Origin of the sequence: Corynebacterium sp. LK2537 (assembly GCF_040946485.1) — a bacterium.
GTDB lineage: Bacteria > Actinomycetota > Actinomycetes > Mycobacteriales > Mycobacteriaceae > Corynebacterium.
Map to the genome: position 1 here is coordinate 55577 of NZ_JAYWLQ010000001.1, position 55897 is coordinate 111473.

General features: G+C 65.9%; 54 protein-coding genes and 1 tRNA gene (2 of these 55 cut by a window edge). 15 read left to right on the forward strand and 40 right to left on the reverse strand.

Annotation, left to right across the window (positions count from 1 at the left end; genetic code table 11):
* Both VVS03_RS00280 and VVS03_RS00285 read right to left on the reverse strand, forming a co-directional pair.
* A protein-coding gene (locus tag VVS03_RS00280; protein ID WP_368534028.1) for an SDR family oxidoreductase crosses the window boundary here: on the reverse strand, positions 1 to 541 show its 5' portion. It extends 269 nt beyond the left edge of the window; the window shows 541 of its 810 coding nt (coding positions 1-541); its start codon is at positions 539 to 541; its stop codon lies beyond the left edge, outside the window.
* Positions 538 to 1692 carry a M24 family metallopeptidase gene (locus tag VVS03_RS00285; RefSeq protein ID WP_368521136.1) on the reverse strand — a complete coding sequence of 385 codons (1155 nt, stop codon included), beginning with the start codon at positions 1690 to 1692 and terminating at the stop codon, positions 538 to 540. The genes VVS03_RS00280 and VVS03_RS00285 overlap by 4 nt, the downstream gene beginning before the upstream one ends.
* A 21-nt stretch (positions 1693 to 1713) precedes the next feature.
* Here VVS03_RS00285 and VVS03_RS00290 point away from each other — a divergent pair, with 21 nt between their 5' ends.
* Positions 1714 to 2409: a trypsin-like peptidase domain-containing protein gene (locus VVS03_RS00290; RefSeq protein WP_368534535.1), complete on the forward strand. Its 696-nt coding sequence runs from the start codon at positions 1714 to 1716 to the stop codon at positions 2407 to 2409.
* A gap of 34 nt (positions 2410 to 2443) precedes the next feature.
* On the opposite strand, the gene VVS03_RS00295 is transcribed toward VVS03_RS00290, so the two are convergent.
* From VVS03_RS00295 to VVS03_RS00345, 11 genes are all read right to left on the reverse strand, one after another.
* Positions 2444 to 5221 carry a DEAD/DEAH box helicase gene (locus VVS03_RS00295; RefSeq protein ID WP_368534536.1) on the reverse strand — a complete coding sequence of 926 codons (2778 nt, stop codon included), beginning with the start codon at positions 5219 to 5221 and terminating at the stop codon, positions 2444 to 2446.
* 21 nt (positions 5222 to 5242) lie between these two features.
* A complete protein-coding gene (gene tatC / locus VVS03_RS00300) occupies positions 5243 to 6226 on the reverse strand; it encodes a twin-arginine translocase subunit TatC (RefSeq protein WP_368534590.1) in 984 nt (327 codons plus the stop codon).
* 232 nt (positions 6227 to 6458) lie between these two features.
* Entirely contained in the window at positions 6459 to 6770 is a 312-nt protein-coding gene (tatA, locus tag VVS03_RS00305) for a Sec-independent protein translocase subunit TatA (protein WP_368521139.1), read from the reverse strand.
* Positions 6771 to 6873: 103 nt separating this feature from the next.
* Complete coding sequence (locus tag VVS03_RS00310; protein ID WP_368534537.1) at positions 6874 to 7830, reverse strand: helix-turn-helix transcriptional regulator; 957 nt, start codon at positions 7828 to 7830, stop codon at positions 6874 to 6876.
* On the reverse strand, positions 7830 to 8870 hold the full coding sequence (locus VVS03_RS00315; RefSeq protein WP_368534538.1) for a helix-turn-helix transcriptional regulator: 1041 nt from the start codon (positions 8868 to 8870) through the stop codon (positions 7830 to 7832). The genes VVS03_RS00310 and VVS03_RS00315 overlap by 1 nt, the downstream gene beginning before the upstream one ends.
* Before the next feature lie 68 nt (positions 8871 to 8938).
* Positions 8939 to 10321, reverse strand: a complete 1383-nt coding sequence (gene pafA, locus VVS03_RS00320) for a Pup--protein ligase (RefSeq protein ID WP_368534591.1) — start codon at positions 10319 to 10321, stop codon at positions 8939 to 8941.
* Between the two features lie 63 nt (positions 10322 to 10384).
* Complete coding sequence (locus tag VVS03_RS00325) at positions 10385 to 10582, reverse strand: ubiquitin-like protein Pup (protein WP_368519347.1); 198 nt, start codon at positions 10580 to 10582, stop codon at positions 10385 to 10387.
* Positions 10583 to 10656: 74 nt separating this feature from the next.
* The gene (dop, locus tag VVS03_RS00330) at positions 10657 to 12174 is read right to left on the reverse strand and encodes a depupylase/deamidase Dop (protein WP_368534539.1); all 1518 of its coding nucleotides are present in this window, start codon (positions 12172 to 12174) and stop codon (positions 10657 to 10659) included.
* Positions 12159 to 13703, reverse strand: coding sequence for a proteasome ATPase (gene arc, locus VVS03_RS00335; protein WP_368534540.1), 1545 nt, complete (start codon positions 13701 to 13703; stop codon positions 12159 to 12161). Before arc ends, dop begins: the two co-directional genes overlap by 16 nt.
* Before the next feature lie 84 nt (positions 13704 to 13787).
* On the reverse strand, positions 13788 to 14624 hold the full coding sequence (locus tag VVS03_RS00340; RefSeq protein ID WP_368534541.1) for a tRNA (adenine-N1)-methyltransferase: 837 nt from the start codon (positions 14622 to 14624) through the stop codon (positions 13788 to 13790).
* An 81-nt stretch (positions 14625 to 14705) separates the two neighbouring features.
* Positions 14706 to 15980, reverse strand: coding sequence for a M18 family aminopeptidase (locus tag VVS03_RS00345; RefSeq protein WP_368534542.1), 1275 nt, complete (start codon positions 15978 to 15980; stop codon positions 14706 to 14708).
* A gap of 45 nt (positions 15981 to 16025) precedes the next feature.
* Here VVS03_RS00345 and VVS03_RS00350 point away from each other — a divergent pair, with 45 nt between their 5' ends.
* Entirely contained in the window at positions 16026 to 16889 is an 864-nt protein-coding gene (locus VVS03_RS00350) for a RecB family exonuclease (RefSeq protein ID WP_368534026.1), read from the forward strand.
* A gap of 146 nt (positions 16890 to 17035) precedes the next feature.
* On the opposite strand, the gene VVS03_RS00355 is transcribed toward VVS03_RS00350, so the two are convergent.
* From VVS03_RS00355 to VVS03_RS00395, 9 genes are all read right to left on the reverse strand, one after another.
* On the reverse strand, positions 17036 to 18700 hold the full coding sequence (locus tag VVS03_RS00355; RefSeq protein WP_368534025.1) for a formate--tetrahydrofolate ligase: 1665 nt from the start codon (positions 18698 to 18700) through the stop codon (positions 17036 to 17038).
* Positions 18701 to 18842: 142 nt separating this feature from the next.
* On the reverse strand, positions 18843 to 20150 hold the full coding sequence (locus VVS03_RS00360) for an anaerobic C4-dicarboxylate transporter (RefSeq protein WP_368534024.1): 1308 nt from the start codon (positions 20148 to 20150) through the stop codon (positions 18843 to 18845).
* 231 nt (positions 20151 to 20381) lie between these two features.
* Positions 20382 to 21947, reverse strand: coding sequence for an aspartate ammonia-lyase (gene aspA, locus VVS03_RS00365; protein WP_368534023.1), 1566 nt, complete (start codon positions 21945 to 21947; stop codon positions 20382 to 20384).
* A 111-nt stretch (positions 21948 to 22058) separates the two neighbouring features.
* On the reverse strand, positions 22059 to 22904 hold the full coding sequence (hisG, locus tag VVS03_RS00370) for an ATP phosphoribosyltransferase (protein ID WP_368519338.1): 846 nt from the start codon (positions 22902 to 22904) through the stop codon (positions 22059 to 22061).
* A 79-nt stretch (positions 22905 to 22983) separates the two neighbouring features.
* Positions 22984 to 23247, reverse strand: a complete 264-nt coding sequence (locus tag VVS03_RS00375) for a phosphoribosyl-ATP diphosphatase (protein ID WP_368534022.1) — start codon at positions 23245 to 23247, stop codon at positions 22984 to 22986.
* A gap of 51 nt (positions 23248 to 23298) precedes the next feature.
* Complete coding sequence (locus tag VVS03_RS00380; protein WP_368534021.1) at positions 23299 to 24060, reverse strand: HAD family hydrolase; 762 nt, start codon at positions 24058 to 24060, stop codon at positions 23299 to 23301.
* 99 nt (positions 24061 to 24159) lie between these two features.
* Complete coding sequence (locus tag VVS03_RS00385) at positions 24160 to 24540, reverse strand: hypothetical protein (protein WP_368534020.1); 381 nt, start codon at positions 24538 to 24540, stop codon at positions 24160 to 24162.
* 24 nt (positions 24541 to 24564) lie between these two features.
* Positions 24565 to 25803 (reverse strand): cysteine--1-D-myo-inosityl 2-amino-2-deoxy-alpha-D-glucopyranoside ligase, encoded by a 1239-nt coding sequence (gene mshC, locus VVS03_RS00390; RefSeq protein ID WP_368534019.1) that lies wholly within the window; start codon positions 25801 to 25803, stop codon positions 24565 to 24567.
* A gap of 93 nt (positions 25804 to 25896) precedes the next feature.
* Positions 25897 to 26721 (reverse strand): undecaprenyl-diphosphate phosphatase, encoded by an 825-nt coding sequence (locus tag VVS03_RS00395; protein ID WP_368534018.1) that lies wholly within the window; start codon positions 26719 to 26721, stop codon positions 25897 to 25899.
* 246 nt (positions 26722 to 26967) lie between these two features.
* Here VVS03_RS00395 and VVS03_RS00400 point away from each other — a divergent pair, with 246 nt between their 5' ends.
* Both VVS03_RS00400 and VVS03_RS00405 read left to right on the forward strand, forming a co-directional pair.
* Positions 26968 to 27999, forward strand: coding sequence for a hypothetical protein (locus VVS03_RS00400; protein WP_368534017.1), 1032 nt, complete (start codon positions 26968 to 26970; stop codon positions 27997 to 27999).
* Between the two features lie 12 nt (positions 28000 to 28011).
* Positions 28012 to 29121, forward strand: coding sequence for a quinone-dependent dihydroorotate dehydrogenase (locus tag VVS03_RS00405; protein WP_368534016.1), 1110 nt, complete (start codon positions 28012 to 28014; stop codon positions 29119 to 29121).
* 140 nt (positions 29122 to 29261) lie between these two features.
* Here the strand turns inward: VVS03_RS00405 and VVS03_RS00410 are convergent, their stop codons facing one another.
* Positions 29262 to 29627 (reverse strand): hypothetical protein, encoded by a 366-nt coding sequence (locus VVS03_RS00410; RefSeq protein WP_368534015.1) that lies wholly within the window; start codon positions 29625 to 29627, stop codon positions 29262 to 29264.
* 38 nt (positions 29628 to 29665) lie between these two features.
* On the reverse strand, positions 29666 to 30202 hold the full coding sequence (locus tag VVS03_RS00415) for a YbhB/YbcL family Raf kinase inhibitor-like protein (protein ID WP_368534014.1): 537 nt from the start codon (positions 30200 to 30202) through the stop codon (positions 29666 to 29668).
* Between the two features lie 314 nt (positions 30203 to 30516).
* Between VVS03_RS00415 and VVS03_RS00420 the strand changes: the two genes are divergently transcribed.
* The 3 genes from VVS03_RS00420 (at position 30517) to VVS03_RS00430 (ending at position 32103) form a co-directional block, all read left to right on the forward strand.
* A tRNA-Leu gene (locus VVS03_RS00420) sits at positions 30517 to 30602 on the forward strand.
* A 111-nt stretch (positions 30603 to 30713) separates the two neighbouring features.
* Positions 30714 to 31463 carry a TVP38/TMEM64 family protein gene (locus VVS03_RS00425; RefSeq protein WP_368534013.1) on the forward strand — a complete coding sequence of 250 codons (750 nt, stop codon included), beginning with the start codon at positions 30714 to 30716 and terminating at the stop codon, positions 31461 to 31463.
* 70 nt (positions 31464 to 31533) lie between these two features.
* A complete protein-coding gene (locus tag VVS03_RS00430) occupies positions 31534 to 32103 on the forward strand; it encodes a MarR family transcriptional regulator (protein WP_368534012.1) in 570 nt (189 codons plus the stop codon).
* On the opposite strand, the gene VVS03_RS00435 is transcribed toward VVS03_RS00430, so the two are convergent.
* Positions 32100 to 32954, reverse strand: a complete 855-nt coding sequence (locus VVS03_RS00435; protein ID WP_368534011.1) for a DUF3097 domain-containing protein — start codon at positions 32952 to 32954, stop codon at positions 32100 to 32102. The genes VVS03_RS00430 and VVS03_RS00435 overlap by 4 nt on opposite strands.
* A 33-nt stretch (positions 32955 to 32987) precedes the next feature.
* On the opposite strand from VVS03_RS00435, the gene VVS03_RS00440 reads away from it, so the two are divergent.
* On the forward strand, positions 32988 to 33764 hold the full coding sequence (locus VVS03_RS00440) for a hypothetical protein (RefSeq protein ID WP_368534543.1): 777 nt from the start codon (positions 32988 to 32990) through the stop codon (positions 33762 to 33764).
* Here VVS03_RS00440 and VVS03_RS00445 read toward each other — a convergent pair.
* The 3 genes from VVS03_RS00445 to VVS03_RS00455 form a co-directional block, all read right to left on the reverse strand.
* Positions 33761 to 34846 carry a ferrochelatase gene (locus VVS03_RS00445; protein WP_368534544.1) on the reverse strand — a complete coding sequence of 362 codons (1086 nt, stop codon included), beginning with the start codon at positions 34844 to 34846 and terminating at the stop codon, positions 33761 to 33763. The genes VVS03_RS00440 and VVS03_RS00445 overlap by 4 nt on opposite strands.
* Before the next feature lie 47 nt (positions 34847 to 34893).
* Positions 34894 to 36768: a DIP1281 family NlpC/P60 protein gene (locus VVS03_RS00450; protein ID WP_409338387.1), complete on the reverse strand. Its 1875-nt coding sequence runs from the start codon at positions 36766 to 36768 to the stop codon at positions 34894 to 34896.
* Between the two features lie 875 nt (positions 36769 to 37643).
* The gene (locus tag VVS03_RS00455; protein ID WP_368534009.1) at positions 37644 to 38132 is read right to left on the reverse strand and encodes a DUF6676 family protein; all 489 of its coding nucleotides are present in this window, start codon (positions 38130 to 38132) and stop codon (positions 37644 to 37646) included.
* A gap of 377 nt (positions 38133 to 38509) precedes the next feature.
* Here VVS03_RS00455 and can point away from each other — a divergent pair, with 377 nt between their 5' ends.
* Together can and VVS03_RS00465 are read left to right on the forward strand one after the other, a co-directional pair.
* On the forward strand, positions 38510 to 41326 hold the full coding sequence (gene can, locus VVS03_RS00460; protein WP_368521156.1) for an aconitate hydratase: 2817 nt from the start codon (positions 38510 to 38512) through the stop codon (positions 41324 to 41326).
* 175 nt (positions 41327 to 41501) lie between these two features.
* Positions 41502 to 42071, forward strand: coding sequence for a TetR/AcrR family transcriptional regulator (locus VVS03_RS00465; RefSeq protein WP_070768031.1), 570 nt, complete (start codon positions 41502 to 41504; stop codon positions 42069 to 42071).
* Here the strand turns inward: VVS03_RS00465 and VVS03_RS00470 are convergent.
* From VVS03_RS00470 to VVS03_RS00490, 5 genes are all read right to left on the reverse strand, one after another.
* Positions 42068 to 43288: an ATP-binding cassette domain-containing protein gene (locus VVS03_RS00470; protein WP_368534545.1), complete on the reverse strand. Its 1221-nt coding sequence runs from the start codon at positions 43286 to 43288 to the stop codon at positions 42068 to 42070. The genes VVS03_RS00465 and VVS03_RS00470 overlap by 4 nt on opposite strands.
* A complete protein-coding gene (locus VVS03_RS00475; RefSeq protein ID WP_368534546.1) occupies positions 43279 to 44049 on the reverse strand; it encodes an ABC transporter permease in 771 nt (256 codons plus the stop codon). Before VVS03_RS00475 ends, VVS03_RS00470 begins: the two co-directional genes overlap by 10 nt.
* A 21-nt stretch (positions 44050 to 44070) precedes the next feature.
* Positions 44071 to 44811 carry an ECF transporter S component gene (locus VVS03_RS00480; protein WP_368519319.1) on the reverse strand — a complete coding sequence of 247 codons (741 nt, stop codon included), beginning with the start codon at positions 44809 to 44811 and terminating at the stop codon, positions 44071 to 44073.
* Between the two features lie 199 nt (positions 44812 to 45010).
* On the reverse strand, positions 45011 to 46009 hold the full coding sequence (locus VVS03_RS00485) for a nucleoside hydrolase (protein ID WP_368534592.1): 999 nt from the start codon (positions 46007 to 46009) through the stop codon (positions 45011 to 45013).
* A gap of 154 nt (positions 46010 to 46163) precedes the next feature.
* Positions 46164 to 46844 carry an NAD(P)H-binding protein gene (locus VVS03_RS00490; protein ID WP_368534007.1) on the reverse strand — a complete coding sequence of 227 codons (681 nt, stop codon included), beginning with the start codon at positions 46842 to 46844 and terminating at the stop codon, positions 46164 to 46166.
* Positions 46845 to 46932: 88 nt separating this feature from the next.
* Between VVS03_RS00490 and VVS03_RS00495 the strand changes: the two genes are divergently transcribed.
* Together VVS03_RS00495 and VVS03_RS00500 are read left to right on the forward strand one after the other, a co-directional pair.
* Positions 46933 to 47202 carry an ACT domain-containing protein gene (locus tag VVS03_RS00495; protein WP_290221813.1) on the forward strand — a complete coding sequence of 90 codons (270 nt, stop codon included), beginning with the start codon at positions 46933 to 46935 and terminating at the stop codon, positions 47200 to 47202.
* A gap of 15 nt (positions 47203 to 47217) precedes the next feature.
* Entirely contained in the window at positions 47218 to 48582 is a 1365-nt protein-coding gene (locus VVS03_RS00500; protein ID WP_368534006.1) for a PFL family protein, read from the forward strand.
* A gap of 10 nt (positions 48583 to 48592) precedes the next feature.
* Here the strand turns inward: VVS03_RS00500 and VVS03_RS00505 are convergent, their stop codons facing one another.
* Positions 48593 to 48751, reverse strand: coding sequence for a hypothetical protein (locus VVS03_RS00505; RefSeq protein WP_368534005.1), 159 nt, complete (start codon positions 48749 to 48751; stop codon positions 48593 to 48595).
* Between the two features lie 63 nt (positions 48752 to 48814).
* Entirely contained in the window at positions 48815 to 49066 is a 252-nt protein-coding gene (locus VVS03_RS00510) for a hypothetical protein (protein WP_368519312.1), read from the reverse strand.
* Positions 49067 to 49384: 318 nt separating this feature from the next.
* Here VVS03_RS00510 and VVS03_RS00515 point away from each other — a divergent pair, with 318 nt between their 5' ends.
* The 3 genes from VVS03_RS00515 to VVS03_RS00525 all read left to right on the forward strand — a co-directional run bounded on the left by VVS03_RS00515 (position 49385) and on the right by VVS03_RS00525 (position 51370).
* Positions 49385 to 50674 carry an anion permease gene (locus tag VVS03_RS00515; RefSeq protein WP_368534004.1) on the forward strand — a complete coding sequence of 430 codons (1290 nt, stop codon included), beginning with the start codon at positions 49385 to 49387 and terminating at the stop codon, positions 50672 to 50674.
* 6 nt (positions 50675 to 50680) lie between these two features.
* The gene (locus VVS03_RS00520) at positions 50681 to 50971 is read left to right on the forward strand and encodes a hypothetical protein (RefSeq protein WP_368534003.1); all 291 of its coding nucleotides are present in this window, start codon (positions 50681 to 50683) and stop codon (positions 50969 to 50971) included.
* A gap of 141 nt (positions 50972 to 51112) precedes the next feature.
* Positions 51113 to 51370: a hypothetical protein gene (locus VVS03_RS00525; protein ID WP_368534002.1), complete on the forward strand. Its 258-nt coding sequence runs from the start codon at positions 51113 to 51115 to the stop codon at positions 51368 to 51370.
* Between the two features lie 161 nt (positions 51371 to 51531).
* Here VVS03_RS00525 and VVS03_RS00530 read toward each other — a convergent pair whose 3' ends face one another.
* The 5 genes from VVS03_RS00530 to sufC form a co-directional block, all read right to left on the reverse strand.
* Positions 51532 to 53163, reverse strand: a complete 1632-nt coding sequence (locus VVS03_RS00530) for an ABC-F family ATP-binding cassette domain-containing protein (RefSeq protein ID WP_368534001.1) — start codon at positions 53161 to 53163, stop codon at positions 51532 to 51534.
* Positions 53164 to 53256: 93 nt separating this feature from the next.
* On the reverse strand, positions 53257 to 53664 hold the full coding sequence (locus VVS03_RS00535; protein WP_368534000.1) for a metal-sulfur cluster assembly factor: 408 nt from the start codon (positions 53662 to 53664) through the stop codon (positions 53257 to 53259).
* Positions 53664 to 54113, reverse strand: a complete 450-nt coding sequence (gene sufU, locus VVS03_RS00540) for a Fe-S cluster assembly sulfur transfer protein SufU (RefSeq protein WP_368533999.1) — start codon at positions 54111 to 54113, stop codon at positions 53664 to 53666. The genes VVS03_RS00535 and sufU overlap by 1 nt, the downstream gene beginning before the upstream one ends.
* Entirely contained in the window at positions 54114 to 55358 is a 1245-nt protein-coding gene (locus tag VVS03_RS00545) for a cysteine desulfurase (RefSeq protein ID WP_368533998.1), read from the reverse strand.
* 11 nt (positions 55359 to 55369) lie between these two features.
* Positions 55370 to 55897, reverse strand: the 3' portion of a protein-coding gene (sufC, locus tag VVS03_RS00550) for a Fe-S cluster assembly ATPase SufC (RefSeq protein WP_368533997.1). Its footprint extends 231 nt past the window's final position; 528 of the gene's 759 nt are visible here — the last part of the coding sequence; the start codon falls outside the window, past its right edge; it ends in the stop codon at positions 55370 to 55372.

Genomic DNA, 55897 nt, shown 5'->3' on the forward strand with positions numbered 1-55897 from the left:
GGTCCGCCAGCCCCTGGCAGAAGGCGTCCAGGCCGGCCTTCGTGGAGCCGTAGACGTAGTTGGCCCGGCGGGCGCGCCAGCCCGCGATGGAGGAAAAGGCCACGATATGCCCGCGTTCCATTTCGTCGGCGAGCACGGTCAGCATGGAGACCTGCGCGGTGTAGTCCAGCTGGACGATATGGGCGGCGTGGGCCTCGTCGGTCTCGGCGCGGTCCTGATCTCCCAAGATGCCAAAGGCCACCACCGCCGTGGTGATCTCGCCAGCGACTTCACGGGCGCGGCGCACCACGGCGCGGTGGTTGTCCATGTCCAGCGCGTCGAAGTCGAGGAAGTCCACCTCGCTCGCGCCGGCAGCCCGCAGCCGGGAGCACTGCTTATCGATGCCTTCGTCCCCGCGGGCGGCAAGCACCACCCGGCGCCCAGGGGCGAGCAGCGCGGCGATCTCCGTGCCGATATCCGAGCGCCCGCCCAGCACCAGGACTGCGCCCGGGATCTGGGGAGACGTACTTGCCTGGCCGGCGGTGTTGTTCTGCGCGCTCATCGCAGGCCGCGCTCGCCCTCGTTCAGGCTCTCGGCCACGCCGTCGCCGTTAATGGTGACGATGTCTTCCAGGCGCATGCCCCATTCGCCCTCCTTGTAGATGCCGGGCTCGATGGAGAAGGTCATGGACTCGGCCAGCTCCAGATCGTTGCCGGCGGCGATGAAGGGTTCCTCGTGGGTGGATAGGCCGATGCCGTGCCCGGTGCGGTGGGTGAAGTACTCGCCCCAGCCGGCCTCGGCGATGATCTGGCGGCAGGCGTCGTCGACGCTGCCCGCGGTGGCCCCGCGGCGGGCCTGCTCCATGCCGGCGGCGTGGGCCTGTCGCAGCACCTCGTAGGCGTCCTGGAAGTCCTCCGGCGCGCGGGAGACGTCGCCGCCGACAACGTAGGTGCGGGTGCAGTCCGAGTGGTAGCCGGCCCCGAAGGTGCCTCCGATGTCCACGACGACCGGCTCTCCCTCGTTAAGCACGCGCTCGGAGAAGCTGTGGTGGGGGTTCGCGCCGTTGGGGCCCGAGCCGACGATGACGAAGTCGACCGCGTCGTGCTCCTGCAGGATGAGTTCGGTGAGCTGGTCGGCGACCTGTTGCTCGGTCACACCGGGCTGCAGCAGCGAGGGCACGCGGGCGTGGACGGCATCGATAGCCAGCGCGGCCGCGCGCAGCTGCGCTATCTCCTCGCCGTCCTTGCGGGAGAACAGCGCGCCGATAACCTGGTCGGCCGCCACCCACTGCGCGGACGGGAACTGGGCCTGCAGGCCCAACAGGTGCGCGGCGTCCATAACGCCGGAAACCGCCAGGCGCGCGCCGTCTTCGGCTACCGCCGCGTGGGCTTGACGCAGCTTCTCCGCGGCCAGCGCGTGGGCGTTGGTGCCATCCTGCCAGCCGTGGAAGGCCAAGTTGAGCTCCGCGACCGGGGCGGCGGCCAGCTCCGCGCCATCGGTGGCCGGCGCCAGCAGGAAGGCCTCCCCCTCGGCCGGGATGGCCAGGGCGCTAAAACGCTCGTGCGAGCTCATCCAGGAGCCGGTGAAATAGGCGAACTCGGCGCCCGGGCTAATCACCAGCGCGGCCACGTCGTTGGCGCGCGCCTGCTGCTGCGCCGCAGTGATCCGGTTTCGATAGACTTCGGAAGGGAAAGCAGAAGAATTTTCACTCATAGGACAACAGTGTAACCGCCCATGAATGACTCCTTCGACCAGTGGGAAGAAATTGCCAGCTCCACCACCGTGCGCCTTAACGAGCGCAACCGGGTCTGCACCGGCGTGCTCATCGCCGAGCCCCACAGCGGCACCGTTCATTCTGCTGCCGGGCCCAGAAGCACGCGCCTGGTGCTGACCTGCGCGCACTTCTTCCGCACTGCCCCGCGGCGCGGGTACCACGTCAACGGGTTTAGCGGCGGCAAGAAGTGGCGCCGCCGGATCTTGGCGGTGCGCACCATCGACGGCAGCGACTGTGCCCTCGCCCTCCTGCACCACCCAGTAGAAGTCCCCGCGCTGCTCGGCCTGTCTGCGGCTCGGCCGCAGTGGGGCCAGGAGGTCACCACCTACGGCTTCGGAGGGCTGGGCGGGGCCACCGGGCGCCAGGAGGCCCAACCCCGCTGGGGGCGGGTCCTCTTCGGCCTTCCCGTAGCGATCGGGCGCAACCTGCGCACCGTCGTGCGGCCCGCGGCCCTGGTGCGCAACGCTCCACCGGCGGTCAAGGGAGACTCCGGCGGACCGGTCATCGCGGACGGCACGATCGTCGCCACGCAGTCACTAATCGCGGATCCCTTCGGGACCAACCTCGGAGTCGCGACCGTCAACGTCCTCGCACCGCACCTGCCGGCCATCCGCGCCGCTGCCGAGGCTCTGTGCGCCGAACCACGGGCTGTATAGGAACCGAGGGCTATAGCGCGTCGCCGGTGAGGCCTTAAGCGCCGATGGCCACCACGCCGCGCTGGATGGCGTCCATGGCCCGGCGGGCGTTGGCCCGGATACCGTCCTCGTAGCCGGTCTTGGCGACCTGCTGGAGCAGATCCACCACCTGGCGGCACCAGCGCACGAAATCGCCGGGGGTTAGCTCCGCGCCGCACTCGGCAGCCGCGGCCAGGCAGTAGCCCAGCGGGGCGCCGGCGGCCCACTGGTGCATGGCCAGGGCGAAGCCGGCCTCCGGCTCGCGCGTGACCGGCAGGCGGTGGCGCTGCTCGTCGGCGACCAGCTCGGTGTAGATGCGCCAGGTGGCGTTCATCGCGTCGGCCATCGCGTCGGTGGCGGCCTCCGGCTCGCCGCGGGTGGCCTTGCGGTTTTCAAAGGTGCACAGGGAGACCACGCCGGCCAGCTCCGCCGGGTCCAGGTCGTTCCAGATCCCGCGCTTGAGGCACTGCGCGACCAGGAGATCTGACTCGTTGTGGATCTTGGCCAGGCGCTCGCCCTCGTCGGTGATCTCCGGGTGCCGGTCCTCGCCCGCGCCGACGAATTCGACGTAGTCCATCTCCGACAGCAGGTCGACGATGCGCTCGAAGGTGCGGCCCAGGGTGTCGGTGGCCTGGGTGATCTTGGCGCGCAGCTTTTCGGCGTCCTTCTCGCGCCGGGCCAGCTTGTGGGCCATGCTGGCCAGCTGCTCCCGGTCCGTGGCCGGCCAGGCGTGGACTGGGTGCTGCCGGATGGCATCGCGCAGCTGACCCACCTTCTTGTTGGGCCGGTGGCGCGGGGTCAGGCGCATCTTCTTCGGCCGCGGGTACTTGTTGCGTTGGAGAAGCTTCTGCACATAGCCCGCGGACTTGCGCGGCGCCTTGGTCACGCGCCTAGGCAGCTTCATGTGGCCGACGAGGATGGGCGGGTTGGCGATCCCGGAGGCATCGATACGGCCCGACCAGCCGCCTTCCGTGGTCACCCACGGGCGCGGATCCTTGGTCTGGTTGGCGGGCGTATTGACCACCGCCAGCAACGGCTGCTTCTTGGTGGCCAGGGCGATGACGTCGCCGACCTGCAGCTTAGCCAGGACCGTGGTGACCTCTTTGGAGCGTTCTTGCTTGCCGCTGACCTGGGAGGAGCGTTCCTCCGCGGTCAGCTCCTGGCGCAGCTGGATAAAGTCCAGCAGCTCCTGGCGGGCGGTGGCGGGATCGCTGGCCGGCGGGGCCAGCGCACTGATTAACTCGTCGAGCTGCTCGCGCAGCTGGCGGGCGCGGTGCTCGGCCTTTTCGACCTCGCGGGTTTCCTCGACCACGGAGCCGTCGGCCTGGAACTGCGCGAAGGACTTTTCCATCAGGCGCAGCGAATCCTCGAATCCGAGCATGCCCAGCAGGTTGATGGCCATGTTGTAGCCGGGCTCGAAGGTGGAGACCAGCGGGTAGGTGCGCGTGGAGGCCAGACCCGCGACGTAGTGCGGGTCCATCGCCGGGGCCCACTGGACTACCGCGTTGCCCAGCGTGTCGATGCCGCGGCGGCCGGCGCGTCCGGTCAGCTGCGTGTACTGGCCCGGGGTGAGGTCCACGTGGGCCTCGCCGTTGAACTTGATGAGCTTTTCCAGCACCACCGTGCGCGCCGGCATGTTAATGCCCAGCGCCAGCGTCTCCGTGGCGAAGACCGCGCGCACCAGCCCGCGGACGAAGAGGTCTTCGACGATGTGGCGGAAGGCCGGCAGCATCCCGGCGTGGTGGGCGGCGAAACCGCGGCTCAAAGCTGTGCGCCAGGACTTAAAGTTCAGCACCTCCAGGTCCTCTTCCGGGATCCCCTCGACGCCGGCGTTGACCGTCTCGATAATCTCGGCGGCCTCCTCCGGGGTGGTCAGGCTCATCCGGGAGCGCAGGCACTGGTAGAGCGCGCCGTCGCAGCCGGCCCGGGAGAAGATGAAGGTAATCGCCGGCAGCATGTCCTTGCCCTGCAGAGCCTTCAGCACCTCCGGGCGGCCCAACGGGCGGTAGCGGTCCTGGGGGCGTCGTGCGCCGCTGCGGCCGCCGCCCGAGCGCGCCCGAAAGCCCTTCCCCGACTGGTAATCGGCCCGGCCCTCGTCCGTATCCCCGGCCTCCAGCCGGCGGACGCGGCGGAGAAGCTCGTGGTTGACCTCCCCGTCGGTGCCGGGTTCGAAGAGCGAGTAGACTTGGCGGCCGATCATCATCCACTGATCCAGCGGCACCGGGCGGTGCTCGGAGACGATGACCTCAGTCTCGCCGCGCACGGCGCGCAGCCAGCGTCCGAACTCCTCCGAGTTCGACACCGTGGCAGACAGCCCGATGATGGAGACATACTCCTCCAGGTTGAGAATCACCTCTTCCCAAACCGCGCCGCGGGAGGCGTCGGCCAAGAAGTGGATCTCGTCCATGACCACGTGGCTGAGGCGATCCAGCGCGGGCGACTTCGCGTAGATCATGTTGCGCAGCACCTCGGTGGTCATCACGACGATCTCCGCGTCGCCGTTGATGGAGACATCCCCGGTGAGCAGGCCGACGGCGTCCTCGCCGTGCTGGTCGACCAGGTCGTGGTACTTCTGGTTGCTCAGCGCCTTAATCGGGGTGGTGTAAAAGCACTTAGTCCCCCGGGACAGCGCCAGGGAGACCGCGAATTCGCCGACGACGGTTTTGCCGGCGCCGGTCGGCGCGCAGACCAGCACGCCGCTTCCGCGCTCTACCGCCTGGCAGCCGAGTAGCTGGAATTCATCGAGCGAATAGGACAGGTTGTGCGAGAAGTATTCCAGATGCGACTGCGTCATAGCCGCCCAGCTTACCCGGCCCTAGAGCACGTCGTCGAAGAAGCCGGCCTGCGGCTGCTGCGGGCGGGCCTGGCGGCTGCCTTGCTGCGGCTGCGCGCTTAACGGACGCGCGGGCGCCGGGGCGCTGGGATGGCTGCTCGGCGGGTTGACCGGGGTGGGCGCGGGCACCGGTTCGGCCGGCCCCACCGCACCCGGGCCGGACCCCAGCGGCGAGGCCTGCTCATCGTCTAGGTCCATCCACTCCGGACGCTGGCGGTTGCGGCGCTTGTCGTTGATGCGGCAGAACTGGAAGGCCGACTCGATGAGGATCCACAGGGCCGCGGACAAGGCAATGAGCGAGTAAGGATCGGCCGGGGTGATGAAGGCGGAGATGATCATCACGATGATGAACAGGATGCGGCGCTTGCCCTTGACGTGCTCGTACTCGAGCACGCCCACCAGGTTCAACGCGATAATGATCAGCGGGACCTCGAAGGCGATGCCGAAGAGGATGAGCATGGTCAGCATCAAACCGAAATACTCGTTACCGGTCAGCGCGGCGGTCTGGTATTCCGCGCCGACGGACATCAGGAATTCCAGGCCCTCGGAGAGGACGAAATACGCCAGCGCGGCGCCGGCGACGAAGAGCACCCCGGCGACGCTGACGAACATGAAGGTGTAGCGCTTTTCCTTCTTGTGCAGGCCCGGCACGATAAACGCCCACACCTGGTAAAGCCAGACGGGCGAAGAGATGACCGCGCCGGCCAGGGCGCCGACCTTGATGCGCAGCATGAGCATCTCGAACGGGGTCGTGGCCAGCAGGCGGCAGGTGCCGTCGTTGGTGAAGTCGGCGCGCTTGTCCGCTGGCAAAGAGCAATAAGGCTCGCGGAGAATCTCGCCCAGGGTGGACCAGCCGAACGGGGCGTTTTGGTACCAGAGGAAGCCAATGATCGTGCCAACCACCAGGGCGAGCAGCGAGTAGACAATGCGCCGGCGCAGCTCCTGGAGGTGCTCGATGAGCGTCATCTCCCCCGTCGGGTTCTTGCGCGCCCGGCGGGCCTCCTGTGCCTTCTTCAGGCGTGCCCACGCGCCCCCGCGCTGCCGTTGACGGCGCGCCGGTGCGCCGGCGCGAGCACTGGGTTGCGGTAGGGACCGCGAACCTTCAGAACCCTTCGGGCTAGGTGACATCGCTTCTAGAACACTTCCTGGTTAACACGACACAAGACGAACAGCTCCCGCGAACGGGCGGGTGGGGACTTTACTGATTGTCAGGACGCGGTGCCTGCTGGTTGTTCTGGTCGTAGCGCGGCTGCATCTGCGGGCTGTTCCAGAAGTCCTCGTCCGACTGCTGCTGGCTAGCCGGGGTCTGGCTGATCTGGCCCTGCTGTTGCTGGCGCTGCTGCTGCTCGTCCTGGTAGCGCTGGTCGTCGTTGCCCATCTCATGGACCTCCGACTTGAAGATGCGCATCGAACGACCCATCGAGCGGGCCAGATCCGGCAGCTTCTTCGCGCCGAAAAGCAGCACGATCAGCAGAATAATAATGGCAATTTGGGCGGGTCCGACCGTCATAGTATTTCTCTCTTTCTCCTCCACAGGCGCCGCGGAGCGGCGATTTTGCCCCTAAGAGCCTAACGCATTCGCTGGTTACTCGCTAAAGGTTGCCAGCGGCTAATTAGTCAGTATATCTCTGCAGGCCCGCTTCGCTGGCGTGCGCAATAGCATTCTTAACCGAATCTGGGCCAATTACCCGGAACCTGTCAGCGTGTCCGATGGCAAAGCGCGCGAACCACTCCACCGATCCGATGGGCATAGAGGCTGCTACGTAGCCGTTTCCGAGATCCTCCCCCAACCGGATGTCGTAGTCATCGGCCAACCAGGTGGCTTCCTTCTTCAGCTCCATATGGGCTCTGTCACTGTCCGCCAACCCGAAGGGGTCCCGCGGATCGAAATCCAGCTTCCGCAAATGGGGCTGGGCCTCCTCGTCTAGGACCGTGGCCTGGCGGATCCGGTCCATGCGGAAGCGCCGGTGCTCGCCCTTGTCTTCTTCCCAGGCCACCAGGTAAACCTGCGAGTCGAAGATGAAGATGCGGGCCGGATGGACGGTCCGGGTGCGCTCCTCGTTGGAGCTGGCCGACCAGTAGCGCAGCCGGAGTTGCCGCTTGGTCTCAATAGCCCGGGCCGCGGCCACCTGCGCGGCCGACTCGGCCTCCTCCGGCTGGGCGATGGAGTCGTAGATAGCGCGGGTCTTATCGTCCATGATGCCCCGGACCTTCTCCGCTGCGCTTTGGACCGCGGCCGTGTCGATGAGCCCGGGCATGGACTCCAGCGATTCCAGGGTCAGCAGCAGGGCGCCGGCTTCCGTGGGGGTAAGCCGCAGCGCCTGGTTGAGCCCTTGGTCGTCCACGATGGTCACGCCCTCGCGGTAGCCGAAGCTGATGTCGATCAGATCCTCGGTGCGCTGCCCCACCCCGGAACAAAACAGGCGGTTGAGTGCGCTGTTGAGCTCGGCCACGTCCATGCCGAGGTCCTGGGCGGCCTCCATGAGCGTGGCCTTCGGGTGGCTGCGGAAATAGGGGATCAAGTTCAGGGACTGGACCAGGGCGTGCAGTTTCTGGGGTGCGTCGGCCATTAGTAGCGGGCCTCCTCGTCCTGGTTGTCCTGGGAAGCGGTGGCGGCAGCCGCGCGCAGCAGGGCGGCGATGTCGTCACGCACGCTGGCCGGCTCGAGCACCTCCACGTCCGCGGCGTAACCGGCGGCCGTGCGCACGAGGAAGTCGCGCGAGATTTCTTCTACCACCACGGTGCCCTCTGGCCCTGGCGCCCCGAGGGCGGCGAGCTCGCCGGCGCGGCCAGCCGGGATGCGCAGGACGGCGCGCTCGACGACGTCCCGGTTAAGGGAGGCTTCCACCACCTCCTGCAGGGACTGGGTGGGCTCGCCGTGTTCCGGGGCCTGGCGGGTCGCGCGGATCTCGGTGACCCGCAGCAGCCGGAAGGCACGGGGCGCGCCGCGGTCGTTATCCCACCCCACCAGGTAGACGCGGTTGTGCAGGGTCACCAGCCCCCACGGGTCCATGGAGCGGGACTGAGCACTTTGCTGCGGTCCTGGCACGTAGGTGAAGTTGATCCGCAGCCCCTTGCGCACAGTAGTCAGGATGTCACGCACGATGTTTGGATCCAGGCGGGTCAGGTCATTGTCCGCGGTGTAGACCGGGGCGCCGCTTAGGTCGCGGGAAGCCCCGGAGGCCGCGATCTTCGTCCACGCGGACGAGGAGAACGAGCTCAGCCCACCCGGCTGCCCCATTCCGGCGGTCACGCCTAGGACCATGGCCTCCTCCGGGGTGAACTCGACCTCGGCCAGCTGGTAGTCGGCCTGCTGCATGCGGTAGACCGACTGGCTGCGGTCTTCGCCGAGGCCCCCGCTGGTTTTGGACGCGGACTGGATAACCGGCACGCCGGCGCGCTGCAGGCTGCGGATGTCGCGGCTGAGTTGCTTGTGAAAGGCCTCGTCGCCCAAGTCCTGGTAGCCCGCCACGTGGGAGCGGATCCACGCGGCGGAGCGGTCCGGGCTACCGCCGTTCGAGGCGGCACCGTGGAGGGCGAAGCAGAGATTGGTCAAACGCTCGACGGCCTTGTCGCGGCGCGAGCCCTGCGTGACGGTAGCACCAGCCAAGTTCTCTCCGCTCTCCTTCCCCGTGGCACGAGCACGCCGGCCGGTTTCGCCGGCTGGGCAGTGCCTGCCTAGTGTCCTCGATTTTCCTGCATGTAGTCTAGCAGCGGTTTAAGCCGGGGATCGTCCGCGACGAAAGGATCGAGGAACTGCTCGACGCGGGGCTCGGGCCGATTGACCTTGAGCTTGGTCCAGTCGACGGTGACGTTGGCGCCGGTCTGCCGCGCGGCGGCCAGGAATTTCCCGCGCATCGCCGCCCGAGTCGTGGCCGGGGCCTGCTCGCGCGCGGCGGCGATCGCCTCGTCCGTGGTCCACCGCCGGACCAGGCCGCGGCGGCTCAGCACGCTGTAGAGCCCGCGCCCTGCCCGGATGTCGTGGTAGGTCAGATCGACCTGCGCCAGCTTGGGGTGCGACCAATCGCAGTCCAGCTTCTGCCGGAAGCTGTCCAGCAGCTTCTTCTTAATCACCCAGTCGATCTCCTGATCGACCTGGCTGAAGTCCTGCGTCTCGACGGCCGTGACCATGCGCTCCCACAGGTCGACGACCCGGCGCATCTCGCTGTTCGGCGTGCCCTCGTCGGGCCGCTCGTCCAGCCAGCGCGCGGCGGCGCTAACCAGCTGGCGCTGCACCTCAATGGCCGGGATGGTGAGTCCGTCCGCCAGGGTTAACGGGGTTTGGCCGGTCTGGTCGCCGGCGATGGCGCGCATCTGGGCGATGGGCTCGTTGATAGCGAAGCTGGGCACGTCGAAGCCGGCCTCGAGCATCTCCAGCATCAGCAGGGCCGAGCCCACTTTCAGCGCGAAGGTCGGTTCCGCCATGTTTGAATCGCCCACGATGACGTGCATGCGGCGGAAGCGGGAGGAATCCCCGTGCGGCTCGTCGCGGGTATTGATGATGGGCCGCGAGCGCGTCGTGGCCGAGGAAATGCCCTCCCAGACCTGGTCGGCGCGCTGCGAGAGCACGAACTGCGCGGGAGCAGACCCCGTCGCCGGCTTGATGCGCCCGGCGCCGCAGATGAGCTGCCGGGTGATGAAAAACGGCAGCAGCGCCGTGCTCAGCTCCTTGAGCACGAGGTGGCGCGAGACCAGGTAGTTCTCGTGGCAACCGTAGGAATTGCCGGCCGAGTCCACGTTGTTCTTGAACAGGTAGACCGCGTTGGCCTCCCCGCTCGCGCGCAGTTCCTCCTCGGTGGCGCGGGCGAGTTCATCGACGATGGCATCGCCGGCGCGCTCGTGGTTGAGCAGCTGGGTCAGGCTGTCGCACTCGGCCGTGGCCACCTCGGGGTGCGAGCCGACGTCCAGGTAGAGACGCGAGGAATTGGCGGTAAAGATATTCGACGAGGAATACTTCTCCACCACCGGGCGGAAGAGCTTGCGCGCCAGCTCATCCGGGTCCAGGCCGCGGCGGTCCTCCGGCGACGAGGAAAACAGCCCGTATTCGGTCTCGATGCCCATAATCCGGCACGCGAAGGGCCCGGGCGCCTGCTGCGGGCCGTGGGTGGACAGCGGGCTCACCGGCTACTGCCCGCCCTTCTGCACATAGTGGCGGACGAATTCCTCGGCGTTGTTTTCCAACAGGCCGTCGATCTCATCGAGCAGATCGTCGGTTCCGGTAGTCGAAATCTGTGCCTGACCGGAGCCCAAGGCGCCGTCTTCGGCGGCGCCATCGTGGTCGTCGCCGCCACCAGAGTGAATCTGTTGGTTCTGCTGTGACATGGTGTTGTCTTCTCCCTTCCCAGGCCGGTGCCTTTAAGGTGCGTGTGTCTAAAGCTTCGCTAGTGCTACTAGTTCTAACGGTACTCCGGGCTAATCCCCTCGGCCTTGAGCCGGGAGATGAGCTGGTCGAGCCCCAGCTCGCCGTGGATTATCGCCTCGCGGGTCTCCAGCTCGGCCGTTAGGAGTTCGTCCAGCTCGAAAAGCGCGGTCAGATCTCCCTGGCGAATCGCCACGTACTGCCAGTTCGCGGAGATGAGATCGGCGGCGTAGTGCTGCATGAACGCTCCCCGCAGCCCCGCGCGGGAACCCGGCGGGGCAACCTCGGCGGCCCGCTCGATCTCCTCCTCGCTGACCAAGGTGCGCAGCTGCCCGCGCTGCACCAGCGCGTGGTAGAGGGACTTGGACGGGTCGATGTCGGTGTACTGCAGGTCAATGAGCGCCAGCTTGGGGTCATTCGCGGCCACCCCGCGGTCCAGGTAGCCCTTGATGAGGCGGTACTTGGCTACCCAGTCCAGCAGGTGCGCGGCCTGCAGCGGGTCGGCTTCGAGTAGCTCGATAACCTCGTCCCAGCGGCGCAAGACCTCGCGCTCGGCGTCGGTGTCCGCGCTAACCCGCGAGCGGTAGACGGCCAGGATTTCCAGCGCGGTCATCTCGCCGCCGCCGCGCAGCGGCAGCTTCTCCTTGAGCTCCAGGTCCCGACTGACGGTGCTCACGGCCTCGACCGGGTTGGCCAGGCGCACATCGCTGAAGTCCACGCCGGCCTCGATGGCGTCCATGACCAGGGAGGTCATCCCGAGCTTCAGCAGGTTGGAGGTCTGCGACATATTAGCGTCGCCGATGATGACGTGCAGGCGCCCGAACTGGTGGGCGTCGGCGTGCGGCTCGTCGCGGGTATTGATGATGCCGCGGTTGAGCGTGGTCTCCAGGGAGATCTCCTGCTCGATATAGTCCGCGCGTTGGGAAATCTGGAAACCGGGCTCCTCGCCCTCCGGGCCAAGCCCGACGCGCCCGGCGCCGGTAACAACCTGCCGGGTAACGAAGAACGGGATGAGGCCCTGGGCTAGGTCATCGAAGTCAGTGCTGCGCGACCACTGGTAGTTCTCGTGGGAGCCGTATGATGCCCCCTTGCCGTCCACGTTGTTCTTGTAGAACTTCAGCGGCGGGCAGGGCTCGTGATCACTTAAGACCGAGGTATCCTGTGCCGTCAGCTGGGCCACGGCCGCGGCCGCCTTGCGCAGCACCACGTCGCCCGCGGCATCGTAGAGCATGCCCTCCCAGGCGTTCCGGCACTCCGGCGAGGAATACTCCGGGTGGGCATGGTCGACGTAGAAGCGCGCGCCGGAGGCAGTGACCACGTTGGCCACGCCGATGGCGTGCGGGTCCACCACTGGGACGGTCTGGTAGCGCTTGAGGTCGAAGCCGCGGCTGTCGCGCAGCGGGTGCTCCTCGGCGAAGTCCCAGCGCGTGCGGGCGTCGGTGTGCAGGGCGGCGTAGGCGACCACCGCGTGGGTCGAGGAGACGATCGGCGAGAAATCCGGCCGATCGGGGGTCACGATGGCGTATTCGGTCTCGGTTCCTAGAAGGCGTGCCACGTGGGGCTCCTAAATCCAATCAATTCGACGTGCGTGATGGGCTGCCCGGTGGCGTTGCCGCCGACGATCTTGGCCCACTCCTCCGGGTTGGTCGAGGTCGGCACGTGCTCGCTCTCCGACTGCTCGGCCGCGATCGCCTGGGACAAGTGGCGCATCTCGATGGCCGCCTGCTTGCCCGTGGCCAGGGACTCCTTGATGGCCAGCTTCTTGGCACGGGCCACGATATTGGCGATCATCGCGCCGGACACGAAGTCGCGATAATGGAGAGTGGTCACCGAGTCGTCGGCGTGGTGCAGGTTGACGAACGGGCGCGGGGCGAAAAGCTCCGCGATGCTCGACGAGATCAGCGCCTCCCGGTCTCCCGCGTGCGGGATGGACTCCGGGAAATGGCGCTGCATGATTTCGCGCGCGCCCTGCTTGTTGGGCCGGCTGACGCGAATCTTGATGTCGAGGCGGCCCGGGCGCATGATCGCCGGGTCGATAAGCTCCTCGCGGTTCGTCGCGCCGATGACGATGACGTTGCGCAGGTCCTCCACGCCGTCGAGCTCAGCCAGCAGCTGCGGGACGACCGTGGTCTCCATGTCGGAGGACACGCCCGAGCCGCGGGTGCGGAAGATGGACTCCATCTCGTCGAAAAAGATGATGACCGGGCGGTTGGTGGACTTGCCGGCCAGCTCGCGGGCGCGCTCGAAGATCAGGCGGATCTTGCGCTCGGTCTCGCCCACGAATTTGTTGAGCAGCTCCGGCCCCTTGACGTTGAGGAAGTAGCTGGGCTCGCCCGCCCCCATCTTCTGCGCCAGGGAGTGGGCCACCGCCTTGGCGATGAGCGTCTTGCCACAGCCCGGCGGGCCGTAGAGCAGAACGCCCTTGGGCGGGTGCAGCTCGAAGGAGCGGTAGAGCTCCGGGTGCAGAAAGGGCAGTTCCACCGAGTCCCGGATCTGGGTGATCTGCGCGTCCAGGCCGCCGATATCAGAAAACTCGACCTCGGGGATCTCCTCCAGGGACAGCTGGGAAACCTCCGTCTTGGCGACGACCTCCAGCCCGATGCCGGCCTTCGTATCCGCCAGCACGGTATCGCCGGCGCGCAGCGAATCGCGCAGCGACTCGGCCAGGGTGATGACCTCCTCGTCGGCCGGGCCGTTGGTGACCAGGGCTCGGTCGGGGCCCAGGCGCTCCAACACGGTGGCCAGGTGCCCGGTACGCTGGGCTGCCACGCCCTCGACTACGACGATGCCATCGCCGATGCGCACCTGCTGGCCCACCCGCAGGGAGCCCTGCTCCACCTCGGGGGAGATTTTCAGGCGCATGTGGCGCCCGTTGGTAAAGACCTCGGCCTCCTCACGGCCGCCGGAAGGAGTCTGGCTATAGCCCAGGAACGTGCCGTAGGTCGAGGCCGGCTCGGCCAAGGCGTTGACATCGGCGGCGAGCTGGCCGAGCTTGTCGCGCGAATCCTTCAGCAGCTCCGCGAGCTTCGCGTTGCGGTCGGCCAGCTGTGAAATCTGGCGACGCAACTCTTTCGTGTCATCCATGTCACTACCCTAACGTTTTTAGCGACGAGCGGACTATCCGCCCCAACATTGTGCGGGGTTGCCTATCCCCCGCGGATAGATTCCCTAACGGCGGGCGCGGCGCTGCGGGCGCGGCGGCGTCACCCCGTCGGCCAGGCGACGGGTCCAGATGAGGAAGGCCGTGTGCGCGTTCATGCGGTGCTCCGGGCGCGTGGCCAGGCCCTCGACCTTCCACTCGCGGACCAGGGATTCCCAGGCACGCGGCTCGGTAAAGCACTTGAGCTCACGGATGCCTTCCATCACCTTCATCAGCTGCGGCACGGTGGCCACGTACGTCATGAAGACGCCACCCGGGATCAGCAGGTCGCGGACCTTCTCCAGGTGCTCCCAGGGCTCCAGCATGTCCAGGATAATCCGGTCGACCGGGCCACCCAGGTCTTCGACCTGCACGTCGGCCAGATCACCCAGGCGCGGGGTCCACCACTGGGGCGTCTCACCGAAGTATTCCTTGACGTTGTCCACGGCGTATTCCAAGTGGTCGTCGCGCACCTCGTAGGAAAAGACCTGGCCCTCCGGGCCGGCCGCGCGCAGCAGGGTCATCGACAGCGCGCCCGAGCCGGCGCCGGCCTCCAGCACGCGGGCGCCCATGAAGATATCGCCCTCGACCAGGATCTGGGCCGAGTCCTTGGGGTAGATGACGGCCGCGCCGCGGGGCATCGACAGCACGTGGTCCACCATCAGGTGGCGGAAGAGCAGGAAGTCCGAACCCAGGCTGGAGGTGACCACCGAGCCCTCGTCGAGGCCGGCGATCTGGCTGTGCTCGATGATGCCCTTGTGCGAGTGGAACTGGCCGCCCTCGGTTAGGACGATGGTGTAGTGCCGGCGCTTGGCATCGGTGAGCTGGACGCGGTCGCCGTACTGGAAGGGGCCGGAATAGGCCATGTGCTTGTTGCTCCTTGCATCTTATTGGGCCAGAAAGGCTGGCCGCCCGTTGTGCAGCGGGGACCAGTCGACCCGGCTATTTTAGCCGACCAGGTATTCCAGCAGGGCGCCGGACAGGGCGTCCTGGTCAGAAACCCCGACCATCTCGCGCGCCGAGTGCATCGACAGCATGGGCACGCCGATGTCCACGGTCTCGATACCTAAGCGGGTGGCGGTAATCGGCCCGATGGTGCTGCCGCAGGAAACATCGTTGTTAGCCACGAAGCGCTGGAAGGGCACTCCCGCGCGCCGGCAGGCGTTCTCCCAACGGGTGATGGATTCGGAGTCGGAGGCATAGCGCTGCTTGCCGTTGATCTTGGTCACCGGGCCGTGGCCGATGAGGGGCTGGTGGTGCGGATCGTGCTTCTGCGCGTAGTTGGGGTGCACCGAGTGCGCCGCGTCCGCCGACACGCAGTGCGACTGGGCGAAGACGCGGAAGAGATCGTCGCCGCTGGCGCCCAGGCCGACGGCAGTGCGCTGCAGGATATCGGCCAGGATGGGGCCGGCCGCGCCGTAGCGCGAGTTGGAGCCGACCTCCTCGTGGTCGAAGGCAGCCATCACCAGCACGTCTGGGCCGTCGTAGCCCTGGGCCGCGGCCTTGAAGGCCTCCAGGCTGGCGTGCACGGAGCTCAGATTGTCCATCCGGCCGGCGGCGATGAACTCTTCGGCCGGGCCGAACAGTCCGGCCGGCTGCGCGGCGGCAGTAATCAGGTTGAACGCGGCGATGTCCGCGGCCTGCACCCCCAGCTGCTCGGCGACGTACTCGCCCAGCGAGGCGTACTTGCCCCCGTCACTGAGCTGCCAGACCGGCTGCAGGTGGAACTGGCGGTCCGGGGTGAACTCGTCCTTGCGCACCATGTGGATGGCCAGGTTCGGGATCCGCAGGATGGGGCCGGTGTTGACCAGGTGCGTGGCCCGGTCCCGCAGGGTCACCTGGCCGGCCAGGGTCAGCTCCCGGTCGAACCAAGAGTGCAGGATGGGCCCGCCGTAGACCTCCACCCCGATCTGGTCCCAGCCGGCATGCTGGAAATCCGGCTCGGGCTTGACCGTGAACCCCGGCGAATCGGTGTGGGAACCGACGATCCGAAAGCCCCGCAACTTCTCGCCCGCGCCCTCGGCCAGCCGGGGCGGGACGATATAGGCCATCACGGCGCCGCCGCGGACCACCACGTGGCCGCCGGGGCTCACGTCCCAGGCGTCCTCCTCGCGTTGGCGTTGGAAACCGGCTGCCACCAGCTCGCGCTCCACGTTGGCCGCGGCGTGGTAGGAACTCGGGGAAGCGTCAATAAAGTCGAGGAAATCCTGCGTGCTAGTCATACCCTCTACCTTGCCACGTCCGCGCGCGCGATAGGGTAAAACACCATGACTGAATCTTCCCAGCCCGCTACCCCGGCCCAGCCGCGCAAGCCGCGGCCCCTGGCGCTATCGCCCTCCCGCGCCTCCGACTACCAGCAGTGCCCCCTCCTCTACCGTTTCCGCGCGATCGACCGCCTCCCGGAGCCCAAGACCTTGGCACAGGTCAAGGGCACCCTGGTCCACGCCGTCCTAGAGGAGATGCACGAGCTGCCGCGCGAGCAGCGTACCTATCCGGCCGCGGTGAAGATGATCAAGCCGGCCTGGGAGAAGATGCGCGCCGGGGACGCCGAGCTGGACGAGCTGGTGCCCGAAAATCAGACCCTCGATTTCTTCGTCCAGGCCCGCGCGCTGGTCAAGGGTTATTTCGAGATGGAAAACCCGCAGGGTTTCGACTGCAAAGAAGTCGAGATGTACGTCAACACGGTCCTGCCCAACGGCGTGCCCGTGCGCGGGTTCATCGACCGCGTCGACGTCGCCCCGACCGGTGAAGTCCGCGTGGTCGACTACAAGACCGGCAAGAAGCCGGCGCCCAGGTTCAGCCACTCGGCGCAGTTCCAGATGCGCTTCTACGCACTGGTCTACTGGCGCCTGCTGGGCACCATCCCCACCCAGCTGCGCCTGATGTACCTCAAGGTCATCGACTCGATGTTCTTGACCCCCAGCCGCGAGGAACTCGAGTACTTCGAGCGCGATCTCGGCGAGTTATGGGCGCGCATCGAAGGCGACGGCAAAGCCGGCACCTTCCACCCGAAGACCTCGAAGCTATGCGGCTGGTGTTCCTTCCAGGACCTGTGCCCGGCCTTCGGCGGCACTCCCCCGGCCTACCCGGGCTGGCCCGGCTCGGCGGCCGATGCCGCCCCCACCAGCTAGCCGGCCTGCCGCCGCGCCCGTTATTCTGCCCCGGATCGGCCTGCGACCCTACCGGCGGAAAGCCCTGCGCAACGCGTAAAACCCCGCAGGCCCGAAACTCGAAAGTTCGGGCCGCGGGGTTTCGCGATCCTTAAGCTATGTAAAGCCTAGAAAAGGCCGGAGATGAGGCCGTCGGCGTCCACGTCGATGTTGTTGGCCGCCGGCTTCTTCGGCAGGCCCGGCATGGTCATCACGTTGCCGGTCAGGGCGACCACGAAGCCCGCGCCGGTACGCGGCAGCAGCTCGCGCACGTGCAGCGTGTGTCCTTCCGGGGCGCCCAGGGCCTGGGCGTCGTCCGAGAAGGAGTACTGGGTCTTCGAGATGACCACCGGGAGCGTGTCCCAGCCGTTGTCCTTCAGGTACTTCAGGTCCTTCAGCGCCTTGGAGCCGTACTCGACCTTGTCCGCGCGGTAGATCTCCGTGGCGATCTTCTCGATGGAGGCCTCGATGCCCTCCGCCGGGTCGTACAGCGGCGCGGAGTTGCCGCCCAGGTTGTCCAGGACGATCTGGCCCAGCTCGAGGGCGCCGTCGCCGCCCTTGGTGAAGACCTCGACCTCAGCCAGCTGCACGCCGACCTTCTCGGCCCAGTCGCGCATGAAGTCGCGCTCGGCCTGGGTATCCGACGGGAAGAGGTTGAGCGCGACCACCGGGGTGACGCCGAACTTGCGCACGTTTTCGACGTGGCGCATCAGGTTCACCACGCCCTTTTCGAGGGCCTCGACGTTTTCGTTGGTCAGCTCGTCCTTGGCCACGCCGCCGTTGTACTTCTGGGAGCGGATGGTGGCCACCACCACGGCGGCGTCCACGTTCAGCTCGCCGAAGCGGGACTTGATGTCCACGAACTTCTCGCCGCCCAGGTCGGAGCCGAAGCCGGCCTCACTGAGCACGACCTCGCCGTACTCCAGGGCGGTCCGCGTGGCCAGCAGGGTGTTGCAGCCGTGCGCGATGTTGGCGAAGGGGCCGCCGTGCACGAACGCGGGGGTCCCGCCCAGGGTCTGGACCAGGTTCGGGTTGAGGGCATCGCGCATCAGCGCGGTAAGCGCCCCCTCGGCCTCGAGGTCGCGGGCGGTGACCGGGGCCTGGTCGTAGGTGTAGCCCACGGTGATATCGCCCAAGCGCTTCTTCAGGTCCTCCAGGCTGGTGGCCAGGCCGAGGATGGCCACGATCTCGGAGGCGGCCGTGATGGTAAAGCCGGTCTCCGCCGGCACGCCGTGGGCCGGGCCGCCCAGACCGGTGACGACGCCGCGCAGGGCGCGGTCGTTGACGTCCAGGCAGCGCTGCCAGGTCACCCGCCGCGGGTCGATGTTCAGCTGGTTGCCCTGGTGGATGTGGTTGTCGATGATGGCGGCCAGCGTGTTGGTCGCCGCGGCGATGGCGTGCAGGTCACCAGTGAAGTGCAGGTTGATGTCCTCCATCGGCACGATCTGGGAGTAGCCGCCGCCGGCGGCGCCGCCCTTGATGCCCATGACTGGGCCCTGGGAGGGCTCGCGCAGGGCCACGATGGCCTTCTTGCCCAGCTTGGCGATGGCGTCGGTCAGGCCGATCAGCACGGTGGACTTGCCCTCGCCGGCCGGCGTCGGGGACACGCCGGTAACCAGCACGAGCTTGCCGTGCTCGCGGGAGTGGTCCAGCTTGGTGATATCGACCTTGGCCTTGGTGGTGCCGTACGGGATGAGGGCGTCGGCGGGCAGGCCGGCCTTCTCCGCGATATCGGCGATGGGCTGCAACTGGTGGGACTGAGCGATTTCAACATCGGATGGCTGAGTAGTCATGGTCCCTATCGTACCGAGCTGGCGCGCCTGTGTGGCCAGTTTCATCCATAGACCCAAAGCGATAGGAAAATCACCCCGGAACCGCTGTTGTACTGCGGCGCCGAGGTGACGAGAAAGCTGGGGATGCCCTCCCCGGGCGGTGCTAGACCACCACTGCCCCGATGGCGTAGCAAAGCACGATGGACAGCACGATGCTGACCACACCCGGGACCAGGAACGGGTGGTTGAACACTGCCTTGCCGATTCGGGTCGAGCCGGTGTCGTCCATCTCCACCGCTGCCAGCAGCGTCGGGTAGGTCGGCAGGACGAACAAGGCGGAAACCGCCGGGAACGCGGCCAGCGCGGTCAGCGGGCTAACGCCCAGCGCCAGGGCGGCCGGCATGAGGGCCTTGGTGGTAGCGGCCTGGGAGTACAACAGTGCGGCGGCCAGGAAGAGCACGACGGCCAGCAGCCACGGGGTGGCCTGGATGACGTCGCCGGCCAGGGCCTGGATGTCCTCGATGTAGCGGTTGATGAGGGTGGTGCCCAGCCAGGCCACGCCCAGCACGCAGACACACGCCGACATACCGGACTTGAAGACCTGCGTGCCCAGGACATCGCCGGCCGGGATCTTGGTGGCCATGACGATGGCCGTGGCAGCAGTCAGCATGACGGCCATGATGGCCTCGTTACGCGGCAGGGTCGGTTCCGCAATCAGGCCGACCTGCTCCGAGGTGATGGTGGCCCAGAGCATCACGATGACGATGGCGATCAGGAAGATGAGAACCGACAGCTTCGCGCCCGGTGCCGGGGTAAACGAGGACGCCCCGATGGGCTCCTTAACGCGGCCGGCGGCCTTGCGCTCAAGGTAGACCGGATCGACGTCCAGCTCCTTGCCCATCTTGTTGGCCAGCCAGGCCGCCGGGAAGATGGACAGGAAGGTCGCCGGGATGAGGACGGCCAGCACCTGCAGGTAGCCCACGCCGGCAGGCTCCAGGAGGGACGCCATCAGCACGACGGCTGCGGAAATCGGCGAGGCACAGATAGCCATCTGGGAAGCGACGACCGCGATCGACAGCGGGCGCGACGGACGCACGCCGCCCTCCTTAGCGACCTCCACGATGACGGGCATGGTCGAAAACGCGGTGTGGCCGGTTCCGGCGAGCACCGTCATCAGCCAGGTGACGACCGGGGCGAAATAGGTGATCTGGCGGGGGTTTTTGCGCAGCAGGCGCTCGGCCAGGTGGACGAGGTAGTCCATGCCGCCGGCGCGCTGCATGGCGGCGATGGCGGCGATGACGCACATGATGATGCCGATGACGTCGAAGGGAATGTCTTCGCGGGTGACCGGCACTCCGGTCAGGCCCAGGGCCAACACGCCCAAGCCGCCGGCGAAACCAATGGCGATGGAGCCCAGCCGGGCGCCCAGGAAGATTGCCGCGAGGACAATCAAGATATGGATAACAACCATGGAGGTCTCCAAACGTTGTAAAAAATTATCACTACGTTACTATTGTGCCCCGCCGGGGTGATTCATCCCAATTGAAATGCCCGGTTGTGTTGATTGCCACACCCGCTTCGGTGGATTGGCGTCCGTTAGGGCAAAAACAAACCCTCCGGCCGCGGGGCCGACTCCCCTATTCAGGGAGCCAGCCGCCGCAGCGGGAGGGCATGCCGAGCGTCGTGCTCTACGCGTTAAGAATTAGTTCTCATCCATGTAGAGCTTGCCGCGGAACTCCGGGTGCATGAGGTTTTCCACGGACAGCACGCGGTCCAGGGTCTCCTCGTCCAGCAGGCCCTTTTCCAGGACCAGGTCGCGCACGCCCTTGCCGGTCTCCAGGGACTCCTTGGCGATGAGGTCGCCGTTGTGGTGCCCGATGAAGGGGTTCAGGTAGGTCACGATGCCGATGGAGCTCTCGACGTAGTGGCGGCAGACGTCCGCGTTAGCGGTGATGCCTTCCACGCACTTCTCACGCAGGGTATCCACGGCGTTGCCCATGATGCGGATGGACTGGAACAGGGCCTCGCCGATGACCGGCTCCATGACGTTGAGCTGGAGCTGGCCGGCCTCGGCTGCCATGTTGACGGTGATGTCGTTGCCGAAGACCTTGAAGCAGACCTGGTTGACGACCTCCGGGATAACCGGGTTGACCTTACCCGGCATGATGGAGGAACCGGCCTGGCGGGCCGGCAGGTTGATCTCGTTCAGGCCAGCGCGCGGGCCGGAGGACAGCAGGCGCAGGTCGTTGGAGATCTTGGACAGCTTCATGGCGGCGCGCTTGATGGCCGAGTGCAGCAGCACGTAGGCGCCGCAGTCGGAGGTGGCCTCGATGAGGTCGCGGGCGGTCTTCATCTCCAGGCCGGTGACCTCGGACAGCGCGGCGGTGACCTGGTGTCGGTAGCCGGCCGGGGTGTTCACGCCGGTGCCGATGGCGGTAGCGCCCATGTTGATTTCCAGCAGACGAGCCTGGGCGTCGCGCAGGACGGCCTGCTCTTCCTGCAGGTTGTGGGCAAACGCCTTGAACTCGTCACCCAGGGTCATCGGGACGGCGTCCTGCAGCTGGGTGCGGCCCATCTTCAGGATGTCCTGGAACTCGTTGGCCTTCACGCTGAAGGCGTTCTGCAGCGCGTCCATCCGCTGGATCAGCTGGTCGATGGAGGCGTACAGGCCCAGGCGGAAGCCGGTCGGGTAAGCGTCGTTGGTGGACTGGGACATGTTGACATCATCGTTCGGGTTGATGATGTCGTAAGCGCCCTTTTCCTCACCGAGGTATTCCAGCGCCAGGTTGGCGATGACCTCGTTGGTGTTCATGTTGACCGAGGTGCCCGCGCCGCCCTGGAAGACGTCCAGCGGGAACTGGTCCATGCAGCGGCCCTCTTCCAGAATCTGGTCGCAGGCCCACATGATGGCCTCCGCCTTCTTCTTCGGCAGGGTGTGCAGACGGCGGTTGGCCATGGCGGCGGCCTTCTTGACCTGGGCCATGCCGCGGATGAACTCCGGAATGGAGTTGATGGTCACGTACGAGATCTGGAAGTTGTCCATGGCGCGCATGGTGTGCACGCCGTAGTAGGCGGAGTTAGGAACTTCCATCTCGCCGATGAGGTCCTGCTCGATGCGGGACTTCTTCGACTTAGCAGCGGTCTGCTTGGTCTGCTTGGTCTCCTTGTCGGACTTAGCAGAGTCGGAAGCGGTGGAGGCTGCGGTGGTTTCCTTGTCCTGGACGTCCTCAGAAGGCTTCTTAGTATCCTTCTTGGCATTCATTGCCATCTCGGCGACGCTCCTTTGCGTTTTTCGGGGATGAATTTAAGTACTTCAAATACTTGACCCCCATGGTAGCTAGCAAAGGAGTTTTAGAATCCTCGCGCCGAAGGTGCACCCCTAAATGCGGGCAATGCGGAGTTCGGAACCCAGAATTGCCTCGGCGCCGAGGCCTGAAAGATCATCCATCAGCTGGTTCGCCTGCTTCTTAGGCACCAGCGCGCGCACCGCGACCCAGCCCTCGCGCGCCAGCGGAGACACCGTCGGGCCGGTCAGCCCCGGGGTGATTTCAGAGGCAGCCGGGAGGTTTTCCTCCGCGATGTTGTAGTCGATCATCAGGTAGCGGCGGGCGTTGAGAATACCGCGCAGGCGTCCCAGGAGGATCTCCTCCTCGCGCCCCACGGTCGCGCCCTTGCGCTGGATGACCACGGCCTCGGAGGTAATCAGCGGCTCGCCGAAAGGCTCCAGCCCCTGCTCCCGCAGGGTGCGGCCGGTGGAGACCACGTCGGCGATGACGTCGGCGACGCCGAGGCGAATGGAGACCTCCACTGCCCCATCCAGGCGAATGACCTCGGCCTCTAAGCCGCGCTCGGCTAGGTCCTTGCGGACCAGATTCGGGTAGGAGGTCGCGATGCGCTTGCCGCCCAACTGGTCCACGCTCCAGCCCTCGCCCTTAACCCCGGCGTAGCGGAAGGTCGACCCGCCGAAACCGAGGTCGAGGATCTCTTGGACGTCAGCCTTGGCGTCGGCGGCCAGGTCACGGCCGGTCACGCCGATGTCCAGCACGCCCTTGGCCACGTAGATGGCGATATCTTTCGGGCGGAGGAAGAAGAACTCCACCCCGTTGGCTTCGTCGACGACGTTGAGCGACTTGGAGTTGCCGCGGGACTTGTACCCGGCTTCCGCGAAGATGGACATCGCGGCTTCGGACAGCGAGCCCTTGTTGGGCACTGCGATAGTGATCATGCGTGTGTCTTTCTTCCCTGCTCGTGTGTACTCGAATGGACTGGGGGCGCCATGCGCCAGCGGTAGCGCAGCGCGGGCGCTAGAGGTACTTGTAGATGTCCTTGGGCTCGAGGCCACGGGCCAGCATCATCACTTGGGTCCAGTACAGCAGCTGCGAGATCTCCTCCGAGAGCTCCTCGTCGGATTCGTACTCTGCCGCCAACCAGACCTCGCCGGCTTCCTCGATGACCTTCTTGCCGATGTGGTGCACACCATGGTCCAGGGCGGCAACGGTGCCGGACCCTTCCTCCCGCTCGGTGGCCTTGATCTTTAGCTCTGCAAATAAATCATCGAAGGTTTTCACGCCATCTATTGTTCCATAGAAATTAGCCAGTAGGTCGCAAGCGCCATTTTTCTACCCCCGATATGCGGTTATCTGCTGCCACCACGCGTAGACATCCGCAGCCCCAGCCGGGGCTAGGTGGCGGTGGCCGTGCAGCTGCGAAATCTGCACCACACCGTCAGGCACGGCGACGTGGTCGTCCTCCGGCAGCCCAATGACCCGGCAGCCCGCCTCGACCGCCGCGGTCATGCCTGCCGTGGAGTCTTCGAAGACCAGGCACTCCTGCGGATCCGCGCCGACGCTGCGCGCTGCCTGGAGGTACATATCCGGCGCCGGCTTGCCGGTGGGCACCTCGTCGCCGCAGATCGTGTCGTGGAAAAACTCCGGCCCGATGGCCGCGATGGCCCCGTCGGCGACGTAGCGCTCCGTGTTGGTGGTCACCAACATCGGCATGCCGTCCGCGTGGAGCTCGCGCAGCAGTCCCCGGACGCCGTCAAAGACCTCCAGGTTGCCGGCGAAAAGTTCCCGCACCTTGGAAAACATCAGCTTCCGGTACTTGGGGTAATCCTCTTCGGTCAGCGTGACCCCCGCCTTCGCCGCGCAGATCTCCAGCGTGGTGGCGAAGGTGGAGCCGACCGTGGCCAGCCGTTCCGTCGGGGTCAGGCGCTTGCCCAAGGTCTCCGAGAGGTAGAACGTCGCTTCCGCCCACAGCGGTTCAGAGTCGGTCAGCGTGCCGTCCATGTCCCAGAAGATGGCCCGGGGGCGGGCCGGGAAGCCGGTAACGCCCGGGGTTGTTGCGGCTTGGTCCAGGTGGGACTCGCTAGGAAGCGGCATAGAAATTCGTGACTACTTTCTTCTTGGGTCGGCAAATTCGCGCCCGGTGCGCGGGCGCGCTGCTGCGCCAGCTATGGCGCCGAGGTGTGGCGGCGGGGGCTAGTCCAGCTCGGGGATCTGGGCCAGGGCCTCGTCGTCCGCGCCGGTCGCGGCGGAGGCGGAGTAAATGAGCTCGGCGAGCTCTTCCTTTTCTTCCGGCTCCAGCACCGCGTAGTCGTTGGCCTTGTTGAAGGCGACCAGCTCCACCTGCCGCTTGGCGATCACCGCGGAGAGGACGTCGCCGTTCGGATCGTCCGGGACCGCGTCCAGGTCGTCCAGCAGGCCTTCGATAATCTCCTTGAGGTCCGGCAGGACCGCGGGATCGAAGGGCTGGTCCCAGAATTCTTTCTCGTCTTCCTTCAGGTAGTCACCCGTGGCGAAAGACTTAAGGTTGGCAATGAACTCGTCGACGGTGGGCTGGAAATCTGCGCGAATGCTCATGCGCTTAATTCTTACTCAATTCCGCTAAGCTCGCACGCCGAGCAGGCTCCGCAGCGCGACCGTCACCAGCTGCTGGGCGGCCGGATCGTCCTCCCCGCGCTCGCCGGCGGCCCACTCGTCGAGTGCCTCCAACACACGCGGAGTATCCAAGTCGTTGGCCAAGGCGGCGCGGATGTCCTGGACCAGCGCCTCGGCCCGCTCGCGTGAGCCGGCGTGCTCCAGGGCCTCGCGCCAGTGAGAAAGTCGCTGCTGGGCGGCGGCCAGGACCTCATCGGACCAGTCCCGGTCGCTGCGGTAGTGGCCGGCGTAGATGCCGATGCGGATGGCCGAAGGCTCCACGCCCTGTTCCACCAGCTTGTGGACGAAGACGAGGTTGCCCAGGGACTTAGACATCTTGGTCCCGTCCAGCCCGATCATGCCGGTGTGGACGTAGAAATCGGCCATGCGGTCCACGCCCAGGCCGGCCTCCGCGTGGGCGGCGGAGAACTCGTGGTGCGGGAACTTCAGGTCTCTGCCGCCGCCTTGGATCTCGAAGGTCTTTTCCAGGCGGTTGGTCGCGATAGCCGAGCACTCGACGTGCCAGCCCGGGCGGCCGGGCCCGAACGGGGACTCCCAGGCCGGCTCACCGTCGCGGTGCGCCCGCCAGAGCAGGGCATCCAGCGGGTTGCGCTTGCCGGCGCGGTCGGGGTCCCCGCCGCGCTCGGCGAAGAAGTTCTCCATCTCTTCGCGGCTGTAGTTGGACTCGTAGCCGAACTGCTCCGTGGCCTCGATGGAGGCGTAAACGTCCGGGTACTCCGGATCATCGACCACGTAGGCGGCGCCGCGGTCGAGAAGCTTCTGGACCAGCTCGATGATCTCGTCGACCGCTTCCATGGCGCCGACGTAGTCCTGGGGCGGGATGACCTCCAGCAGCTCCATGTCGGAGCGGAAGAGATCGATCTGGGAGGTGCCCAGCTCGCGCCAGTCGACGCCGTCGCGCTCGGCGCGTTCAAAGAGCGGATCGTCGACGTCGGTGATGTTCTGCACGTAGTGGACGTCGTGGCCGTTGTCCATCAACATGCGGTTGACCAGGTCGAAGGTCACGTAGGTCGCCGCGTGCCCAAGGTGCGTGGAATCGTACGGGGTAATGCCGCACACGTACACACCCGCCTGCGGGCCGTCGACCTTAACCTCGCGGACGGCGCGGTCCGCGGAATCAAAAAGCTGCAGGGGAACAGAAGCGCCCGGGACGGGCTGAATTTCGGGCTGGGGCCAAGTATGCATGCCAACCATCGTAACGCCGAGTCCCGCCGACGCGCACAACGCCACAGCCGGGCCTGTACGACCCACGGGCGACTGCGGCGTTAGCCCTACTCCTTAAGGCTGCAGCACGCCGAAGGTCAGCAGGGCCATGACAAAGAGGCCGACCGGGATGCGGTAAGCGGCGAACCAAGAGAAGGAGTGGTTGGCCACGAACTTCAGCAGCCAGGCGATCGCGGCGTAGCCGACGACGAAAGCGATGCCCGTGCCGACCAGCAGCTGGGTGCCGGTGGCGGACTGCCCCACGGTCGGGCCGAAGGCATCGCCCAGCGAGAACAGGCCGGAGGCCAGCACCGCCGGGATGGCCAGCAGGAAGCTGAAGCGGGTGGCCACCTCGCGGTCAAGCCCCAGGAAGAGGCCGCCGGAGATGGTGCCGCCGGAGCGGGACACACCCGGGATGAGAGCCAGGCACTGGCACAGGCCCATGACGATGGCGTCCTTCATAGTCAGCTCGTCGAAGCCGCGGGTCTTTTTGCCCATCTTTTCGGCCAGGATGAACACGAAGGAAAACAGGACCAGCATGGCCGCGGTGATCCACAGGTTGCGCAGCGCGTCCCGGATGAGGTCCTTGCCGAAGAAGCCGATGATCCCGATCGGGATGGAACCGACGATGACCATCCACCCCATCTTCCAGTCCTGGCCGCGCGAATCCTTGTCGACCCAGCCGCGGAACCAGCCGGACAGGATCTGCCAAATCAGCTTGGCGAAATAGACCACGACGGCCAGCTCGGTGCCGAGCTGGATGACCGCGGTGAAGGAGGCGCCGGCGTCCTGGCCCCAAAAGAGCTCAGAGACAATGCGCAAATGCCCCGAGGAGCTGACGGGGAGGAACTCGGTAAGGCCCTGGACTACCGACAAGACGATGACTTGCAACCAGGACATATCTGATTGTTCTACGCCTGCTTGGGCGAGGTACTGCACGTTATTCACCCGGAACAGCATACTGACGTCCCCGCCACCCACGCGAGGACCACCCCGGGCGAGTCTGACTTTCGAAGCAAGCTCACACCTTCCAGACAGTTCTGATTAACTCGCGCCGCCTCCCCACTGCCCCGTGGCGTTCCGGGCCGATCCCGGCTTCTGGTGGGACTGCTGGATTTAGAGATCTCACTGCTAGGATGACTGTTTGTGACTTCTAAGACCGGTTTCGCAGTAATGACTGTCTCCGCAGTTTCCGCCCTGGCTCTGGCGGGGTGCCAACAAACCCCGCCGGAAGAGGAGGCGGACGACTCCGCCACGGTCGGCAACGCCACCCCGGCCGAATCCCCCGCCGCCGCGGATCCCGACGGCGAGGTCGCCCAGCTCCCCCGCGAGGTCGCTGAGGTATCCGACATGGCCGCCACCGGCGAGACCATCGCCGTGCGCAGCTCCGATCACCTGGCCGTCGGCGACGCTGCCGCTTTCCAGGAAGGCTCCGCCGCGGTGGTGGAGATCCCGACCGATTGTGGCCAGCTTTCGGCCGCTGACAACGAGTTCCTGCTCGGCTGCGGCACCGAGGTTCTCTCCTTCGACCCGGCCCGCCCCGAGCAACCGGAGAAGATCACGGTCGACGAGGAATTCCCCGTCACCGCTGCCGCCCGGACCTCCACCGGCGAGCTTTTCGTGGCCTCCGATCAAGGCTCCGACGTCGCCATCTACAAGGACGGAAAGCGTAGCGATTCCTTTGCTGTCGAGGACCCGACCGACCAGCTTCTGGCGGTACCGAACCAGGACGGCACGGACAACGTGGTGCGTACCCTGCGCGCGGATTCCACCATCCAGTCACTGGATTGGGAGCAGTCCCGCGCGGGCGGCCGCCTGCGCGTAGGCGTCGGCCTGGGCCAGGCCTCGGTCGGTGAGAACGGCACCATCGTGGTTTCCGACACCTTGGGCAAGCGGATCGCTATCTACAACGCCGAGGACGTCATCCGCCTGCACCAGTACGGCAACACCGACGGGGTGCCGTGGGCCACGGCCTGGGACGAATCCCGGCAGCTGGCGTGGACGACCACGACCGACAACAACCGGGCGCAGGCCTTCGAGATTTCCAAGGGCGTTCCCGAGGAGCGCGCACAGGTCTCCACCGTGGCCAACGCCCAGCACATGGTCGCGCTCAGCGACGGAACCATTGCGATTGCCTCCGCCACCGGCTACGGACTGCAGATCATTAAAGACATTTAAGGAGTTACCACCATGCCCACCATCTTCCGCACCGTCCGGGGCAAGGTTTACGATGCCGCGCTCAAGGCCATGTTTCAGATCGATGCCGAGCGCATCCACCACCTGATGAGCTCGGCCCTCCACGGCTTCCACGTCGCGTGGCCGGTCAACCGCGGGCTGAACAAGGTCCTGCCGGTCAAGGACCCGGTCCTGCGCCAGACCGTTTTCGGCGTGGACTTCCCGCGCCCGCTCGGACTGGCTGCCGGCTTCGACAAGAACGCCACCGCGGCGGACGCCTGGGGACCCATCGGTTTCGGCTATGCCGAGCTCGGCACCGTCACTGCGGCCGCCCAGCCGGGTAACCCGGCACCCCGGCTCTACCGCCTGCCCAAGGACAAAGGTCTGCTCAACCGAATGGGCTTCAACAACCAGGGCGCCGAGGAGGTAGCCCGCAACCTGCGGGCCCGCCGCAGCGACGACGTCATTGGCATCAACATCGGCAAGACCAAGGTCACCCCGGTGGACCAGGCCGTCGACGACTACCGCCGTTCGGCCTCAGTTCTGGGATCGCTGGCCGATTTCCTGGTGGTCAACGTCTCCTCCCCGAATACCCCGGGCCTGCGCGATCTGCAGGCCGTGGAATCGCTGCGTCCCATCCTCACCGCCGTTGCCGAGGTAACCCCGGCCCCGGTCTTGGTCAAGATCGCCCCGGACCTGTCCGACGAGGACGTCCTCGCCGTCGCCGACTTGGCCCGCGAGGTCGGCCTGGCCGGCATCGTCGCCACCAACACCACCATCTCCCGCAAGGGACTCAAGACCCCGGCCGCAGAGGTCGAGGACATGGGGGCCGGCGGCGTCTCCGGCGCGCCGGTGGCCGCGCGCTCCCTGGAGGTCCTGCGCCTGCTCCACGAGCACGTGGGCGGCGAGCTGCCCATCGTCTCGGTCGGCGGCATCTTCACCCCGCAGCAGGCCTGGGAGCGCATCACGGCCGGCGCCAGCCTCCTGCAGGGCTATACCCCCTTCATCTACGGCGGCCCGGACTGGATCCGCGACATCCACCTAGGGATTGCCGAGCAGATCCGCGCCCACGGCCTGGGCAACATCAGCGAGGCGGTCGGCTCCGGCCTGCCGTGGAAGGAATAATCCCTTCCAACAAAGAGCGAAACATAAACAAAAGCTAGGGCTGCATTCGCAGCCCTAGCTTCTTCTTTTCGGCGCTTTTCATTTCTAGGTAGTGTGCCGGCGCCTCCGACCGCCGCCAGCCCGTGTAGGGAACTGCCCGCCTAGGAGCGAGGGGCCAGGCTGCGGCGCAGTACGAGCGCGCAGACCAGCGCTAGGCCGGAATAGATGAGCAGCCACCACTGGCCCATCACGGCCAGCTCGGCGCTGGGCAGGAAACGGCTGGCGATGATAATCAGCACTGCCCCACCCAGCGCCACCACCTGAGTGATGCTGGGGCGCTGGTCCTTGCGGATGGTGGCGAAAGCACCGATGATCAGCGCGGCGACCACCAGCGCCACGCGGGCTGGGGTCCACACGAAGGGGCTCATCCACCCTTCGGTGAGTACCGCGACGATGGTCATGATGACGAGGACGAGTGCGACGGCGATAAAGGCTCCGCCCACTCGCAACTGCAGTGGGATCGTCACCCCGGGATTGTCGTTGTTGGCCATAGGGTCAGTGAGGACTACTTCTCCTCGTACCAGCCCCACAGGATGGCGCGGCCAATCGCGTGGAAGTGCAGGTTGAAGCCCAGCACCGTCGGGGTGGCGTCCGGATCAATGTCCAGCTTTTCCGTGTCCACGGCGTGCACTGCGTAGAGATAGCGGTGCGGGGCGTGGCCGGCCGGCGGCTGCGGGCCGTGGTAGGTGCGCTTGCCGGAGTCATTGCGCAGGGAGATAACGCCCTCGATGCCGAGGTCTTCGGCGGCGCCCGCGTTGGTGGGCAGCTCGGTGACATCGGCCGGGATGTTGAAGGCCGCCCAGTGCCAGAAACCGGCGGCGGTCGGGGCATCCGGGTCGAAGCAGGTCACGGCCAGGGACTTGGTGCCCTCCGGCAGGTTGGACCACTCCAGCTGCGGGGAGACGCTCTCCGGCGCGCGGAAACGCTCTTCGAGCTCGTCCCCGTCGACGAGGTCGGACGAGGACAGAGCGAACGACGGGAGATCCCGCAGCGGCGCATAAGGATCGGGGCCAGGGAATCGAGAATCGTTGTAAGAAGTCATACTCCCATTTGTACCGGAAAACACATTCCGTGTCTGTCAGTAACGCGCACCATATTCATCGCCCCACCACACCCCAGAGTTTGGCGCAGTTCCAAAAGTGGAACTGCCCCGCCAGTTACCCCGCCGGTTGCCCGGACCGCGCCCGCGGAGGGCAACCACCTTCCCCTTGCCCACGCGGGGAAGGAAAGGAACTTCCTAACAATGGTTCCATAATCACGCGGGCGTTTACCGCCTTGTACTGGCGATTTGTTTGCCCGCCGCCGGCAGGCTAGAGTTTTGGGAGTGCCGAAGCCGGTAACGGCTGAAAACACCCTGCCCGGGTGGCGGAATGGCAGACGCGCTAGCTTGAGGTGCTAGTGTCCTATTAACGGACGTGGGGGTTCAAGTCCCCCTCCGGGCACAATGACTCTCCCGCGTTCTTCGAACAAGAACGCGGGATTTTTTCTTTCTTCACCACGTCGACTTCGCACAACACCGATAGAGAGCACAGGCATAGAGCAAGGTGTCCGGCATGCACGATGAGAACTCCGCGTGGGGCTGGTTACGCAGCTTCGGCAGCTTCCTGGTCCAGGTCGCGCGCGACGCCGTGCGCACGCTGTGCGAGCTGGGCTGGCGGCGTTGGCTGGTCATCCTCGTGGCCGTGGCCGTCTTTGCCGTGGCGGCGCGCTATGTCGACGTCCCCGAGTTGGCCGACCTGCGGGCCGGGGCCCAGCAGTACGGCGATTTCTTCGTCGTGCTTTTCGCGCTGTCCTATATCGTCTTTACCCTCTTTCCTCTTCCGCGGACCATCTGGACCGTGGCGGCGGGAATCCTCTTCGGGCCGGCGCTAGGGCTTAGCCTGGCGCTGGTCTGCCTGACGGTATCGGCCGCGCTCGCCTTCTTGGGCGTACGCAAGCTCTTCGGCGAGTGGATGCGCCCGCGGCTATCCCACCCGGCGGTGGCCGGACTCAACGCCCGACTGGCCCGCCGCGGCTGGCTGGCCATCTGCAGCCTGCGCATGGTGGCGGGCGTGCCCTTCTCCTTACTCAACTACACCGCCGCCCTGACGAGTATCCCGTTCTGGCAGTTCGTTACCGCAACTTTAGTCGGTTCCATCCCCACGACGGTCATCGGTGTCTTCTTCGGCGAGGCCCTCACGAGCGGGCTTTCCCCGTGGATCCTCGCCGCGTTCCTCCTTGCCGCAGCCGCCGGGCTGGGCGGCCTCTATGTTGAGTCCCGACTACCCCAACCTCAACTAAGTCAAGCCCAGGAAGTAGACTAAGAGAAAAGGTCAAGGCTTTTGCCTTGCCATAATTCCCTATTGGCCACTTCCGGGAAGGAGCTGGATCCCTATGCTCGCCGTGCACGCTCGCTACCGCGGTTCCTCCATGCACCGCGCCGACCTCGTCAAGCGTTCCGCCCAGGCGCTCGCCACCCTCGACGGCGTCGACGATTTCACCATCCTCGGCGTGGAGGACATCCGCACCGTGGTCGACTCCCCCTCGTCGGTCTGCGAGGTGGTCATGGCGCTGCTGGCCGACGGCGACTGGGCCGTCGGGATCGGCCTGTGCCCCGGCGCCACCGACAAAGCCGTGGCGCGCGCGACGGCCTCCGGGGCCTTGGGGCGCTCCCCCCGCGCCGGCCAGGTCCGGGCCAAAACAGACGTGCACGCCCGCAAGTCGGAGGCGGACGACATCGCCGCCGCCTTCGGACTGCTCGGCTACGTGCTCCATAAGCGCACCGCCGAGGGGCGCGAGGCCACCTCCCTGGTGCGTTCCGGCTACAACCAGAACGAGGCGGCCGAGCAGCTCGGCATCTCCAAGCAGGCGATGTCCCAGCGCCTGCAAGCCGCCGGCTGGGCGGCCGAGAGCGCCGGCTGGCAACTAGCCGTCCGCCTTTTGGAGCGCGGCAACCAGGCCTAGAGCAGGTCCTCCTTGGAAAGCTCCGGGGTGGTCACGAAGTCTACGAGGCGCTCGACCGCGCCGATCAGGCTGGGCTCTAGGTCGCGGAAGGAATTCACCGCGCTGTAGACGCGGTGCCAGCCTTCCTTCGGATCGGACCAGCCCACGCGCTTGCAGATACCCGTCTTCCAATCCTCGCCGTAGGGCACTTCCGGCCAGCTCTTAAGGCCCAGGCGCTCCGGTTTTACCGCGGCCCAGATATCGATGTACGGGTGCCCGGTGACCAGGCAGTCCGAGCCGACCGCGCGGGTCAGCCGGCTCTCCTTACTACCTTCGACTAGGTGGTCGGCCAGCACGCCAATGCGGCGCCCGGGCTCGGGGCGAAACTCCGCGAGCCGCTCCGGCAGGTTGTCTAAGCCCTCGAGGTATTCGACGACCACGCCCTCGACGCGCAGGTCGTGGCCCCAGACCTTCTCCACGATCGCGGCGTCGTGGATGCCTTCGACCCAAATGCGAGACGGCGCGGCCACCTTGGCTTCGAGGTTTTCCACCCGCCGGGAGCCGGAGTTCGAGCGGCGCGGGGCTTGCTTTTCCACGTAACGCACCAGGGTCACCGGCTTGCCCTCGATGAGGAAGCCGCCCTTGACTAGGTTGAACACCCGCTCGTTGCCGTGGCGGTCGGCGAGCCGGACGACCTCGCCGAAGACCGTCTTGTCCACGCCTTGGACCGCCCCGGTAAATTCCTGCTCGTCCCCGCGGACCTCCACCACGAGCCCGGGTTCGGCAGGCACCTCGGGGTAGTTCTTCGGCTGCTTGCGCGCGTGTCCGGCGAAAATATCGCCGCCGTAGGGGTCTCGGGAGTTGAAGCTCATGGCGGAATATCTTATCTACTAGACTGTCCCGTCATGGATATGCGCGCCGAGGTGTGGTCACCACTGCAAAACACCGCCGTCTGGTTGGGAGCTTGGCTCTACCACCACGAGTCGGCGGATGCGACGCTGCAGGCCCTCGAGGAGCTAGGCGGGCCGGTCTATGTCCGCCACGGCGAGCCCGGCATTGAGCTGCTGCGGCTCATCCGCGACAACGCCGCAGACGACGCCGAGCTGTCGCCGGGCGCCCGGCCGGAGCCGGCGCTGCGGTTGATTCTCTCCGGCCCCGGGGATCCGCCCGCCCTGCCCGCGGGTACGGAGGCCGCGGAACACGTGGCGGCGAATGGGGCCGGCGGTATCGTCGTGCGCACCGCAGATCCCGACCGCCACCTAGTCTTAGCCCCCGACTTTCACGACGGGGCGACCTGGTGGCTCGCTTACGAGGTGGCTGGGCGCCTGCCCGAGCCAGCCTGGCTCAGCCCGGGCGAGGCGAACGCTGTGCTTTCGGCTGCGACGGAAGAATCCGCGCAGCTCATCGAGGCCAGCGGGCAGCGTAAGATAAACGCCGCCGATGCCCGGCTTACCGTGGGCACGCTCGCGGATTTCTACGACACCCCCGGCCTGCCGTCGTGCGTGCCGGGGCGCGCGGCTAAGCTTTTCGCCCGCGCCGATCGCGTGGCGGCCATCATCGAGACCGTCACGGATCGCCTGGGCGATCACAGCCTGGATCCCCAGCTGTTGCGCCTGTGGCGGCACATCCGCCAGGCGCGCATGGCCGGGGTGGCCTACGCGCTCAGTGATTTCGCCCGCTAGCTGGATTTGCGCAGCGACCAGATGTCGCAGCAGCCCGGGGCGCAGGGCTCGCCGTTGACGGTGCAGCCCTGGGTGGTGACCTCGCCCAGGTCCTCGCGGGGAGCGCCGGCGGTCATCTCTTCGACGAGATCGACGATCATCTCGGTAAAAGCCGGGGTCGGCCCGGCGGTCCGGATGCGCGACATCTCGACGCCCATCTCGCGGCAAGCCTCGGCCAGCTCCGAGTCCAGGTCCCAGATGACCTCCATGTGATCGGAGATGAAGCCCACCGGGCAGACGACGATCGCTTCCACGCCCTCGTCGTTGTGGATGTCCGTGGCGTGGTCCACGATGTCCGGCTCCAGCCACGGCGTGGCCGGGTTGCCGGAGCGGGAGTTCCACACCAGGTCGTAGCGGCCAATCCCCGCCTGCTCGGCGATGAGCCGGGCCGCCTCCGCCACCTGGCGGGAGTAGAGGTTCTTGTCGCCTTCCGCGCCGCCGACGGCGTCGTGGGCGTTCGGCACCGAGTGGGCGGTGAACAGCACGCGGGTGCTGTCCCACTTGTCCTGCGGAATCTCGGCGCACGCGTCCTTGAGCGCGCGGGCCATCTCCCCGATGAACTTCGGGTGGGAGTAGAACTGCCGCAGCTTCGTGAACTCAATCTCGGGCAGGCCCTGCTCCGCCAGGTGTTTACGCATGGCGACGATGTCCTCGTCGTACTGCCGGCAGGCGGAGTAGCCGCCCCAGGCGGAGGTGGCGAAGACGAGCGCGCGGCGCACGCCGTCGGCGGCCATCTGGTCGGCTGCCTCGTTGGCAAACGGGTGCCAGTTGCGGTTGCCGAAGTAGATGGGCAGATCCATGCCACGGCGGGCGAGCTCGCCCTTGACGTTGTCGATGATTTCGCGGTTGAGCCCATTGAGCGGGCTGACACCATCGAAGTGGAAATAGTGCTCGCCGACCTTCACGAGGCGCTCTCGAGGGATGCCGCGGCCGCGAGTGACGTTCTCCAGAAACGGGACGACCTCCTCGTTTCCTTCCGGGCCACCGAAAGAAAGAACGAGGAGGGCGTCATAGCCAGGATTAGTCTGTTGTGCGTCAGTCATAATCCTGACAGTACCAACTAAAGTTGGTGGCTTAATATTTGGCGACGCTAGATGAGACGTACGGCATACGGTGCCATACCCCCGTAACGCACCGGAGATTTCTGCACGTTCTGGCCCGACTGCGGGGCCTCCAGCATCATGCCGTCACCCAAGTAGATGGCGACGTGGTGCGAGGCGTTGGGGCCGTAGAAGATCAGGTCGCCACGCTCCATCTCGGAGGTCGGGATCTTCTCGCCGTGGTTGTACTGGTAACCGGTGAAGTGCGGCAGGGAGATGCCCACGCCGGCGAAGGCGTAGAGCACCAGGCCGGAGCAGTCGAAGCCGACCTTGTTGTAGTCGCCGAAGGAGTCGGCCACGCCGCCGTCGCGGATGCCCTGGGTCGGGCCGTTGGCGTCGCCGCCGCCCCAGGCGTAAGGCACGCCGATCTGGGACTCAGCTCGCGCGATGACGGCCTCGATCTGGGCCTCGCGGCCCATGTCGGAGACTGCGTCGCTGGCCTCTTCGGTCACCGAGTCAGAGGTCTCGAGCTCCTCCAGCACGCCGCCCAGCTGGCTCGTCAGGTCTGCGTCCTCTTCGCCCTGGCCCTCGCCCTGCAGGGCCGGCAGGCTACCGGTGGACTCGTCCGCGGTAGCCTCCTCGAGCTGCGAGTGCACCGGCTGAGAACCGGCCACAATGCCCTCCGCCACGGCCATGGCCGCGCTCGACAGCACTGCCATGTCCTCTGCCGAAGAACCATCCTCGCGAGCGCTCAGCTGGTCGCCGGCGTCGGCATCGCCGGCACCGGAACGCGGTGCCGACTCGAGCCCCTGCACGGTCGGCTCATCCTGCTGCGAGCCGTTGTTGCCCGCACCGGCGCTCTCCGCGCTGGTGGAGGTAGCCGAGGAATCGCGGGCCTCGGTCGGCTCCGCGGATTCAGACGAACCAGCGGACTCGGTCAAGGTAGAAGACTCGGACGCGGAGGCGCTCTCCGAGGTCGAGGCCTGCGCCGAGGTGTTGTTTTCAGCGCCCGCGCGAGTGGAGGTCGACTCCTCCCGCGGGGCGGCCGTCGAGGTCGCAGTCGCGGACTGCGAGCGGCCGCTAGCAGCAGACTGGTTGTCGTCCTTGTCGGAGTTTTCAGCGCCGCGGTTAGCGCTGTGCGAGTGACCGCGGGCCTCATCCAATGCTTCCTGGGCGTCTTCTTCCTGGTGCGCCAGTTCGTCGCGCTCGGCGGAGATCTTTTCCACCTCGGCCAGGGAGTCTTCCAGGGTCTTGCGGGCGTCCTCTTCGGCGGAGGTCGCGCGCTCCTCGCGCTGGTCGGCCAGTTCCTTGGCCAGGCGCAGCTGGGATTCCTTGTTGGCCTTCTGCGTGCGGACCTTTTCCAGGTCTTCGACGACAGCACGCTGCTTATCGGACTGGCCCGCCAGGTAGCTCTGGCGCTCCAACTTCTCCGCCCGCGCGTCGGCGCCGGCGGCGTTGGTCACCGCGTCCGAGGTACCGGAGCGGCGGTAGACCGAGCGGGAAATCTCGTCGAGCTTTTCCTGCGCCTTTTCGACGTCGACCTGGGCGCCGTTGAGTTCTTCCTTGGCGGTGGCGGCGCCGTCGCGGGCCTGCTGGGCCTCGGTGCGCGCGTCCTGGAGGTCGACCAGGGCTTGGTTGACGATCTCGCGGTAGCGACCGATCTCGCCCTCCAGGCGAGAGATCTCGCCCTGGACGTCGGCAATGGCGCCGGCGACGTCGGAGATCGAGCTGCTACCGCGGGTCAGTTCCCGGGTCAGGCGCTTCAGGTCGTCGCCCGGCTCATCGGCGTTGGCAACAGTCGGGGTCAAAGTGGCGACGGTAGACAACGCTGCCGTACAGGCAACAGCGGAAAACGCCGCCCGGAAACGGGACTTGAAAGAACGGCCGGAATTACTCCGCGCGTTCACATTGGATGTGGTGGCCACGAATATGCTCCTTGGCCAGCAAGCTAGGCGTGTTGAGACAGGCCTACCTCGCACAAAGGTATGCCGAAGCCGCAGGTTCTCAACCGTGAGCAGAAGAGCGCGCTCACCCATCCCGTCTATGGGAACGGCTGTTGGGCGGACTCAGGCACAGACTTCCCCATCGGCATGAGCTCCGGGCGCAGCAGCCACCCCGCAAATCGGTCATCGCGGAACGAAAGACCGTCGGTATGGGCACGACACTTAAGAACAAAGGTAAAGGCCTACGACTTGTCTCCTCCTAGCCTGCTGGCAATACAAAGATTGGACATTAACTCCAACCCATAGGCCAACTGCCGGACTCGGCAAACGGTTGAACCCCAACCACAACGGCCCTTCGCCCGGTCTTGGCGTGCTTCCCCACATGCCCGTACCGCGTACGTCTGAACGTTCCAGTCAAGCCTCAATCCGTGAACCATGTTCCACAATTCACCTCATGAGTTGCTATGGAAACCATAAAGCACATACGCCATATCTCGCATAGGTTTCTCACAAACCACACGAGTTAAGTAAAGTCACAGCACTTAACATTTCGCCGTCACCAGCACCGTTACCAACTTGAGACTAAGCCTGTGAGTTTCGTCACTTTCGTGCTTTTCTTGCTCGATCATGTAACACGTGCCCCACCGACGGGCGTGCGGATCGAAAAAGTGGTCAACCCTACAAGGTTGACCACTGCGCCTAACGGCGGCGCCCCTTAACACCTACCGACCCCGATTTATTCCCGGGCCCCACGACCAGAAGCGGCCCTATCGTTACATGGACAATCGTTACGCTCTTAGCGCGGACACCTAGCGCCGGCGGCTGCGCCTACTGCCGGCGACACCCGCACTACCCCTCTAGGCCGGCGCCGGTTCGGTTCGCTGGACGCCGCGAACCGCCTGCCGGAAGGCCCAGATTGCCCCGACCACGGCAAGAACCGCGACCACGACCATCGCAGCGGACACGTAGCTAAACGGAGTCTGGTCGACGCCGACATAGAAGGCGTCGAGGGCCTCGGATTGCACCAGCCCTGTAGGGACCCCGGCCTGGGCAGATTCAATCTCGGCGCGGGACAAGGAATCACTAACCACAGAGATAGTTCCGGGAGACTGGACGATGACCGTATCCAGGCCGGTGGCGTCCTGCAGCTCCTGGGCGACGTCGCGATAATCGGCCGGCGAACCGCCCGCGATGTCCACGACGGCAATCCCGTCGCCGTCCCGCAACGAGGCCTGCGCGTCCGCCTGCGCACCCGGGTCCCCCGCTAAAACGGGGTTAGTAAATGCAACCGAATCCTGGTCCAGCTGTTCCGCCAAGTCCGGAACATCTACCCCTTGCGGAATCATCGTCTCGTCTCCTTGTCGCATCCCAGGTCCTTCCCCAACAGTGCGTTGAGCTGGGAATAGACCGGACCCGGTGGGATTGTTTACGGGGCCACATTACGCATCAACTCGCACCCCACGCGCATCCGACTCGCCGCGAAGCGTCAAAATGCTGGAAACAGAACGCGCGTACTGTTATAGTTAAGGCAGTCGACGGTTCAGCCATCTATGATGGATAAATGAACCATCGCGTTCACGTCGTCTCCGAAGTATATATCCCATGGCTATTAACTTCGCCCTAGTTTCCCCGCTCACGCGGGGCGCTCGGGCGAGTATGCGGAACTAATACCTGAGCGACGATGGCGAACATCTTAGTTCTCAAACAAGGAATGGAGCTCCCTGTGACTGAAAGCTTGAACTCTTTCGGCGCCAAGAAGACTCTTGACGTCAACGGCAAGTCCTACGATTACTTTGACATCAACGCTGTCGAGGGCATGTCCAAGCTGCCCTACTCGTTGAAGGTCCTCGGCGAGAACCTGCTGCGCCACGAAGACGGCAAGAACGTGACCAAGGAGCACATCGATGCCCTGGCCAACTGGGACCCGAAGGCTGAGCCGGACACCGAGATCCAGTTCACCCCGGCCCGCGTTCTGATGCAGGACTTCACCGGCGTTCCCTGTGTGGTCGACCTGGCCACCATGCGCGAGGCCGTGTCCGCTCTGGGCGGCACCCCGGATCAGGTCAACCCGCTGAACCCGGCCGAGATGGTCATCGACCACTCCGTTATCACCGAGGCCTTCGGTTCCTCCGACGCTCTCGAGAAGAACGTCGAGATCGAGTACCAGCGCAACGAGGAGCGCTACCAGTTCCTCCGCTGGGGCTCCGAGAACTTCTCCAACTTCCGCGTGGTGCCCCCGGGAACCGGTATTGTCCACCAGGTCAACATCGAGTACCTGTCCCGCGTCGTCTTCGACAACGAGGGCCTGGCTTACCCGGATACCTGTATCGGTACCGACTCCCACACCACCATGGAAAACGGCCTGGGCATCCTGGGCTGGGGCGTCGGCGGCATCGAGGCCGAGGCTGCCATGCTGGGCCAGCCGGTTTCCATGCTCATCCCGAAGGTCGTCGGCTTCAAGCTGACCGGTGAGATCCCGGTCGGCGTGACCGCTACCGACGTCGTTCTGACCATCACCGAGATGCTGCGTCAGCAGGGCGTTGTCGGCAAGTTCGTCGAGTTCTACGGCAACGGCGTCAAGTCCGTCCCGCTGGCTAACCGCGCCACCATCGGCAACATGTCCCCGGAGTTCGGCTCCACCGCGGCCATCTTCCCGATCGACGAAGAGACCATCAAGTACCTCGAGCTCACCGGCCGTCCGGAAGAGCAGATCGACCGTGTCCGCGAGTACGCCAAGGCACAGGGCATGTGGCTGGAGCAGGACGCTCCGGAGGCCGAGTACTCCGAGTACCTCGAGCTCGACCTGGGCACCGTGGTTCCGTCCATCGCCGGCCCGAAGCGCCCGCAGGACCGCATCCTGCTGTCCGAGGCCAAGGAGCAGTTCCGTAAGGACCTGGGCAACTACACCACCGACGAGGTCATCGTCGACGAGACCACCGTTGAGGCCAAGCGCATGACCGACGAGGGCGGCGCTCCGGACGACGACGTCGACGTCACCGGCGGCCTGAACCAGTCCCGCGCGGGCAACAACGAGTCCGCCGCCAAGGGTTCCTCCGGACGTCAGTCCCACCCGGTCGTGGTCAACTCCCCGAACGGTGGCGAGTACACCCTGGACCACGGCATGGTGGCTATCGCCTCCATCACCTCCTGCACCAACACCTCGAACCCGTCCGTCATGGTCGGCGCCGGCCTGATTGCCCGCAACGCGGCTAAGAAGGGCCTGCACTCCAAGCCGTGGGTCAAGACCATTTGCGCCCCGGGTTCCCAGGTTGTCGACGGCTACTTCCAGCGCGCCGACCTGTGGAAGGACCTCGAGGCTCTGGGCTTCTACCTCTCCGGCTTCGGCTGCACCACCTGCATCGGTAACTCCGGCCCGCTGCCGGACGAGATCTCCGACGCCATCAACGAGCACGACCTGGCTGCTACCGCAGTCCTGTCCGGTAACCGTAACTTCGAGGGCCGCATCTCCCCGGACGTCAAGATGAACTACCTGGCGTCCCCGATCATGGTCATCGCCTACGCTATCGCCGGCACCATGGACTTCGACTTCGAGAACCAGGCCCTGGGCCAGGACCAGGACGGCAACGACGTCTTCCTGAAGGACATCTGGCCGTCCACCGAGGAGATTGAGGAGACCATCCAGTCCGCTATCTCCCGCGAGATGTACGAGGCCGACTACGCCGACGTCTTCAAGGGCGACGACGCATGGCGCAACCTGGACGTTCCGGAGGGCGAGACCTTCGAGTGGGACGAGAACTCCACCTACGTCCGCAAGGCACCGTACTTCGAGGGCATGCAGCTCGAGCCGGGCGACGTCGAAGACATCAAGGGCGCTCGCGTCCTGGTGAAGCTGGGCGACTCGGTCACCACCGACCACATCTCCCCCGCTTCCGCCATCAAGCCGGGCACCCCGGCCGCCCAGTACCTGGACGAGCACGGCGTGGCCCGCAAGGACTACAACTCCCTGGGCTCCCGTCGTGGTAACCACGAGGTCATGGTCCGCGGTACCTTCGCGAACATCCGCCTGGCTAACCAGCTGGTGGACGTGACCGGCGGCTACACCCGCGACTTCACCCAGGAGGGTGGCCCGCAGGCGTTCATCTACGACGCTGCTCAGAACTACAAGGAGCAGGGCACCCCGCTGGTCGTTCTGGCTGGTAAGGAATACGGCACCGGTTCCTCCCGTGACTGGGCTGCTAAGGGCACCAACCTGCTGGGCGTCAAGGCCGTCATCACCGAGTCCTACGAGCGCATCCACCGCTCCAACCTCATCGGTATGGGCGTGGCTCCGCTGCAGTTCAAGGACGGCGACTCCCACGAGTCCCTCGGCTTGGACGGCACCGAAACCTTCGACATCGTTGGCCTGAGCGAGTTCAACAACGAGGGCCACCCGAAGGAGGTCCACGTCACCGCCACCAAGGAGGACGGCTCCACCGTCGAGTTCGACACCGACGTGCGCATCGACACCCCTGGTGAGGCTGACTACTACCGCCACGGCGGCATCCTCCAGTTCGTGCTGCGCCAGATGGTTAAGTCCTAAGCTGGCTAGGCTCGATATAGCCGCACCCTGAAGTTAGAGGGGGCTGCACTCCCGCGGCGTCAACCTGCGGGAGCCTCGCGGCCCCCTTTAGCTATTCCCGCACCCGCCCCGCGGGGCTCATGCGCCTACGCGCAATTTCCTGTCCACGTCCACCCACAGAGCAAGAGGTCACAACATGCCCATCGTCAGCGATAGCGAACTCAACCGGCGCCGCCACGACATCCTGATAGGTGCTCGGCGCTGCTTCGCGGAGCATGGCTACGAGGGTGCCACGGTGCGCCTGTTGGAGGAAGCGACAGGCAAGTCCCGCGGTGCTATCTTCCACCATTTCGGTGACAAGGAGTCGCTGTTTTTGGCCCTGGCCCGCGAGGACGCCGCCCGCCAGGCGGAGGTCGTCGCCCGCGAGGGCTTGGTTGAGGTCATGCGCAACATGCTCAACCAGCCGGAGCGTTACGACTGGCTGGCCACCCGCCTGGAGATCATCTCGCTGCTGCGCACGGATGCCTCCTTCCGTGCCCGCTGGAAGGACCACCAGTCCATCCTGGACGACGCGGTCCGCCAGCGCCTGTACTCCAACGCGGAGAAGGGCCGGCTGCGCGACGACGTCCCCGTCGAGACCCTGGTCATCTACCTGGAGACCTTCATGGACGGGTTCATCAACCGGCTGGCCATGGGTGATACCCAGCGGCTAAGCAGCGTCCTCGACATCGTCGAGCACTCCATCCGCAAGGACGGCGTCGACTAGGACAGGTCCTTCCCCGTCCGCCCCAGCCACAATTCGTGCACGGCCAGCCCCGCAGGCAGGTCGTGCACGAATTTTTCGTTGTGGCAGGTCAACACCACCGCCGCGCCCGTGGCCGCCACCCGGGCGATAAGTCCGGCGATGACCTCTCGGTGGGCGGGCGCGAGGTAGGTATCCGGTTCGTCGAAGACTACGACGCGGGCCGCCCGCCGGGCGGTGGCGACAACCTGGGCCACCCGCAGCTGGGAGACCGGCAGGTCCAAAGGGTGCGTTTGGGGGTCAAGGCCGAGTTGCCTGCACGCCTGTGCCGAGCCCAGCATCGTCTCCACGGTGGGGGCCGCCACCTGGTCGAAGGGCGACTGCAGGCAGGCCGCGACGGAGTCACAAACCGGTTCATGGCCATCCAGGCCCGCCAACGCGCGCACCAGCGTGGTCTTCCCGCTGCCGTTGTCCCCGCGCACCCACAGCACCCGACCGGGTACGAGATCGAAGTCGACCGGACCCACCTGAAAACCCGGGTCCTGGGTCTGCCGGAACTGCCACCAGCGCCGCCGGCCCGCCCCGCGGCGCACCACCAGGTCCCGCACGGGCAGGCTCTCCCCCGCCGCATCCGCTACCGACCCGGCCGCGGGCTCTATCCTCGTCCCGGCACCCGGCAGGTCGAGGGCCTGCACCCCGGCAGCCAGGTCCGGCTCGTCCGTGGTGGCGGCGAGGGCGACGACCTCGCCACCCAGGTCTTCTTCCACGGCGTGGCTGATCGTCACCACCCGGCTGCCGTCCAAAGCGTGGAGGAGCTCGACGATGCCCGCCCGGGACCTACTGTCCAGGCCCGCGAGCGGCTCGGTCAGCACGACCGCTGCCGGGGAGACGATGGTCAGCGCGCCGATAGCCAGACGGCGGGTCTGGCCGCCGGACAGTTGCCGCGGGTCGCGCTCCGCGTGCTCGCTTAAGCCCACTTGCGCGAGCACCGCGGTGCACCGGCATTCCATGCTCTCCCGCGTCCAGCCGGCGTGCTCGAGCGGGATGGCCAGTTCCTCAATGACCGTGGAACGCAGCGCGGAGATGTGCACCTGCGGGTCAGCGCCTAGCACCGCCTGGGTCTCCAGCGCGCCGGCCAGCGCCTCGGCGACGTCTTCAACCTGGTAGCTATACGGCACCACGACTTGCACCAACCGCGCGGAGGACTCCCGAACGCGGTCGGCCAGCTGGGCTAACTCCATAGCGACCACCCCACGACGGCCAGCCCGGCGACTACGGCGGCCCAGCGGAAGACCCGTTGGCCTAGGGTGTCCGGGACCGGGCGGAGCACCGTGCGCGGGCCGGGCTGGTCGAAGCCGACGGCGGTGAGTGCCTTGGCCTGCGCCGTGGCTTGGTACAGCAGCAAGGAGACCACCGGGCCGATATAGCGGCTGGCCAGGTTCCGCCAGCTAGGCGCGCGGCCTTCCAGGCGGTTAGCGTCCCGGACTACGCCGACGACCCGGGTGCCCCGCGGCAGCAGCTGCAACGAGGCGCCCACGATATAGGCCACCTTGTGCCCGGCCTTAGAGGCCTGGATCGCCTTGGCAACGTCGGGCACGTCCACGCAGGCCACCGCGGCGAGTACCACCGCGACGAGCGCGAAAAACCGCAGCGACAAGACCCCGGCCAGGACCAACCCGTCGCGGGTGACGAAAGCAAAGATCTGGTCCTGACCGTGCGGGGCGTGGATGGCGACCATCGACAGCGCCGCGGGCAGAGAAATAGCGCAGGTCATCATGGCCACCGCCGGCCCGCGGCCGCGGTAGGTGCCGACTACCAGCGCGAGCCCCAGCACCACCGCGGAGACCGCCGGGTGGTTCAGCGCGATGACCAGCAACCGCGCCACCGCGGCAAAAGTCGCAGGCGTCGCCGGGTGGAGCCTGCGCTGCGGCGCCCGCGGCGCGTTACCGCCACCGCGCGTGCCCGCGGCCGGGCCCTGGCCCGTCCCCATCCCCATGCCCATATCGGTTGGTATTCCCGGCGGCTAGGACTTCGTCTCGGCGTCCTGGCGCGGCTGCACTGCCGGGTGCAGGCGCTTGAGGACTCGCTGCGGCAGCGCCTTCACCGTGAGCGCCACGACTGCAAGGACCACGATCTTGTCGAGCGGATCGGAGACCAGCGACTGCATGGTCACCGACGCGAGGAGGGAATTGCCGAATTCGCGGAAGACCGAGACCAACGCGCCCGTGCCCAGACCCGCCGTGCCGCCGTAGACGAAGGCCGCGACCGGAGCGGCGAGCATGCCGCTAACGATGCCGATGATGGCGCCGCTGACCACGATGCGCCAGATGCGTTGGAAGGCACCGCGCTGGATGGCCCACCCGGCCATCCACCCCGTGGCCGCCGACACCGCCGCAAACGGCAGGGCGGCCGGGTTGATAAAGCCCCAGACCACGGATGACAGCGTGCCGGTGGCCAGGCCGGCCACTGGGCCGAGCAGGGCCGCCATCAGGACGGTGCCCAGGGAATCTAGGTAGAGCGGCACGCCGATCGAGCCGATGAGCTCACCGATGACGATGTTGATGACCAAGCAGACCGGGATGAGGGCGATTGCCTCGGCGGATAGCGACGGCAGCGCGCCGGCGAGCAGCAGCGCTGCCCCGCCGAAATAGCCGGCCAGGGTAATTAGTGCCTCGGGGCTGCCGGCCACGGACTCCCAATCCGTGGGCCGCAGCAGAACCAGGTAGATCCAGGTGCCGGCGACGACCAGGGCGCCGGCCACCATGAGGGCGCGGCGGCCGGCGCTGAGCTTGGCCGGGCCGGGGGTTCGCGTCTCGGCGGAATCAGCAGATGGAGCGGACTTTGAAAACAGTGGGGACATAGAAATTGACCACCTACGGGTTGGTAGTGGATAGGAAAAGCACGGCTATTGCCGTGCTGCCTGCTCTATGTCACCTCGAGCCAGCAGCTGTACGGTGGCTATCTTAGCGTTCCGGGTGCTGTAGCCCGAATTCGGCTAGCAGCCGCCAGCCCCGCTCCAATTCCGCGTGGGCGCGGTCGATGTCCACCCCGGTCACGAGCGAAGCGTTGGCGTCGCGGCCCCAGTGCCCGCGCAGGTCGGCCACGCTCGTGCCCCGCAGCAGTGGGCTGTCGACCTCGACGTCCATGGTGGTGGGCACGGCATCATAGGCGCACGCGCCCAGCGTCACGATCGCGGTTACGGCGTCGTGGACCTGGGCCTGGTAGCCCTCGCCTTGCGCGTCGTGGAACTCGAAGTAGAACCGCAGCATCTCGAGCATCGCCTCGGCCAGGTCCGCATTATCAAGCACGCCCGCCAACCGATCGGCGCGCTCCGGGGTGATGAGGAATTGCTCGGTCACCTCCAGCGAACACAGCACCACCGGCGGCAGTTGGGCGTGGAAGAAGCGGTGGGCGGCCAAAGGGTCCACCCAGAAGTTCCACTCGGCGGTCGGGGTGGTGTTGCCGCGGTAGTTGACGGCCCCGCCCATGACGGTGACCTGGCGGAACCTCGCGAGGTTATCCCACTGCGCCGCGTTCGTCAGCGGTCCGGTCACGATGAGATCTACGGGCTCCTCCCCGTCCAGGCACTGCTGCCACAGCTCCCGCCACGATCGTTTCGGCTCTGCCCCGTCGGCCAGGTGCGCGTCGAAGTGCCCCAGGCCGCTGGGGCCGTGGGTCTCCGGGGTGGTGACCAGCTCGCGGTCGGCGGGGCCGGCCTCCCCGACGCCCACGGGGATATCCGGGAGTCCGCAGGCGTCTAGGAGCCAGCGGGCGTTAACCGCGGTCTGCTTGGCGGTGGCGTTGCCACCCATGGTGCTCACCCCGACCAGGTCGATTTCCCCGGCGTGGTGCCGCCCGGCCAGGTAGAGGATCGCCACGGCATCGTCGATGCCGGGGTCGCAGTCCAGCAGGACCCTGCGCGGTGTCTGCCCCGCTGCTGAGTTCACGCGTTCATCCGCCATCTGGTCTTTGGCCTCCACCTCAAGTCTTTTCTTACTGCCCACAGTCTCCAGAGTCTGCACGGCCCGCGAAGTCTCCGAAGTCTCCAGAGCCTCCAATATTCTCGAGAATCTCCGCGATCGACGAAGTCTGCGGGACCGACAGACGGTCTCCCGTTTAGGCGATTTCGCCGAGCGTCCCTTCGCCGTCGACGAAGGAAACCGGGCTGTGCGGGGTCTGCTCGCGGGTAACGACCTCGGTGATGACCGCGGCCACCAGCTCACGGGAGGTGTGCTCATCGGTGGAGGTCGCGGGCTGATCGGCAACGAGCTGAATGCCCGCCGCCGGCTCGTCGGTAAGCACCGCCGGCCCCAAGATGACATACTCCAGGTCCGTGGAGTTCAGGTAGTCGTCCACGGCCTTCTTGGCTAGCGAATAGGTATAGAGGTCGTGATCCGGGTCGAACTCCGCCTGCGTCGCGCCCTTGTAGGAGACCATGACGTAGCGCGGGACCTTCGCGCCCTGATCGCGCAGCTGCTCGAGGCCGTGGATGCTGGCCAGCGCGGCGTCCTGGTCGACGTCGATGGTGACCTGCTCGCCGCCGCGGCCACCGTTGCCAGCCGACCAGACCACCGCGTCGAACTGGCTCTCCAGCTGGGCCCAGTCCTCCACAGTTAGTTGGGTGACGTCCGCCAGGTACGGCGTCGCCCCCAGCTTTTCGATGTCGGCCTGCTGCTCCGGGTTGCGGATGAGCGAGGTGACTTCGGCGCCGGCCTCGCGCAGCTTCGGCGCGGCGAGCTGGGCGACCTTGCCGTGCCCGCCAATGATGAGGACCTTGAGTACTTTGTTCGCAGTCATAAGCCCCACCGTACCAACGTGAGGCGAATTACCTTGCCGATTTTGCCCATTAGCCCGCCACCTGTGGAGTGACAGATACAATAGGGACATGTTTGCGATTATGACCGTGACCGGTGTGGATTCCACCGGTATTGTTGCCTCCGTGTCCACCCAGCTCGCCGAGCTCGATGTGAATATTGTTGACATCTCCCAGACGTTGATGTCGGGATTTTTCACGATGATTCTGCGGGTCGAGTTTGATGATTCCGCCACCTCTATTGCCGAAATCCAGTCGAAGATGGATCCGGTCGCGGAGGCGAAGAAGCAGTCCATTCGCATCCAATCCGAAGAACTGTTCACCACTATGAACGAGGTCTAAGGAGAGTCTGGATTCATGGTTAACACGTTCAATACTCACCGGGTCCTCGAGACCATCGAGATGATCGACAAGTACCGCCTGGACATCCGGACGGTCACGATGGGCATCTCCTTGCTCGGCTGCACCCGCCCCACGATGTCCGCCACCGCCGAGGCGGTCTACGACCTGGTGACCCAGCGCGCCGAGCGCCTGGTCGAGGTCGCCCGCGGTATCGAGACCGAGCTGGGCATCCCGATTGTCAACAAGCGCATCTCCGTCACCCCGGTCTCCCTCGTGGTCGCCGGCGTCGAAGGCAACCCCGTCGAGGTCGCCGAGGCCCTCGACCGCGCCGCCAAGGAAGTCGGCGTGAACTTCGTGGGCGGTTATTCCGCCCTCGTGGAAAAGGGCGCTACCTCCGCGGAAAAGAAGCTCATCGACTCCATCCCGGAGGCCCTGTCCACCACCGAACTCGTCTGCTCCTCGGTCAACATCGCCTCCTCCCGCGCCGGCATCAACATGAACGCCGCCAAGCGCATGGGAGAGGTCATCAAGGAATCCGCGGAACTGACCCGCGACAATTCCGCCATCGCCTGCGCCAAGCTGGTTGTTTTCGCCAACTCCGTGGGCGATAACCCGTTCATGGCGGGTGCCTTCCACGGCATCGAGGAGCCCGACTGCGTCGTCTCCGTGGGCGTGTCCGGCCCAGGCGTAGTCGACCGCGCCTTGGGTTCGCTGGAGGGCGCGACCCTCAACGAGGTCGCCGAAGAGGTCAAGAAGGCCGCGTTCAAGATCACCCGCGCCGGCCAGCTGGTGGGCAACCTCGCCGCGGAGCGCCTCGGCGTCCCCTTCGGCATCGTGGACCTGTCCCTGGCACCCACCGCCGAGCTAGGCGACTCCGTCGCTCACATCCTCGAGCACATGGGCTTGGACCAGGTCGGCACCCACGGCACCACCGCTGCGCTGGCGCTGCTTAACGATGCCGTCAAGAAGGGCGGCATGATGGCCTGCTCCCGCGTCGGCGGCCTGTCGGGTTCCTTCATCCCGGTTTCCGAGGACAAGGGCATGATCGACGCGGTCAAGTCCGGGGCCATTTCCATGGACAAGCTGGAGGCGATGACCTCCATCTGCTCCGTCGGCTTCGACATGATTGCCCTGCCCGGTGATACCTCCGCCACCACCATCGCCGGCATGATCGCCGACGAGGCGGCCATCGGCATGATGAACCATAAGACGACCGCGGTGCGCGTCATCCCGGTGCCCGGCGCCCAGATCGGCGACGAGGTCAACTTCGGCGGCCTGCTGGGCTACGCCCCCGTCATCCCAGTCAACACCGTGGGCAACTCCCAGTTCATCAACCGCGGCGGCTTCATCCCCGCTCCGGTCCACGGTTTCCGCAACTAGGATCCATTCCCTACTCCGCCTGGTCGCCAGGGTCAGCCGCCTTGAAGGCGCCCACCCCGACCAGGCAGACCACCCCGCCCAACCCGGCCAGCCCACCGGCGACCGGAGCCGGCGGGATTTCCAGTAGGAAAAGCGCGAAGCGCCGCCCCGCGGGGCTAGCGAATGCCACTCCCCGAACAAGAAAAAGTGACAGCCTAGCCAATGCCAGGGCTGTCACTAAGTGCGTCAGGTTTTAACGGCGCCGGATGCCGCCCAGGAGGAAGCCGGCAGGGCCGAAGGTGCCGATGACGGCGGTGATGATGGCCCAGAGCCACTTCGGTCCGCGGATCTTGCGGCTGGGCAGGTGGTAGAGGTAGTGCCACGCGGTCGCCTTGAGGACGCCGTCCAGAACGAGGGCGCCGATAACGCCCTTTTGCTCGGCTGAAGAAAGCTGCGACCAGCGCTTGTTCAGGTCGTGCTGGCACTTATCCCACGAACAGGACATGGTGGACTCCTTTTCCTGCGTCACGGTCGGCGCAAAGTAGTGAAATGGTAACCCCTATTTTAGTGTTTGATTCGGGGGAAATCGGGGCTTTTAATGTTGCGTTAGCCACCTCCGCGGAGGTGGAAAAGCCAATGTAAGTTAACACTCGGTTAACTCCGGGCAACCTGGGAATTAATTTAGTGTGAGAATTCAGATAGGTGCATGAGCTAAATTGTTTAAATCTCGAGGCAGGAGTAATGTTTCGGACCGTCCGCGACGCTTGGGCGCCGCAGATGCACTCTGTACTACTTAATTCATGCACTGCAAGGGGCCGACACTGTGACAGCGACTCTGATCATCCTGGGGATCGTGGTGATTACCGCCATCGCGTTTGATTTCACCAACGGTTTCCACGACACGGCCAACGCCATGGCGACCTCGATTGCCACGGGAGCGCTCAAGCCTTTTACCGCGGTAGCTATCTCCGCGGCATTGAACCTGGTGGGCGCGTTCCTCTCCGTCAACGTGGCCGCTACGGTGGCCAAGGGGATCGTCAACCTGGACTCCTACGATCTTTCCGGCGCGGGCACCGGTGCAGTGCCGGCCGACGGCCCAGCCCTGCTAATGGTGGTCTTCACCGGCCTTATCGGCGGCATCCTGTGGAACCTGTTCACCTGGCTGCTGGGCATGCCGTCGAGCTCCTCCCACGCGCTGTTTGGTGGCCTGATTGGCGCGGCCTTCGCAGCCATGGGCGCCGGCGGCGTGGAGTGGTCCTCCATCGCCGGCAAGATCATCATCCCGGCTCTGGCCTCCCCCGTCATCGCCGCGCTGGTTTCCGCGTGCGCCACCGCCCTGGTCTACTGGGTCACCAACACCATCCCGACGAAGGTCAAGAACGAACACTTCCGCCACGGCCAGATCGTGACCGCCTGCCTGGTGTCCTTGGCACACGGCGCCGGCGATGCACAGAAGACGATGGGCGTTATCTTCCTGGCCCTGGTGGCCGCAGGCGAGACCTCCGCTGAGGCGCGCATCCCGACCTGGGTAATCGTTGCCTGTGCTGTGGCAATTGCCGCCGGCACGCTCTCCGGCGGCTGGCGTGTTATCCGGACCCTGGGCAAGGGCTTGGTCGAAATCGAGTCCCCGCAGGGCATGGCCGCTGAGGCAACCTCGGCCGCCATCATCCTGACCTCCGCCACCGGCGGTATGGCACTGTCCACCACGCACGTGTCGACTGGCTCCATCATGGGCACCGGCATCGGTAAGCGCGGCGCGGACGTCCGCTGGGGCGTGGCCATGCGTATGGCCGCGGCCTGGCTGATCACGCTGCCCTGCGCCGCCTTCGTCGGCTTTGTCAGTTGGTGGCTCGCCCACGGCATATCCGCCTTCTCTTCGCTGACGGTGGGCGCCATCGTGGACTTCGTCCTCCTGATCGCCATGGCCACCCTCATCGTCGTCCGCTCCCGCATGAACCCGGTGGATGCCTCCAACGTCAACGAGGACTGGAACAAGGACGCGGAGTCCGTTGACTCCTCCATGGCACACCTCAAGGAGCCGGTCCCCGCCGCCACCGCTACCGCCGCACCGGTCGCCGCATCCGAATCCGCTAACGCGCAGGAAGGTCACTAAAAAGCCATGACCGTCACCGAGATTTTCCAGTCCATCCTCCACGTCGCCGGCCTCGCCCTCCTCTTTGGCGCCGGCATCCCGCTCCTGTTTTCACTCGGCATGCGCTGCATGACCGGCGATCCCATCCGTAACGCCGATGGCGTCGTGGTGGACGACACCCCGGCCAGCCCGCAGATGAAGGTGCTTGGCTGGACCGTTTACGCCGTGCTCGCTGCCGTCATCCTCCTAGCCATCGTCTGGATTGCTCGCGACACCATCGCCCACTACTTCGGCATGGAGCTCTTCGGCGACCTCTAAAACCGGCGGGGTCACACCGCCCCGCCATAAAGTGAACAAAAGGTTAACACGCGGTTACCTAGAGGTTGCTTTCACAAAACGACCGTCCTATAATTGAGCAATCAACTATCGAGACGATCCGTATTCACGTGGAGGTGAATCATGATGACCACAATGCGCACCATCCTGGATGGCATTGCTGATACGTTCAAGGATTCGCTCACCGGTACCGGCGTGGATACCCTTTCCGCTACCCCGGTCGACGCCGCGGTAGCAGAATACTTGGTCGCGGCCGACTCGACCCCGGCGAGCACCAAGGAGGCCGCAGCGGCCTTCGAAGCTATCGCCGGCCACGCCCCCGATACCGACGAGATGATGCAGCTCGAAGCATTTCTACTCAGCTTCGGCTGGCTGCGCTAAAGCCAACCCGTACATAAAAGCACCGCCGCGGCTGCCTTCCTAGCAACCCGCGGCGGTGCTTTACTGTCTCGATCTTCCCCACCACTGCCCTGCCGCCTGGGCGCAGGGCCGGCTGGGGAGTAAGCGCTAAGAGCCGGCTGGGGGCCTAAGCGCTAAGGCGTCTAGGCCAGCTCGACGATCTCCATGTACTCGTCCGACCAGAGGTCCTCGTCGCCGTCGGGCATGATGATGACGCGCTCGGGCTCGAGGGCCTTGACCGCGCCCGGATCGTGGGTCACGAGGACGACGGCCCCGGTGTAGGTGCGCAGAGCGTCCAGGACCTGCTCGCGGGAAATCGGGTCCAGGTTGTTGGTCGGCTCGTCCAGCAGCAGGACGTTGGCGCGCGAGGAGACCAGCGTGGCCAGGGCCAGGCGGGTCTTCTCACCGCCGGAGAGCGTGCCGGCGGGTTGCTCCAGCTTGTCGCCGGAGAACATGAACGCGCCGAGCAAGCCGCGCAGGTCCTGCTGGCCGGCCTCCGGGCAGGCCTCGATGGTGTTTTCCCACACGGTCTTGTCGCCGTCGATGGTGTCGTGCTCCTGGGCGAAGTAGCCGATGCGCAGGCCGTGGCCGCTAACGATGCCGCCTTCGCCATCGGTGCGTTCCACCCCGGCGAGCAGCTTGAGCAAGGTGGTCTTGCCCGCGCCGTTGGTGCCGAGTACCACCACGCGGGAGCCCTTGTCGATGGCCAGGTCCACGCCGGCGAAGACCTCCAGGGAGCCGTACATCTTGGTCAGGCCCTTGGCGTTCATCGGGGTCTTGCCGCAGGGTGCGGGCTCCGGGAACTTGATGCTCGCGAACTTGTCGCTCACCCGCACCTCGTCCAGCTCGTTCATCATGCGATCAGCGCGGGCGAGCATCTGCTTCGCGGCCGCGGCCTTCGTCGCCTTCGCCCCCAGCTTCGCGGCCTGCTTGTGCAACGCCGCGGCCTTCTTCTCCGCGTTGGCGCGCTCGCGGCGCCGGCGGGCCTCGTCGGTAGCGCGGGCGTCCAGGTACTTCTTGTACCCCATGTTGTAGACATCGGCCTCCGCACGGACCGCGTCGAGGAACCAGATCTTATTGCAGACGGCATCGAGCAGCTCCACGTCGTGGGAGATCATGATGAGGCCGCCCTCGTGCTTGGCCAGGAAGCCGCGCAGCCAGGTAATCGAGTCCGCGTCCAGGTGGTTGGTCGGCTCGTCCAACAACAGGGTCGTGTTCGACTTGCCCGCGCCCGCGGTGGCGGAAAAGAGGATCTGCGCCAGCTCCACACGGCGGCGCTGGCCGCCTGACAGGGTCTTGAGCTGCTGGTCCAGCACGCGCTGTGGCAGGCCCAGGTTGTCACAGATCTGGGCGCACTCGGCCGCGGCCTCGTAGCCGCCCAGCGCCTGATAGCGCTCCTCCAGGCGGGAGAACTTCGCGATCGCCTTGTCGCGCTTGTCGTCGTCGTCGGTGTTTTCCATGATGTGCTGCTGCTTTTCCATGGAACGCTGGATTTCATCCAGGCCGCGGGCAGAAAGCACGCGGTTGCGCGCGGACTGCTCGATATTGCCCTCCCGGGAGTCCTGCGGCAGGTAGCCGATGGGCCCGGAAGTGGTCACCGACCCGCCGTAGGGCTCCGTCTCCCCCGACAGGATGCGCATCGTGGTGGTCTTTCCGGCACCATTGCGCCCGATGAGCCCGATGCGGTCCCCCGGCTGGACGCGCAGGTGTTGGCCCGGGGCGTTAAGCAAAGTACGGGCGCCGACGCGAACTTCCAAGTCATTGGTAACAATCACAACCCGCCAGTCTATCAACTTCCGGACAGCACAAAGCCAGGCCCCCTGGGCGAGCCAAGGAGCCTGGCTAAGTGAGAGAAATCGGAGTTGAGCCTAGACGGCGAACCCGAGGGCCTGGAGCTGTTCGCGCCCCTCCTCGGTGATCATGTTCGGACCCCACGGCGGCATCCAGACCCAGTTGATTTCCAACTCGTCGGCAACCTTGTTGCCCACGACCGCCTGTTCGGCCTGTTCGGCGATGATGTCGGTCAACGGGCACGCCGGAGAGGTCAGCGTCATGTTAACGACGGCCTTTTCCTTGCCCTCGTTTTCTTCCATCCAGATCTCGTAGACCAAGCCGAGGTCGACGACGTTGATGCCGAGCTCGGGGTCGATGACGTCACGGAGGAACTCAGCGACGTCGTAGGCCTTCGCGATCTGCTCCTCGGTCTGCTCTGGGCGCTCGCGGCCCCCATCGAAGTTCGAGGACTCGTTCTGGTACGGGTCAGTGGGCTGGGTCATTAATGCTCCAATTCGTTGAGTGCGTCGCCTGCAGCGGCTTGGAATGCCTTCCAGCCTAGCAACGCGCATTTGACTCGGGCTGGGTACTGGGAAACCCCGGCGAAGGCCACGCCGTCACCGATGATTTCGTCGTCGCCCTCTTCCTTGCCGCGCGAGGTCACCATCTTCTCGAACTCGGCGAGCTTCTGGTTGGCCACCTCCAGCGGCTGGCCCACGATCTCCTCGGCCATCACCGAGGTCGAGGCCTGGGAAATCGAGCACCCTTCCGCGTCGTAGGAAATGTCCTCGACGGTCTTGCCGTCGGCGGACAGCTTGACGCGCAAGGTCAGCTCGTCGCCGCAGGACGGGTTCACGTGGTGAACCTCCGCCTGGTGGCCCTCCCGCAGGCCCTTGTACTGCGGGTTCTTGTAGTGATCCAGGATCACCTCTTGGTACATCGAATCCAGCATCTACACCACCCCAAAGAATTCTTGCGCCTTCTTGATGGCGGCGACCAGCTGGTCGACCTCCTCGCGCGTGTTGTACAGGTAGAAGCTAGCGCGCGCCGTGGACTGAACGCCGACCGCGCGGTGCACCGGCCACGCGCAGTGGTGACCCACGCGGATGGCCACACCCTGATCGTCGAGCACCTGGCCCATATCGTGCGGGTGAACCCCGTCGACGAGGAAGGAAATCGCCCCGCCGCGGCGCTCCGCCGTTGTGGGCCCCACGATGGTCAGGCCCTCGATCTGCTTCAGCTGCTCCAGCGCGTACTCGGTCAGCTCATGCTCGTGCGCCTGGATGTTGTCCATGCCGATCTCGGACAGGTACTTGACCGCTGCACCGAGGCCAACGACCTGGCTGGTCATCTGGGTACCGGCCTCGAAACGCTGCGGCGGCGCGGCGAAGGTGGTGCCCTCCATCTTGACGACCTCGATCATCGAGCCGCCCGTCAAGAACGGCGGGAGGGCCTTGAGGTGCTCGGCCTTGCCGTAGAGCACGCCGATGCCGGAAGGACCACACATCTTGTGCCCGGAGAAGGCGGCAAAATCCACGTCTAGGGCGTGGAAATCCACCGGCATGTGCGGGACGGACTGGCAGGCGTCCAAGACCGTGAGAGCGCCCACGGCCTTCGCCCGGGAGACGATCTCCGCGACGTCGGCGACGGCCCCGGTCACGTTCGACTGGTGGGTGAACGCGACCACCTTGACCGACTCGTCGAGCTCCAGGGAGTCCAGGTCGATGCGCCCGCCCTCGGTCACCGAGTACCACTTCAGGGTGGCGCCCGTGCGGCGGGCCAGTTCCTGCCACGGAACCAGGTTGGCGTGGTGCTCCAGCTCGGTGATGACGATGGTGTCATCGGCCGTAACGGCTAGGTCACCGGCGCGGTCGTCGCCCAAGACGTAGGCCACCTCGTTGAGGGCCTCCGTCGCGTTCTTGGTAAACGCGATCTCGTCCCGGTCGGCGCCCACGAAGGCGGCGATTGCCTGGCGGGAAGACTCGTAGGCATCGTCAGCTTCCTCGGCCAACTGGTAGGCGCCGCGGTGGACGGGTGCGAAGGTGTGCAGGACGAAGTCCTCCTCCGCCTTCCACACCGGCAGGGGCCGCTGCGAGGTCGCCCCGGAATCGAGGTAGACCAGCGGCTTACCCCCGCGCACGGTGCGGCTTAGGACGGGGAACTGCGCCCGAATAGCTTGAGTATCTAGTGCTGACATAGTTTCCAGCTTTACTTGACGAACTTGTCGTAGCCCTCGGCCTCGAGCTGGTCCGCCAGTTCGGCGCCGCCCGTCTTCACAATCTGGCCGTGAGCGAAAACGTGGACGTAATCCGGCTTCACGTAGTTGAGGATGCGCTTGTAGTGCGTAATCAGCATGATGCCGCCGTTGGTCTCTTCTTGGTACTGGTTGATGCCGTCGGAGACAATACGCAGCGCGTCCACGTCCAGGCCGGAGTCGGTCTCGTCCATGATGGCCATCTTCGGCTTCAGGATGTCCAGCTGCATGACCTCGTGGCGCTTCTTCTCGCCGCCGGAGAAGCCCTCGTTCACGGAGCGGTGAGCGAAGGACTTATCGATCTGCAGCTGCTCGCGGGCCGCGGTCAGTTCCTTGTTCCACTCGCGCAGCTTCGGGGCCTCGCCGCGGGTAGCGGTGACGGCGGAGCGCAGGAACTGGCTCATCTTCACGCCCGGGACCTCGGTCGGGTACTGCATGGCCAGGAAGAGGCCGGCGCGGGCGCGCTCGTCTACTTCCATGTC

What these genes read in the sequence shown, in the direction of transcription:
- VVS03_RS00285 (WP_368521136.1), bottom strand. Translation starts at nt 1,692, where the DNA reads ATGAGTGAAAATTCTTCTGCTTTCCCTTCCGAAGTCTATCGAAACCGG.
- VVS03_RS00290 (WP_368534535.1), top strand. Translation starts at nt 1,714, where the DNA reads ATGAATGACTCCTTCGACCAGTGGGAAGAAATTGCCAGCTCCACCACC.
- VVS03_RS00295 (WP_368534536.1), bottom strand. Translation starts at nt 5,221, where the DNA reads ATGACGCAGTCGCATCTGGAATACTTCTCGCACAACCTGTCCTATTCG.
- tatC (WP_368534590.1), bottom strand. Translation starts at nt 6,226, where the DNA reads ATGACGCTCATCGAGCACCTCCAGGAGCTGCGCCGGCGCATTGTCTAC.
- tatA (WP_368521139.1), bottom strand. Translation starts at nt 6,770, where the DNA reads ATGACGGTCGGACCCGCCCAAATTGCCATTATTATTCTGCTGATCGTG.
- VVS03_RS00310 (WP_368534537.1), bottom strand. Translation starts at nt 7,830, where the DNA reads ATGGCCGACGCACCCCAGAAACTGCACGCCCTGGTCCAGTCCCTGAAC.
- pafA (WP_368534591.1), bottom strand. Translation starts at nt 10,321, where the DNA reads ATGGGCATCGAGACCGAATACGGGCTGTTTTCCTCGTCGCCGGAGGAC.
- VVS03_RS00325 (WP_368519347.1), bottom strand. Translation starts at nt 10,582, where the DNA reads ATGTCACAGCAGAACCAACAGATTCACTCTGGTGGCGGCGACGACCAC.
- arc (WP_368534540.1), bottom strand. Translation starts at nt 13,703, where the DNA reads ATGGATGACACGAAAGAGTTGCGTCGCCAGATTTCACAGCTGGCCGAC.
- VVS03_RS00340 (WP_368534541.1), bottom strand. Translation starts at nt 14,624, where the DNA reads ATGGCCTATTCCGGCCCCTTCCAGTACGGCGACCGCGTCCAGCTCACC.
- VVS03_RS00345 (WP_368534542.1), bottom strand. Translation starts at nt 15,980, where the DNA reads ATGACTAGCACGCAGGATTTCCTCGACTTTATTGACGCTTCCCCGAGT.
- VVS03_RS00350 (WP_368534026.1), top strand. Translation starts at nt 16,026, where the DNA reads ATGACTGAATCTTCCCAGCCCGCTACCCCGGCCCAGCCGCGCAAGCCG.
- VVS03_RS00355 (WP_368534025.1), bottom strand. Translation starts at nt 18,700, where the DNA reads ATGACTACTCAGCCATCCGATGTTGAAATCGCTCAGTCCCACCAGTTG.
- VVS03_RS00360 (WP_368534024.1), bottom strand. Translation starts at nt 20,150, where the DNA reads ATGGTTGTTATCCATATCTTGATTGTCCTCGCGGCAATCTTCCTGGGC.
- aspA (WP_368534023.1), bottom strand. Translation starts at nt 21,947, where the DNA reads ATGGCAATGAATGCCAAGAAGGATACTAAGAAGCCTTCTGAGGACGTC.
- hisG (WP_368519338.1), bottom strand. Translation starts at nt 22,904, where the DNA reads ATGATCACTATCGCAGTGCCCAACAAGGGCTCGCTGTCCGAAGCCGCG.
- VVS03_RS00380 (WP_368534021.1), bottom strand. Translation starts at nt 24,060, where the DNA reads ATGCCGCTTCCTAGCGAGTCCCACCTGGACCAAGCCGCAACAACCCCG.
- VVS03_RS00385 (WP_368534020.1), bottom strand. Translation starts at nt 24,540, where the DNA reads ATGAGCATTCGCGCAGATTTCCAGCCCACCGTCGACGAGTTCATTGCC.
- mshC (WP_368534019.1), bottom strand. Translation starts at nt 25,803, where the DNA reads ATGCATACTTGGCCCCAGCCCGAAATTCAGCCCGTCCCGGGCGCTTCT.
- VVS03_RS00395 (WP_368534018.1), bottom strand. Translation starts at nt 26,721, where the DNA reads ATGTCCTGGTTGCAAGTCATCGTCTTGTCGGTAGTCCAGGGCCTTACC.
- VVS03_RS00405 (WP_368534016.1), top strand. Translation starts at nt 28,012, where the DNA reads ATGCCCACCATCTTCCGCACCGTCCGGGGCAAGGTTTACGATGCCGCG.
- VVS03_RS00415 (WP_368534014.1), bottom strand. Translation starts at nt 30,202, where the DNA reads ATGACTTCTTACAACGATTCTCGATTCCCTGGCCCCGATCCTTATGCG.
- VVS03_RS00425 (WP_368534013.1), top strand. Translation starts at nt 30,714, where the DNA reads ATGCACGATGAGAACTCCGCGTGGGGCTGGTTACGCAGCTTCGGCAGC.
- VVS03_RS00430 (WP_368534012.1), top strand. Translation starts at nt 31,534, where the DNA reads ATGCTCGCCGTGCACGCTCGCTACCGCGGTTCCTCCATGCACCGCGCC.
- VVS03_RS00435 (WP_368534011.1), bottom strand. Translation starts at nt 32,954, where the DNA reads ATGAGCTTCAACTCCCGAGACCCCTACGGCGGCGATATTTTCGCCGGA.
- VVS03_RS00440 (WP_368534543.1), top strand. Translation starts at nt 32,988, where the DNA reads ATGGATATGCGCGCCGAGGTGTGGTCACCACTGCAAAACACCGCCGTC.
- VVS03_RS00445 (WP_368534544.1), bottom strand. Translation starts at nt 34,846, where the DNA reads ATGACTGACGCACAACAGACTAATCCTGGCTATGACGCCCTCCTCGTT.
- VVS03_RS00455 (WP_368534009.1), bottom strand. Translation starts at nt 38,132, where the DNA reads ATGATTCCGCAAGGGGTAGATGTTCCGGACTTGGCGGAACAGCTGGAC.
- VVS03_RS00465 (WP_070768031.1), top strand. Translation starts at nt 41,502, where the DNA reads ATGCCCATCGTCAGCGATAGCGAACTCAACCGGCGCCGCCACGACATC.
- VVS03_RS00470 (WP_368534545.1), bottom strand. Translation starts at nt 43,288, where the DNA reads ATGGAGTTAGCCCAGCTGGCCGACCGCGTTCGGGAGTCCTCCGCGCGG.
- VVS03_RS00475 (WP_368534546.1), bottom strand. Translation starts at nt 44,049, where the DNA reads ATGGGCATGGGGATGGGGACGGGCCAGGGCCCGGCCGCGGGCACGCGC.
- VVS03_RS00480 (WP_368519319.1), bottom strand. Translation starts at nt 44,811, where the DNA reads ATGGTGGCCGGCGCCCTGGTCGTCGCCGGCACCTGGATCTACCTGGTT.
- VVS03_RS00485 (WP_368534592.1), bottom strand. Translation starts at nt 46,009, where the DNA reads ATGGCGGATGAACGCGTGAACTCAGCAGCGGGGCAGACACCGCGCAGG.
- VVS03_RS00490 (WP_368534007.1), bottom strand. Translation starts at nt 46,844, where the DNA reads ATGACTGCGAACAAAGTACTCAAGGTCCTCATCATTGGCGGGCACGGC.
- VVS03_RS00495 (WP_290221813.1), top strand. Translation starts at nt 46,933, where the DNA reads ATGTTTGCGATTATGACCGTGACCGGTGTGGATTCCACCGGTATTGTT.
- VVS03_RS00500 (WP_368534006.1), top strand. Translation starts at nt 47,218, where the DNA reads ATGGTTAACACGTTCAATACTCACCGGGTCCTCGAGACCATCGAGATG.
- VVS03_RS00510 (WP_368519312.1), bottom strand. Translation starts at nt 49,066, where the DNA reads ATGTCCTGTTCGTGGGATAAGTGCCAGCACGACCTGAACAAGCGCTGG.
- VVS03_RS00520 (WP_368534003.1), top strand. Translation starts at nt 50,681, where the DNA reads ATGACCGTCACCGAGATTTTCCAGTCCATCCTCCACGTCGCCGGCCTC.
- VVS03_RS00525 (WP_368534002.1), top strand. Translation starts at nt 51,113, where the DNA reads ATGATGACCACAATGCGCACCATCCTGGATGGCATTGCTGATACGTTC.
- VVS03_RS00535 (WP_368534000.1), bottom strand. Translation starts at nt 53,664, where the DNA reads ATGACCCAGCCCACTGACCCGTACCAGAACGAGTCCTCGAACTTCGAT.
- sufU (WP_368533999.1), bottom strand. Translation starts at nt 54,113, where the DNA reads ATGCTGGATTCGATGTACCAAGAGGTGATCCTGGATCACTACAAGAAC.
- VVS03_RS00545 (WP_368533998.1), bottom strand. Translation starts at nt 55,358, where the DNA reads ATGTCAGCACTAGATACTCAAGCTATTCGGGCGCAGTTCCCCGTCCTA.